The following is a 49,999-nucleotide window of genomic DNA, read 5'->3' as shown; positions in this document are numbered from 1 at the left end:
AAAACAGGTGACTGTGGATAAAACTGCGGAAACTCAAGGATCTCTCATATTGACAAGAAGATAATAAATCGTTTCATACATTCCCGATTCTTTTTCATCTCGCCTGTAAGGGGATGTTAATGTCCGCACTGCATTTACCTTAAACGTCAATCTTTTGTTCCTATAAAATCCTCTCTTCTGATTTTTCCAAAACCTGTTGCTTTGAGTTTAGTATATATAGTAAATGCACCATAGTGCATAATTGAGGTTTTTATGTCTGAACGAAAGAAATATGATCCTGGATTAGTAAAAGTCGGAGAAATGCTCAAAGAAAAACGAAAAGCACTGGGCGCTGAATATAAAACATGAGAACATTTTATTGAACTCAGAAATTCTGAATTATTTGATAACAGCGACTGGCTTTCTCCACGTCATCTGGCAAATATTGAATCTGGGAAAAACTGGATCAGTATTGAAAAATTAATACTGCTTTCTACTGCGCTCGAAGAAAACCCTGTGGATTTATTTTCCGAAATCATCCATACCTACAGAGAAGGAAAAAATACTTTTTAATTTTACCCACTATACAGTTCTCTTCCTCCCCCTTGTTTTTCCCCGCTGAAGGAATTATAATACGCCCATACAATCACACTTACATGGAGGTGGTATTATGCACTACACCAGCCGTTATCAATCCCCTCTTGGAGAAATTCTTCTGGCAGCGGATAACATAGGACTGACAGGATTATGGTTTTATGGGCAGAAATATTTTGCGCTTCACCTGGATGAAAGTCACGAGGAAAAAACCTGTCCGGTATTAGGGCAGGCAAAGATCTGGTTGGATCTTTATTTTTCCGGACAGAAACCTGATTTTTCTGTTCCTCTGCATCTGAGGGGAACAGAATTTCAAAAAGAAGTATGGGAAATCCTTTGTGATATTCCTTATGGAACCACGGTCACTTATGGAAAAATCGCTGCTGTTCTTGCACAAAAAAGAGGTCTGGAGCACATGTCTGCGCAGGCCGTAGGAAACGCGGTGGCGCATAACCCAGTATCTGTTATTGTACCATGCCACAGAGTACTTGGAAGTAAGGGAAGTCTTACCGGATATGCCGGAGGACTGGAACGAAAAATAAAGCTTCTGGAACTGGAAAAAGTCCCCCGATACTGAGGGACTTTTTCTTTATCTGATTACCTTTTCATTTCATTTACTCAGAACATTCTTCCAAATATTTTTACCAGAACAGCGCCTCCCGGCATTCTTCTCAGCCTCTCCCGAGAAGGCTTTTCCATTAAAATATATACTATAAAATAGGTTGCACCTCCCAGTGCAATGGACAGACACAGACAGATCACATTTGACTGAATCAGTTTGTACAGACCATAATATACAAGCCCTGCCACAGCTCCCATAGGTATAGATGCAAGGATTGGATTCAGGTATGCAAATCTCCACGGATTTTTATATCGAAGGTATTTTTTCATAGCCCTGTCGTTCAGAATACATACAACAACCGCATAAATAATCATTGCAACCAGCAGAGAATAAATTCCCAGATCTGTAAAGAGTAAAAGCAGAACAACAGCTACCACATCGACCACCAGCGCTACTGCAGCGGTGATCATTGGAATCTTTGGTCTTCCAATTCCCTGAAGCACTCCGTTTGAAATATTTGACATTCCATTTAACAGAATAGTAAAGGAGCCCAGCATCAGAAGCTTTCCTGCTGTACCATTGGTTCCTCCAAACAGCAGGGATACGATCGGCTGTGCAAGAACGGCTAAGCCTACTGCACAGGGAACAGAAATAAACATGGAAAGTTGCACTGTCTGATCAATTTTTCTTCTGGTTTCTTTTACTGCGCCTGTAGCATAAAGAGCCGAAACCTCAGGAATCATAGAGGTGGGCGCTGCACTGGAAAGGGTCAGAGGAATATTGATAATACTCATAAAATAAGTTGCATACTCTGCATACATCATACTTAATTTGTCTGCATCTGCTCCCTGTGTTCCGAGAATTTCCGAATAAAGAACACCGTTCAGATACCCATTTACATTATAGATAAATGCGCTGAGAATGATCGGAGATACGATCAGCATGATCAGTTTCAGGATATCCCCATATGATTTTTCTCTGTGTCTCCGGTCACTTTTTACTCTGGCGCGGATGCCTTTCCGGTTCATTCCGTAGACCATCATCATAAACAAAAGCGCTGTCACGACTCCGGCTGTTGTTCCAACTGTTGAGCCGGCAGCTCCCCATTTTGCCACCTGTTCCGGCGTTCCATCTGAAAGATTTTTGATAAAAAGCCATGCTGCAAGAAGACTTACAATAGCATTAAAAATCTGTTCAAGAATCTGAGAAACAGATGTGGGAAGCATATTTCTGTATGCCTGAAAATATCCCCTGTACACGCCGAGAATTCCCGAAAGGAATATGGTAGGGGATAAAATCTGCAAAGCCAGAACTGCATTGGGCTGATTGTGGGGAATAATAAATCTGGCGCCAAAAAGGCAGAAGAGAGCTACTGCTCCGCCTACAACAGCCGCATAGATCATAGACCCTCTGAATATTTTCTGTGCGTTTTTGTAATCTCTTAACGCAATCCTTTCTGAGATCAGCTTCGATACTGCCTGAGGAATACTGAAAGATGCGATCATCAAAAGGATCATATAGGCATTCTGGGCAAGGCTGATATAGCCCATTCCCATATTCCCTACAATGGAGGATAAGGGACTTTTATACAACAGGCCGATGATCTTGGATATCATTGCCGCGATCATCAAAAAGGAGGCATTTCTTACAAGATTATTCTTTTTTCCCATGATGTCTCCTTCACACCTGATCTTTATTTTCGATCTGCCAGTCAACTGGTTCCAGACCATTTTCTCTTAAAAATTCATTTGTTCTGCTGAAATGTCTGCAGCCGAAAAATCCTCTGTAAGCAGACAGCGGACTGGGATGCGGAGCTTCCAGAATCAGATGTTTTGGATTGTTCAGCATGGATTTTTTCATCTGGGCCGGACGTCCCCAGAGAAGAAATACAATGGGTCGGTCCTGTTCGTTGAGAATACGGATGGCTGCATCTGTAAACTGTTCCCAGCCAATTCCTCTGTGTGAATTGGCCTGATGCGCCCGCACTGTAAGCACTGTATTCAACAGAAGCACACCCTGGCGCGCCCATTTTTCCAGATATCCGTTATCCGGAATATAACAGCCAAGATCATCATGGAGCTCCTGATAAATATTTACAAGAGACGGAGGGATCTCCACATCTTTTTTTACGGAAAAACACAGACCGTGGGCCTGTCCGTCGTTATGATAAGGATCCTGTCCCAAAATCACCACTTTCACCTCACTGAGCGGTGTAAAATGAAATGCATTAAACATATCTTCTGCAGGAGGAAAAATCTTTCTGGTATTATATTCCTGCATTACTGTTTTGTATAATTTTGCATAATATGACTGGTGAAATTCGCCTTTCAGCGCTTCCAGCCACTCTCCTGACAAAGGAGCCATAACTGTCACCTCTTTATCTTCTTACTGAAATTCCTTTTTCTGCCAGATAATTTTTCACCTGACCGATTTCCAGTTCTTTGTAATGAAATAATGACGCAGCAAGAACTGCATCTGCTTTTCCTTTTGTAAACGCCTCATGAAAATGTTCCAGAGTACCGGCTCCCCCTGAGGCGATTACGGGAATATCCACTGCGTCTGCCACTGCCCGGGTCAGTTCCAGATCATATCCTGCTTTTGTGCCGTCGCAGTCCATGCTGGTTAAAAGTATCTCCCCGGCTCCAAGATCCTCTGCCTTTTTTGCCCACCAGACAGCGTCTGTTCCTGTATCCAGTCTTCCGCCATGCTTGTAAATGTTCCAGCCTCCGTCTGCTCTCCGTCTGGCGTCAATGGCAACCACCACGCACTGGCTTCCGAACTTTTCCGCAGCTTCTGTGATCAGCTGTGGTCTGTCAATTGCCGCAGAATTTACAGAAATCTTGTCTGCTCCTTCTCTGAGAAGCTTTTTAAAATCGTCCACTGTACGGATACCTCCGCCTACGGTAAAGGGAATAAACACGCTGGAAGCAACTGCCCGTACCATATCCGTTACTGTATCTCTGTTTTCGCAGGAGGCTGTAATATCAAGAAATACCAGTTCATCCGCACCTGCCGCATCATAAGCCCTAGCAATTTCCACAGGATCACCTGCATCCTTCAGATCAACAAAATTTACACCTTTTACCACCCTTCCCCGGTTTACATCAAGGCAGGGAATGATTCTTTTTGTAAACATATCAGTATTCCTCCCTGTCAAGCTCTGCAAAATTCTTCAGAATTTCAAGTCCGTATTTTCCGCTTTTTTCCGGATGGAACTGACAGGCAAATACGTTATCCTTTTCTACAGAAGCATGAATCTCTGTGCTGTATTCTGTCACTGCCTTTACAATCTCCGGCTCCCGTGCCTGAAGATAGTAGGAATGGACAAAATATACATACGTATCCTGTGGAATATTCCGATACAGTCTTCCATTATTCTGAAGCTGAAGGGAATTCCATCCCATGTGAGGAATTTTTAACCCCGGAGACGGCGGTATTTTCAGGATTTTTCCTTTCAGGATTCCCAGTCCCTCTACTCCCGGGCTTTCTTCACTGCTTTCAAAAAGAAGCTGTAGTCCCAGACAGATTCCAAGGAATGGTTTTCCTTCCTTTATCATGTCCTGAATTACCGGAACCAACTCATATCTGTGAAGGTTTTCCATTGCCTGTCCAAAGCTTCCAACTCCGGGAAGAATTACTTTATCCGCATTTTTCAGTGTCTCCGGATTCCGGGACACAACTGTTTTCTCTCCCAGATAGGAAAGAGCTTTTTCTACACTTCTGATATTTCCTGCATCATAATCTATAATACCGATCATATGTCTTTCCTCTTTGTTAAAATTTTACAGAAACTTACATTTTATACTACATTTATGTTCTTTTATTTACAGATCCGGAAAACATATCTCTTACAGTGCCCTGCACTCTTTTATTCACTTCCGAATTTTCTTTCCATTTTTCAATCCCGAAAAGTTTCCGTTACAGAACAGTCTGCTATGTATTTCTGATCTGCTTCCGGTTCCTATACATTTCCAATCCCGAAATTCTTCCGTTACTGAACAGTCTGCTATATATTCCTGATCCATTTCCGGTTCCTTTGCATTTCCAATCCCGAAAAACTTCTGCTACAGAACAATCTGCTATGTATTCCTGATTCGCTTCTGTTTTCTGATCTGATAAAACCGGTAAAATAAATCCACTCTACATGCGTGTTCATTTTTCAACGGCTACGTCAAGTATACCCTAAAAAAAGACAGATGCAAAGAGCTTTCTTCACATCTGTCGATTTTTGTCTCAATTTACGCTTTTTCTGTCAAGGGTGAACCAGAATTCCACACCATTGTCATAATTACGGACACCGTACTCCTGGTTATGGCTTTCCATAATTGCCTTGACAATGGAAAGTCCGATTCCACTTCCTCCATATTCTCTGGTTCTTGCTTTATCCACCTTATAAAACTTTTTCCAGACATTGGGAATATCTGCTTCCGGTATGGGATTTCCCGTATTGAAGACTGTAATTCTTACTCTGTCTCCGTCAGGACACACACAGATTTCTATCTCTCTGTCACCGTCCAGATGATTCAGCGCATTGCTTGTATAATTGGTGACAACCTCTTCAATCCGGAATTCATCTGCCCATACGTACACCGGCTCCTCTGCCTCAAAGCTGACCTTTGCTTCTTTCTGCTGGATCATAATGTCCATGGACTGAAGAACGCCTTTTATCAGACTTACAATGTCAAAGCGTTCCATTTTTACTTCGTCACGGCCCTCTTCCAGGTGATTCAGTGTCAGGAGGTTTTTCACAAGCTTATTCATCTTGGCCGCCTCATCCATGATCACATCGCAATAAAACTCTCTGCTTTCCGGATCATCTGAAATGTTTTCCTTCAGTCCCTCTGCATAACCCTGCACAAGAGCAATTGGTGTTTTCAGTTCATGAGACACATTATTCAGAAACTCCTGCCTCTGCTGATCGATACGGATCTTGTTTTCAATATCCTTCTGAAGCTGGTTATTTACAGATTTCAGTTCTGATATAGTCCTTTCCAGCTCTTCTGACATTTTATTAAAATTCTCTCCAAGCTCGTCAATCTCATTTCCTGCCCTGCATTTATATTTTGCATCAAAATCAAGATTTTTCATTCTGCTGGAAAGAACCGTCAGTTCGCTGATGGGATTGGTGATCCTTTTTGTCACTGCCCATAAAATAACTGCGCTGACTGCAATGATCAGGATTCCCACAAAAAAGTAAAAGCTGTTGGAAATAGAAACACTGTCGCGAATGCTTTCCAGCGGCGTCCGGATCAGAAAGAAGCACCCGTTATCCAGCACGCCCCAGCTTTCTACATAATCCATTTCCACAAACCTGTCGCTGACCTGCTGGATCACATAAGTATCTGTTGAATCCAGAATTTTCGTCCAGCCTTTCTGTTCATCCAGATCATAGGCATAACCAATGAGGCGGGCCTGCAGCATTTTTTCATTGCCGCCCTCAGAGGCAACCTCTTTTCCATCTACTGTGATAATAGTCCAGGTAAGATTATTTTCTGAACATTCTCTTTTCAGGCTGTCAGAAATCTCTGCTGTGCTGTTTCCTTCTGAGTCTGTTACAATCTTCAGTTTTTGAAGATCATTGACTGCAGCCTCCAGAACCTCTGTTTTTTTTGTGATATAGTACCGTTCCAGAAACAGAAAATTAATAGCGGTGATGGTACACATAGATACCACCAGCAAACCGATAAAGAAAAATTCCAACTGATGTCTCAGGGAATAAACCTTCTTCTTATGAGGTTTTTCCTGCTTTTTTATCTGCAGGCGTTTCTTTTCTGGAAGCAGTTTCCGGCTCATGCTTCGTCAACCTCAAATTTATAGCCCATTCCCCATACTGTCTTAATATACTCGCCCTTTTCTCCCATTTTGCTTCTCAGCTTCTTTACATGGGTATCAATAGTACGGGCATCCCCGAAATAGTCATAATTCCATACAGAGTTGAGAATTTTTTCCCTGGAAAGAGCAATCCCCTCATTTTCCAGAAAATATGTGAGAAGTTCAAATTCTTTAAAGCTCAGTTCCATAGGTTCTCCGTCCACAGTTGCCTGATGAGCCGCTTTATCTATAACGATTCCCCCTGCTGAAAGAATATTTTCCGCAGTATCCTGCCCTGTCCTTCTTAAAATGGCCTCTACTCTTGCCACAAGAATTTTCGGACTGAAGGGCTTGGAAATATATTCATCCACACCAAGCTCGAATCCCAGAAGCTCGTCTCTCTCGTCGCCTCTTGCTGTAAGCATGATAATGGGAACTTTGGAATTTTTACGGATCTCACGGCACACCTCCCAGCCGTCCATTCTGGGCATCATGACATCAAGAAGGATCAGTGCAATATCCTTTTCTTTATAAAAAAGATCCATGGCTTCCTCACCATCTCCTGCTTCCAGAACCTGAAAGCCTTTTTTGGTCAGGAAATCCTTTACCAGCTTCCGCATACGGCTTTCGTCATCTACTACAAGTATTTTCAGGGCTTCCATATGAATACCTCCCGTTTTGATTTATAATGATTATAAGAGATTTTGACAGGTAAAACAATTTTTATTTTACCGTTTTTCTTGTCCTGTGCGAAAGAAGTGTCTTTCCATTCAGCCTGGACAAATCTGTTTTTATTTTTCTATTTATGATATCAGAAGTTTATGTTTCTTCTGTGAACGCCCAAACAGATTTTTTAAAAATTTTGTACTTTTTGAATCCTTTTTTGTTTTTCCGCCGTCTAATAAGCAGATACACAAAAACAAAGAAGCTTCTACTTTAACATCCCAGCCACGACCGGTCAGAAAACCAGGGGAGGAAATCTATGATTGAACACTTACTGCGAAAAGCAAAAAAGGGTGATTCCGATGCCTTCTGCCGTCTGATGGATACGCAGACACAGAGCATGTACAAAATTGCCCGTTCCTATCTGAAAAACGATGAGGATGCCGCAGATGCCATACAGGATACCATCTTATCCTGTTATGAAAATCTTCTGAGTCTGAAAAACAACAAATATTTTCAGACATGGCTTACACGAATCCTGATCAACAAATGCAAGGATATTCTTCACAAAAAGAAACTGACAGTGTATACAGACAGTATTCCGGACACTCCTTTTTACGAAGACGATTTTGAAACCACCGAGTGGAATCAGATTCTGGCTCCTTTAGATGAAAAATACAGGATCATTCTCCTTCTGTATTATATGGAAGGTTTTAACACCAGCGATATCAGCCAGATTCTGAATATGAAAGAAAGTACAGTAAAAACCCGGCTTCAGCGAGGACGGAAACTGCTCTCAGAAGCCTGCCAGTATCAGACCAGGGAGGGACATGCATGATGATTACATTCAACGATAATGAAAAAAAATTAAAAGACGATCTGAACAGGGATATCGCCCTGCCGGCAGTTGTCCATGAAAGAATTAATACAGCCTACCGCATGATCGAGGAACATACGGTCAAACAGAAAAAAAAGACCCGTAATCCCTACCACTGGATGAAAACAGGGGCAAAGGTTGCCGGAGGTCTGGCAGCCGCTGTGGCAGTTGGATTTATTTTCTGCGCAGCCAACCCGGTTATGGCAAGAGAGCTTCCGCTCATCGGAGGAATTTTTGAACAGCTTCAGGATAAAGTAAGCTTTTTCGGGAATTTCTCGGATAAGGCAACCTCTCTTGAAGAGTCTGCCGCTCCAACCTCAGATACAGAGAAACTTCCGGAGACATCTTCCGCTGATGAAACTCCCCGGGAAACAGTTTTCACAAAAACACAGGACGGACTCACCATAACCCTGTCTGAAATTTATGCAAACGATCTGACCTGCTATATTACGGTAAAAGCAGTCAGCGAAGAACCGTTCCCGGATACTCTGATGGATCAGGACGGAAAACCATGCATCTCTCTTGTAACAGAACCCCGATACAGCTTCCTGGAAGATACGGGTATGAATCCTGGTATACAGTATATCAATCCGGAAGGAGAATTTACGGATGACCATACCTACATAGCTATTTTACGGCTGGATACTCAGTTTGAAGATACCGCTGAATTTGAACAGAAATATCAGGAAATGGTGGATGAGATTCTTGCAGAAATGGGGATTACCATGGATGATATCAATGATGAAACAGAAGAAGGCCATGCTAACCTGGAAGAATTTAACGACCGTGTTTTAGCACGGGGCGGCGCTCTCCAGTCTCAGTATGTCAAGCCCATTGTTACTCCGGAAACTTATACTCTGAACCTGACCTTTAAGGAATTTATCGGAGACAAAGCAGAACCTGAATTCTGGGACAGTGGATATACCCAGGAGGAACTGGAAGCCATGTCAGAGGCAGAATTTCAGGAAATTATGAACCAGATGCCGGAAGAATATTCTCAGAATCCCAATAAATATCAGAATTACTGGTTTAAAGGGGACTGGAGCTTTGAAATCCCGGTAACAGTAGATAATTCCCTGACGGAAACTCTGGAAATCAATGAAACCAATGAAGAAGGCATCGGACTTGCCTCCATTGCCAGAACGCCTTATGAAATCACCATTACTCCTTTGTATAAAGAAGGTTCTGACAGCGACTGTTTCCTGGTTGCTCTGGATGCTGACGGCAATATGCTGCCGTACAACCGCTCTTCCTCTGACTCTTATAATTACGCGATACAGGACAAAAATATCTCATTCATAGATATCTATCTTCTGGATTATATGCAGTACATGGATGAACTGAAAGTTCAGTATTACAATGAAGAGCTGGACAATGCAGAATGGAAAGCCCTGCTGGATGCCAATGCAAGATATCACAAAACAGTCAGCTTAGACAAATAAATTCTCATAAAAATATCCCGGAAAAGGATTTACTGGCAGACTCCAGAAATTCTTCTCCGGGATTTGTGATTTTATCAGCTCATCTGATAATAATGTGCGTATATTCCGTTTTTTGCCAGAAGCTCCTCATGAGAACCGCGCTCTGCAATTCCATTATCTGCAACCACCAAAATCTCATCTGCATTCCGTATGGTGGAAAGGCGATGGGCAATGGTAATGGTTGTCCGGTTCCTGGAAAGCTCCTCCAGACTTTTCTGGATCCAGCGCTCGCTTTCATTATCAAGAGCGCTTGTGGCTTCGTCCAGAATCAGAACAGGCGGATTTTTCAGAAATACTCTGGCAATGGAAATCCTCTGCTTCTGTCCTCCTGAAAGCCTTGTTCCTCTCTCTCCTACAAAGGTGTCATATCCCTCAGGAAGGGACATAATAAAGTCATGGATATTTGCTTTTTTTGCAGCCTCAATAATCTCTTCCATGGAAGCAGAGGGCTTGCCGTAAGCAATATTTTCTTTAATGGTTCCTCCGAAAAGATAAATATCCTGCTGCACAAGACCAATCTGGCTTCTCAGAGATTCCAGAGTCAGCTTTCCGACCTCTTTGCCGTCAATAGTGATCCGACCTCCGGTTACATCATAGAATCTTGGAAGCAGGGAACAGATGGTAGTCTTGCCGCTTCCGGAAGGACCTACCAGTGCAATAGAGCGTCCTGCAGGAATGGTAAAAGAAATATTATCAAGAACCAAAGTCTCATCATCACTGTAATGGAAGGACACGTTTTCGTAGGAAACCTCTCCTTTCACATCCGTAAGAGGCTCTGCATCCGGAGCATCTACAATATCCGGCTCTGTCTCCATTACATCCAGAAAACGCCGGAAGCCGGAAAAGCCTTTCTGCATCATTTCGATCAGCTCCACAAGAATCTGGATAGGACTTACAAAAATACCGATATACAAAGCATACATGGCCAGATCTCCGGCATTCATTTTTCCTCTGGCAATAAGAAGTCCGCCGAACACCAGTGTCACCAGGTACATCATTCCCTGGAAGAAACGGTTCCAGCCCATGAAATTCCCCATACAACTGTAGTTTGCATCCTTGGAGTGAAGAAAGGCCTGGTTGCTTTTGCCAAATTTTCTGCGCTCCACATCTTCATTGGCAAAGGACTGTACCACACGGATCCCTGCCAGAGTATCCTGAAGGCTGGAGTTTACATCACCGATCTTTCTGCGGTTATCCATAAAGGTTTCCTGCATTCTCCGGTTCTGCTTCATGGAAAACACCAGCATGATCAATACCAGGATCAGAAGCGGAATTGCCAGTCTCCAGTTAATAAGAAACAGGAAAACAAATGATCCCACAATCTTGATCAGAGAGATAAACAGGTTCTCAGGACCATGATGGGCAAACTCCGCAATATCAAAAAGGTCGGATACCAGCTTGCTCATCATCTGTCCGGAATTGTTCTGATCATAGTAGGAAAAGGACAGTTTTTCATAATGGTCAAACAGCTGCTGTCTCATATCCCTCTCCATCTTTGCTCCCATCATATGGCCCTGATAGCCCACATAATACACACAAAAACTCTGAATGACATACATGATCAGAAGGCACAGGCCAATGGGAAGAAGGACCTTCAGGATAGTAGAAGGCTCTTCTGTAAAAACAGTTGCTGTCAGTGTTCTCAGAATCTGCGGAAATGCCAGATCCACCAGACTGATAATGGCGGCGCACAGAAGATCCAGAAAAAACACGGTTTTATAAGGTCCGTAGTAACGGATAAATTTTTTAAGCGTGTACATAATTACCTCTTATCCTTTCATTTTAGTCATACCTATTATAGACGCTATCTTCACGAAATACAATCGGAAAATAGACTCTTCCAGGTACTGAAGCGAGCCTAAAACAAAAAGAGGCATTCTCCCTACGGATGCAGTTTCGATACGGACAGTTCCAGGGTCACATCATAAGTGCCCGACTCCCTTTTCTCAAAAATCAGTTCTCCTCCGTGAGCCCTTACAATCTGTCTGGCAAGCCTTAATCCCATAATATGGACTTTATCTGTCTGGTTGTCCATGTTCTGCACCACAAGTTCCGGGACTCCTTTTCCCGTATCTTTTACAGAAATGTATATTTTTTCATTTTTTTCGTACAGCCTTACCATAACCTGGCACCCTCCCGGATTATGCCTTACACTGTTTCCGATCAGGTTCCTCAACGCACGTTTGAGCAGACCGCTGTCTGCAAAAATACGGACCTTCTCCATGTCTGCAGGAATCAAAAGTTCCACATCCACCTCCGGTTCCTGTCCTTTATCCTGTTCAATTTTTTCATTATAAATGTCTGCCGCACACTCCCGGAGAATAAGAGCAGGAGAACACTCTTTTTTATTCAATGGCTGTGCCTCATATGCCAGCTTTGATGTAAGATTCAGATCCGTGATCAGCTGCCGGATCACTAAGCTCTGTCTGCACACCGCATCAGCCAAAGCCTTCTCCTCCTGATTAAGATTGGGACTTTTGGAAAGGCGGTCCGTATAACCTACAATTAACGCCAGAGGCGTACGAATATCATGAGAAACACCTGCAATCCACTCCGTTCTTGCCAGATCTCTTTTGGTCAGCCGTTTTTTCTGTTCCTGAAGTATTTCAGAAGTCCGGTTAAGCTGCGCTGCCAGAATACCTGTCATACCTTTTTCCCTGAGCTTTACCTCCTCTTCCCTGGATAATTTCTCAAGGCCCCTGCCCAGAGGCTTCAGCGCCTGATAAAACCGATATCCCAGCAAAAATACAAAAACAATAATCACGATCGTATTCACGATCAGAGCCCATTTCACATACTGCGGAATCATAGTAAAATTTGTAAGAGTAAGAATCTCACTGTATCTGAAAAAAAATTCCGGATCAAGTCCCACTACCAGAAGTAATTTCCCGGCTTCCCAGACCGCTACCGGATAATCATGAAGATACCATCTTGAAAACCGTGCCACTTCTGAAATTGTATAGGAGCGGTCAAAGCCTGCAGGAAGCTTCCATTCCCATACAACCTCCCCATGTTCATCAAGTGCCATACACCACTTAAAATCTGCCTCTTTCAGCTCCTGTCTCCCTGTGTCAGACAGCTGCCAGGTATCATTTTCCTGATAAAATTCCTTTCCAACACTTTCCAGAGCGCTTCTCTTAAAATCCGGGGCTCCTGCAGAAACCATGTTATGGTAGCCCACCGCCACAAAAACAGCAATATTGCTGATCAATATAACACCAATAATCATACCGGCTGTGACAGAATACCGGCTGATAATCTTAAACAGGCTCTTCATGGCTTTTCTCCCTTTCCTTCTGCCAGCCGGTAGCCCAGTCCCCGTACAGTAAGAAGCCACTGCGGATGAGAGGGATCCTCCTCAATTTTTTCTCTCAGATGCCGGATATGTACCATCAGCGTATTTTCATACCCATAATAACCGTCTCCCCAGGCCGCATTACACAAAGCATCAAAGGTAACGATCCTGCCTCTGTTTTCATGCAGCTTTAAAAGCAATGCCAGTTCTTTTGCCGTAAGAGAAGTCTCGTTTCCCTGAAAACGCACAATCCCATAGTCAAACAGCACTTCGTGGCTGCCCAGACGCAGAATATGTTCCTCCTGAGTTTTTTCTTTTTCCATACGATAGGTTCGTTTTAGTATGGCAGTAACTCTAAGCACCAGCTCCGGCGGCAGAAATGGTTTGGTAATATAATCGTCAGCTCCCAGACCCAGCCCAAAAAGTCTGTCTCTGTCCTCATCTCTGGCAGACAGAAAAAGAATGGGAATCTCTGAGTTTTCTCTCAGCTTCTGAAACAGCTGAAATCCGTCTCCATCCGGCAGCATCACATCCAAAACTGCCATGTCCGGCTTTTCCATCTGAAAAACCGTCAGAGCTTCCTGCACGCATTTTGCTTTTACTATATTTTTATAACCGCTATGTCTTAAAATGTCTGCAATCATCTCCAGAAGTTCCTGATTGTCATCTACAAGCATCAGTTTTCGTTCATATATGTCCATAAAATTTCCCTCCGGTCTGTCTCCTCTTCATTTCTTTTCCTATTATAATTTATTTTTGTACCCATTCCAACTTCTCCTGTATAAAATTAAGCTAAAAATAAGGTACTGTTAAGTCTCACATAAGCCTGATATTTTATACTGTAATCAGTTCAGAAAATAACAATTCACTTTACAGGAGGAACTTTATATGGGACCTGTCATTACCACAAATTCTCTTACAAAAAAATACAAGGACAAAACAGTTGTAAGCCAGTTGGATCTGCGTATTCCCGGAGGAAGCATTTATGGCTTTCTCGGTCCAAACGGCGCGGGAAAATCAACAACTCTAAAAATGCTTCTGGGGCTTATCAGACCCACAGAGGGCAAAATCCAGATTCTCGGAAAAGAAGTCTGCTCCAGAAACCGTCTGAGCATCCTCTCAGATACAGGATCTCTGATTGAATCGCCAGCTTATTACGGTCATCTTACAGGAAAAGAAAACCTGCAGATCATATGTACACTGAAAAATGTTCCGGAAAAAGACATTTCCAGAGTTCTTTCTATTGTTCGTATGGAAGAACAGCAAAACAAAAAAGTCAGTCAGTATTCTCTTGGAATGAAGCAGCGTCTTGGACTGGCTGCAGCTCTTCTGGGAAAACCAAAGCTTCTCCTTCTGGATGAGCCTACCAACGGTCTGGATCCGGCCGGAATCCAGGAAATGAGAGAACTGATCTGTTCCCTGCCCGAGACCCTGGGCATTACAGTTCTTATATCAAGCCATCTTCTCTCAGAAATAGACCAAATGGCATCTCATGTAGGAATTATCAACCAGGGAGCACTGATTTTTCAGGACAGCCTTTCTGTTCTTCATGAACACAGCCGTTCAAAAATGCTGCTTCACACCTCAGATGATCAGACAGCCCTTCAATACCTGAAGCACTCCGGTATCTCCTGCCACTGGCAGAATGGCAGAATCATGCTGAATACTCTGGAAGACAACCGGATCATGCAGGCAGTTTCTCTTCTGGTAAATTCCGGTATTGGAATTTTAAGACTGGAAGAACAGCAGATGAGCCTTGAAGAGATTTTCCTTCATCTTACAGGAAAGCAGGTGAGCTTATGATTTCTATAACAGCAAGACAACTACGGGCAGAGCGCCAGAAGATCCGCCATACAAAGGCTCTTCTTGTTCCACTGGGCTTTCTGGGTTTTGAAATCCTTTGGACCATGTGGCAGCTTAGTTCTATGAAACCCTCTGAATTTTCACAGGGGTATCTGATGCTGTTCTACAATCTGCCTGTCATGAACACGCTTCTGATGCCCTTAATGATCTCTGTGATTGCCAGTCGGGTCTGTGATATGGAAGTAAAAGGAGATACACTGAAAATTCTTTATACTATGCAGAAGCAAGAAAGCTTTTTTGACTTTAAATATCTGAACTGTCTCCGATATATAACCGTTTTTGTTGTTGGACAGGGACTTATGATTCTCTTCTTTGGAACCGTAAACCATCTGGGTACCATCCGTCCTTCTATATTTTTCATATATCTGATTACAACCTTTGCGGTCAGTACTGTGGTTCTCTCCATACAGCAGACTCTGTCACTGATGTCCCACAGTCAGCTTCTTCCTCTGGGGATTGGAATTGGCGGCAGCTTCCTGGGGCTTTTTTCTCTGTTTTTCCCAAAGCCTGTAGCGCGTCTGGTTCTCTGGGGCTATTACGCAAATTTTTCTGTAGTCGGTATGAACTGGGATCCTGATACAAGAATTATTGATTATTATGTGCTTTCCTTCCCGTTGTCCCGGTTTTTGCTTTTTCTGGCGGCAGGTGTTTTCATCTATTTTATCTGTCGCATGATCGTTGTAAAAAAGGAGGTCTAACCTATGCTTACCCGCTGTATTCTTGCTGAGCGCAAAAAACTGCGTCATTCACTGATTCTGCCGGCCTGTATTCTGATTCCCATTATTCCGGCAATTATGGGAACCTTTAATTATCTTCAGAATCTGGGAATTTTAAAATCAGAATGGTATTCTCTCTGGACACAGCATACTTTATTTTATGCCAGTTTCTTTTTTGCACCGCTGATCGGACTTTACTGCTCCTACTTATGGCGTCTGGAACATCGAAACAATAACTGGAATTCCATTATGACTGCCCCAGTTCCTGTATGCTGCATTTATTTCGCAAAACTTACAGTTATCCTGACAATCACACTGCTGACACAGCTCTGGACAGGAATCTTATATCTGGTCTGCGGAAAAATAGCCGGGCTTCCCGGGTTATTCCCTCCTGATATTTTTTTCTGGCTTCTCCGGGGTACTGTGGGAGCGCTTCCCATATGCGCTCTTCAGCTTTTTCTCTCTATGAAAATACGGAGTTTTTCCATTCCTATTGCTATTGGTCTGGTAGGAAGCGTTCTCGGCACTGTACTGAACAGCGAAGGAGCGGATCTCTTCTGGCCCTACTGCCTGATGCTTCTCGGAATGAATGCCAACAAATCCGAAAATACCATGTCCGGTGAAATGCTGCCGTTTTTTATTTCTGTATGCCTGTTTACTGTTATATTCAGCGCCGCATCTGTATGGGAAATGAAACATCGGGATATCCATGCCTGAACAAAAGCTTTCCCCCAGGGCATACCATGAAACTGCCATTACCCGAAGCAATTTGGGAGATATTTTGACCAGATTAATGAAAACGGAACCAGCTGTTTCCCAAGTCAGAAGATAAATGGAAAAAACAAAACAAAAAATCTGCGCTAAAACGAAAAACCACCCTTGACATATAACTGAATTTCTTCTAATATAAGGACAGAAAAGCTTACGTTCGTCTGTTTGCCAGAAGTCATCTTATTTTCAGGGGCTTGTACTGGTTTCGACGGGGGCTTTGAAGTTGGGGAAGCCATCCGCAGACTCTTGGACTGCGTACCAACCAGGAACCTAAATATAAACGCAAACGAACAGTACGCGTTAGCAGCCTAAGTGCTGCTCGTCAGCCCTGACGCACTCACACATCAGGAATCTGGCGCCGACTATGTGAGAAACCTTGCCGGGTAAGCTTTGCCCCGGTAGATGTATTATGAAGCTACTGAAGCAGTAAGCCTGTCGGTGGGCGTACTGCCAAGGGAATGTTAAATCAGCGACTGTGATGGGAGATGCCGCAAGGGATAGGCTTTCGGACGCGGGTTCAATTCCCGCCAGGTCCACTAAAAAAGCCGTGAAACCTACTAAAATCAATAGGTTCACGGCTTTTTTATTTTGCCGGATTTGATTACAAACTCTTAACTGCAACAATATCTTTTCATATCTGAAGCTTCTTTTTATCTATACTTTTCAGTAGATCCATGTCACAAAAAACTGGCGAACACCGAAGCTCCAACCACTGTGCAAAGTCCGCACACAACAATCGCAAGGCTGCTCATAGCCCCTTCTACTTCTCCCATTTCCATTGCTTTGGCAGTTCCTACTGCATGAGCTGCGGTTCCGATCGCCAGCCCCCGGGAAACTGCATGGCGAATACGGAAAAGCTTACATACTGATTCTGCAAAAATATTGCCAAGAACTCCTGTTATAATAATCGTGGCAACTGAAATTGTCACATATCCTCCCAGTTCTTCAGAAACTCCCATTCCAATAGCAGTTGTAATGGATTTTGGAAGAAGAGTTACATATTCTTTATGGCTCAGCCCAAATGCCATGGCCATAGCCAGGATACTTCCCATACTTGCAGCCACTCCTGATAAAATTCCCACCATAATGGCAACCACATTTTTTTTCAGAACATCCAGCTGAATATACAGGGGAATAGCAAGGCAGACGGTTGCCGGTGTCAGAAGATAACTTAAATATTGTGCGCTGGCATTATAGCTGTCGTAATCTACGCCAAACAGGATCAGGACTCCAATAACCAGAAGAATGGAAATCAGAAGAGGATTTAAAATTGCCAGCTTCCATTTTTTCTTTATTGCAAGCCCGATCTCATATGCCAGAAGACTGATCACAAATCCCAGTGTTGCTGAATTAAGAACTATATTTTCCATCTTTTTTCACTCCTCCCTTACTTTCCGGTTCTTTCTGCTTGTTTTTTCCTTTCGATCCATCATAAAATCCGTTACTTTTCCAGTCACAAAAATAACAATAAAAGTGGTGGATACTGTAATTACAAGAAGAGGTACCAGAAACCCCTGAAGCTCTTCCCAGGATGCCATCAGCCCCACACCTGCAGGAATAAACATCAATGGCATGATCTCAATCAGAAATTCTCCTACATCCTTTACATTTTCTACCTTAATTACTTTTGTAAGAAGCAGTACAAACATAAGCAAAAGGCCATAAATACTTCCCGGAATCGGCAGTGGAATAAAATATTTCATCAGTTCTCCTGCACAGGTGACACCCAAAATGATTCCGAATTGTCTCATATACTTCATATCCTGTCTCCTTCTCTGTGGATTCTTCAATATTTGATACATTAAAACGTTACTGTTGTAACTTTAGAATCAGTGTTTTTCATTATAGCACATATCCTTTTTTACACAATAGGAAAACTGACTGATATCCATCTGTTTTTCTTAAGAGAACATGTCAATAACGCCCAAATTGGTCTTACCAGTTTTATTTTTCCGGGAATAAAACGAACGCATCCGCTTCGAACTTCCTGGATTTCTCAACTTTCTCCACTTTACGCGCCTGATGCAGACTGCCATGGACAGTCATATTTTTCAGTCTCGGATCGCATCCTCCCGAAGCGTTTTTATTTGCCAGAATGTACTGATCTGCAAATGAACAAGTTAAAAAAGTGTACAAAATACTTGTTGTTTTGGATTTATAGGATACACAAGTTTAGAATCTTTTTATGTTCGCAAATTACGGATTCTGTTTTGCCAGATTTTGTATTAAGTAATTTATGTAGCAAAATTGTGTATGTGTAAGACTAAATTTTATTGGCGTGTAGGGGGCATGCCCATACGAAGAGTGGAATTTAAGTTTGCATTTTAGTAGTAAATAAAAAAATAATTTTTATGTAGTATCACAGCATATTTAATGTTACAATGAAGTATACTTTCCGCATATATCTGCAGGCGGAAAGCACGTTACTTTATGGAGGAAAATGAATATGAAGAAAGGAAACTGGAAGGCACTTCTTCCAATTGCAGTATTCCTGGTTATGTATCTTGGACTGGGAATTCTTTTCGAGTACGTTCTGAAAATTCCCATGGGCTTTTATAATATTCCCATTGTGGTTTCATTTCTGACTGCTCTTCTAGTTGCATGTATCCAGAACCCCAAATTAAGCTTTGACGAAAAGCTTTCTGTAATGGCACAGGGTGTAGGTGATAAGAATATTGTTACCATGATCCTGATTTTTATGGTTGCAGGCATTTTTGTGGGAGTTGTAGGAAGGGAAAGCGCTGAGAGCGTAGCGTATTTTCTTCTTTCTGTGATTCCTGCACGCTTTGCAGTAATTGTACTGTTTGTGGTAAGCTGTTTTGTTTCTCTTGCCATGGGAACCTCAGTCGGAACCATCACGCTTATTACTCCTATTGCCCTTGCTGTATCCACAGCTTCCGGCTTTGCAGCTCCGCTGTGCGTGGGCGCTGTTATGGGAGGCGCTATGTTTGGAGACAATCTTTCTTTTATCTCCGATACCACCATCGCAGCCTGCAATGGACAGGGATGTGCAATGAAGGATAAATTCCGTGCCAATTTTAAGATTGCGCTTCCTGCAGCTCTTGTTACCCTGGCAATTATTTTTATCCGTACTTCAGGCGGTGCAGACAGTGCGGCAATTATCAAGGATTACAATCTGATCCGAATTATTCCGTATGTACTTGTACTGGTGGGAGGGATTATCGGTATCAACGTTTTTGTAGTTCTTCTCATTGGAATTGTTTCCGGTTCCGTAATTGTTCTGGCAACAGGCGCAACTCAGGCAACTGATCTTCTGGCAAATATGGGAACCGGGGCTGCCGGTATGTATGAAACCACAATGGTGGCTATTCTTGTATCCGCCATCTGTGCGCTGATCCAGAAGTATGACGGATTTACTGCTCTTCTGAATTTTATCCGCCGTATCTTTAAAACTCAAAAGGGCGGAAAACTGGGCATGGGACTTCTTGTAGGCGCTATGGATATTGCAACAGCCAACAATACCGTTGCCATTGTTATGGCTAATCCCATTGCAAAGGAAATGGCAGAGGAATACGATGTAACGCCTCAGACAACCGCTTCCATCCTGGACACATTTTCCTGTGTATTCCAGGGAGTGATCCCCTATGGTGCTCAGATGCTGATCACACTTTCTACTGCTGCAGAGCTTGGATTTGAAATGTCAGCCTTTGACATTATGCCAAATCTTTATTATCCGTATATTCTTCTTGTAAGCGCTCTGTTCTTTATGTTCTTTGAGCCCGGAAGAAAAAAAGTCAAATAAAACCATACATAGTAAAAAGCTGTGGATGATTCCAGGAAATTTCTCCTGTACATCCGCAGCTTTTTCATTTTCACATTTTACTCGCCCATATCCTCAGCGCATTTTTTCAGTTTTTCTCTGATCGGAAGATGGTAAGGACATCTCTTCTCACACTCTCCGCATTCAATACATGCAGATGCCTTTACCGGCAATGTACTGTAACGGTCTTTTGCCCAGTCTGCCAGATTATATCTCTGAAGATATCCGGCAAACAGAAATACACTTGGAATATTAATTCCCACAGTGCAGGGGGCACAGTAATTACATCTGCGGCAAAAATCTGTTCCCAGCTGTTGTTTTATTTCTTCCATTTTCTGAAGCTCTTCTCCTGAAAGAGGAGTTTCGTCCTCACAGGCTTTTATATTCTGATCCAGTTCTGTCATCTCTGCCATTCCCGGAATCACTACTGTCACATCTCTGTTTGCACAGATATATCGAAGAGCAAGTGATGCGTCCTCAATAGCGCCTCCTGCCAGCGGTTTCATATCAATAAATCCAATATTCTTTTCTGTACAGCGGCGAATCAGTTCCTCTCCCTGATTTTCTACGATATTATATGGGAACATAATTGTCTCCACCCAGTCAAGTTCCAGAGCTTTTTCAAAAACAGCTGTGGAGTGGGCAGTAAGACCGATATGCCCGATTTTTCCCTCTGCCTTTGCCTCCTGAAGAGCCTGGAGGGCTCCGTCCTCTCCCATAACCTGCTCCAGCTGTTCCATGCTGGGATTATGTATCTGATAAAGGTCAATATAATCTGTACGAAGATTTCCAAGGCTTGTTTCAATATCTGCCCTCATAGCATCTTTTGTCCTTGCCATAGACTTGGTTGCCACCACAAATTTATCACGGATTCCTTCCATAGCATATCCCAGATATTCTTCGCTGACTGTATATCCTCTTGCCGTATCAATATAATTGATTCCTTTTTTCACCATTTCGTGAAGCAGTTTCTTTGTTCCCTCAGCGTCAATTCTCTGAATGGGGATTCCGCCAAATCCAAGTCTGGAAATTTTCAGCCCTGTTTTTCCTAAAATTCTGTATTCCATATTCTCTCTCCTTATACCAGAATGAGGCTGTTATCAGCTTCTCTCTGCAGCACATTTTCAACACATTTTTCCCAAAGCCTAAAGCTCGCAGAAAAATTCAAAAATACTGCTGAGATCACTTCTGATACAGCCTCTTATTAAATACGTTCTTCAGATTTTATCTAAATTAAACGCGGGACAGATACTCTCCTGTTCTTGTATCAATTTTTAATTTATCTCCCTGATTTACAAACAGCGGAACCTGTACCTGTGCGCCTGTCTCAACAGTTGCCGGTTTTGTAGCTCCCTGAGCAGTATTTCCTGCAAAACCAGGCTCTGTCTCAATTACTTCAAGCTCAACAAAGAGAGGCGGCTCAATTGCAAATACATTGCCGTTATGAGAACAGATCTTAACGATCTCGTTCTCTTTTACAAACTTCAGAGAATCTCCAACCTGATCTGCTGTAAGCGCAATCTGATCGTAAGTTTCCACATTCATAAAGTTGTAAAGGTCGCCATCGTTGTACAGATAGCTCATATCCACACGGTCAATACGAGCCTGTGGGAATTTCTCTGTAGGACGGAAGGATTTCTCCAGAACAGCCCCTGTAATAATGTTTTTATATTTTGTTCTGACAAAAGCAGCACCCTTTCCAGGTTTTACATGCTGAAATTCAACGATCTGACATACATTTCCTTCAATTTCAAGTGTGACACCGTTTTTGAAATCACCTGCTGAAATCATAATTTATTTCCTCCTTATTGTAATGTTCACTACCCATCATTCTATAATACCATAGCGGTTTTTTCAACTGTTTTTTTCGTATGCCGCTAATTTTTCCTCAATTTCATGAACCAGCTCCTCAAATGGCTTCACTCCTGTCACCACCTGAATGTCCGCAAACTTCTGATAAACAGGATCTCGCTGCTTAAGAAGCTTTTTGATCTTATCATCCCGGTCTTCTCCATCCAGAAGCGGATCTTTGCTGGAGCCTTCCAGTCTTTTTTTCAGTGTTTCCAGTGATCCTTTCAGATATACCACTGTACCCAGCTCTTTCAGATACTTCTGATTCTGTTCCTGAAGCGGAAGCCCGGATCCCAGAGAAATCACTCTTCTTTCACTGTCATTGATCAGTTCCTTCAGTGCCATTGTCTCCAATGCCCGGAAAAACGGCTCTCCAAATTTCTCAAATATCTCTCTTACTGAAAGATTCATTTTCTTTACAATTAATTTTTCAAGATCTACAAAAGGCAGTCCCAGATCTCTGGAAAGCTGCTTGCCTACTCTCGTCTTACCTGAACCCATAAACCCGATGATCACCACATGGTTCATAAAGTCCCCTCCTCTTTCCTGTAAAAATAAAGTACGATTCTTTCCAGATATCGTTTTAAAACGATTTGGATCTCTTCTTTCGGATGGATCGGCTTTACAAGAATATTACGGATTCCCGCTCTTTTTGCTCCATAGATATCTGTAAAAAGCTGATCCCCGATAAAAACGGTGTTGGAACAGTCTGTTCCCAGCAGTTCCATGGCTTTCTGATAATTGCGTACTGCCGGTTTATGTGCGTTTTCAATAAAACGCTCCCCTATTTTTTCATTAAAAGAAGCTACTCTCTGAATCTGGTTATTTGATAAGAAGCAGCTTTTAAATCCGATTTTTCGAAGGCGCTCAAAGAGCTCTACTGCCCGTTTATCTGCCGGTGCCCCGTGAGGCACCAGCGTATTGTCGATATCGAACAGAAGCCCTCTGACTCCCTCCTGATATAATTTTTCATAGTTCACTGCATAAGCAGATTCCAGATATTCATCCGGGAAAAAACATCGAAACATTTTTATCTCCTGCTCTACTTTTTTCAGCGCTGATCAAGCGGCACATATTCCGCTGCTTCCAGCACATTTTTGTATGCGGGACGAATGATCTTGTCTGTATTGATCAGCTCCTCCATACGATGAGCGCTCCAGCCCACAATACGTGCCACCGCAAACATCGGTGTATAAAGCTCCAGAGGAAGATCCAGCATACTGTACACAAATCCACTGTAAAAATCCACGTTGGCGCTGACGCCCTTGTAAATACGGCGCTCTTCTGCAATAACCTCCGGTGCCATTTTTTCTACCATGGAATACAGATTGTAATCCTTCATCCTGCCTTTTTCTTTTGCAAGACTTTCCACAAAGCTTTTAAGGACTTCAGCTCTGGGGTCGGATACAGAATAGATGGCATGACCCATACCATAAATCAGCCCCCGTCTGTCAAAGGCCTCTTTGTGAAGAAGGCGTCTCAAATAATTGCGTACCTCGTCCTCATCTTCCCAGTCATGAACCTCCTTTTTCATATCCTGGAACATACGGATTACCTTAATATTGGCACCGCCGTGCTTTGGTCCCTTCAGTGAACCCAGAGCCGCAGCAATGGCAGAATAGGTATCTGTTCCAGAAGAAGAAACTACATGTGTGGTAAATGTAGAGTTATTACCTCCGCCGTGCTCCATATGAAGAATCAGAGCCAGATCCAGGATCTTGGCTTCCAGATCTGTATATTTCTTGTCAGGTCTCAGAATACGAAGGATATTCTCTGCTGTAGACAGTTCTTTTTTGGGATTATGAATATACAGGCTCTTTCCTCTTATATAGTGGTTGTAGGCCTGATATCCGTAAACAGACAGAAGCGGAAATACGCTGATCAGATTCAGGCACTGGCGAAGTACATTCGGAAGAGAAATATCATCCGGATTATTATCATAGGAGTAAAGGGTCAGCACACTTCTGGAAAGAGCATTCATAATATCCCTTCCCGGCGCTTTCATTACTACATCACGGACAAAGTTTCTCGGAAGAGAACGCTGATTCGCAAGAAGCTGCTTAAATTCCTCCAGCTGCTTTTTATCAGGCAGCACACCAAATAAAAGCAGATATGTAGTTTCTTCAAAGCCAAAACGATCGTCCTTTACAAATCCTGCTGTCAGGTCTTTGATATTATATCCTCTGTAATACAGACTTCCTGCACAGGGAACTTCTTTTCCATCCACTACCTTCACTGCCTGAACATTGGAAACCTGGGTAAGCCCTGCAAGGACACCCTTTCCGTTAATATCACGCAGTCCTCTTTTTACATTGTATTTCCCGTAGAGTGACAGATCAATGCTGCTGTGATCCTTACACATTTCTGTCAGCTGTTCAATCTCCGGTGTTACTTTCATGTTAAATCCTGTCATACATGATTTCTCCTTTCACATTTCACTTCTGTCCAATCAAGGCCCCTCCTCATTCCTTTCTACTATTGTTGTTCCAACAATATCCTCAATTGACAGTATACCATTTTTTTTCATTCCGGTCTACAAAAATAAATTCCCGCTTCTGAAAAGCTTCCGGAATGCTTCTGGAAAAATTTTCACAATAAACCGGCTCTTCTCTTCCATAATTTTTTACAGAAAATTTTCACACTGCTCTTTTCAGCCTTACCACTTTAGTGTATAATAGCATCATTGCTGACAGATATCTGACAGCAAAAAACTCGGATAAAAATGGATGAGGAGGAATTATTATGTCTTACACAGAAGAGGTATACGAAAGAGTCGTAGCACAGAACCCGGGTGAACCGGAATTCCATCAGGCAGTAAAAGAAGTTCTGGATTCCCTGAAGGTAGTCATTGACAAAAATGAAGAAGAATACCGCAGACTTTCTATTCTTGAACGTCTGGTAGAGCCGGAACGAATCATTTCCTTCCGTGTTCCGTGGGTAGATGACAGCGGAAAGGTACAGGTAAACAAAGGTTATCGTGTACAGTTTAACAGCGCCATCGGACCATACAAGGGAGGACTTCGCTTCCATCCGTCTGTAAACCAGAGCATTCTGAAGTTCCTTGGCTTTGAACAGATCTTCAAAAATTCTCTCACAGGACTTCCTATCGGCGGCGGCAAGGGCGGTTCCAACTTTGATCCCAAAGGCAAATCCGACAGAGAGGTTATGGCGTTCTGCCAGAGCTTTATGACTGAGCTCTGCAAATATATCGGCGCTGACACAGACGTACCGGCAGGCGATATCGGTGTAGGCGGACGTGAGATCGGCTATCTGTACGGACAGTACAAACGTATCCGCGACCTCAGCGAAGGCGTTCTTACAGGAAAAGGTCTTACCTACGGCGGATCACTTGTACGTACTCAGGCTACCGGTTACGGCGTTGTTTACATTCTTGATGAGCTGATGAAGGCACACAATGATGAACTCAGCGGAAAAACCGTAATCGTCACAGGCTCCGGAAACGTTGCGATCTACGCTGCCGAAAAAGCGACACAGCTTGGCGCAAAGGTTGTTGCAATGTGCGACTCCAACGGATATATCCATGATCCTGAAGGTATCAAGCTTGATATTGTAAAAGATATTAAAGAAGTAAAACGCGGACGTATCAGAGAATATGCTGACCGTGTAGAAGGAGCATCCTTTACCGAAGGCGTTGGCATCTGGAACATCAAATGCGATGTATACCTTCCCTGTGCAACTCAGAATGAGCTTGGCCTCGATGCTGTTAAGACTCTTATTGCAAACGGCTGCAAATACATTGTAGAAGGTGCAAATATGCCTACTACTCTGGACGCTACGGAATATGCTATGGAAAACGGCGTTCTCTTCCTTCCGGGAAAAGCATCCAATGCAGGCGGCGTGGCTACCTCAGCTCTTGAAATGAGCCAGAACTCCATGAGACTTTCCTGGAGTGCAGAAGAAGTAGACGAAAAGCTTCACGGCATTATGAAAGATATCTACAAAAAGATCGACGATGCTGCACAGCGCTATGATATGAAAGACAATTTCGTTGTAGGCGCTAACATTGCAGGATTTGAAAAAGTTGTAGATGCAATGAAAGCCCAGGGTATCGTTTAATCCTCCCAGTTCTTAATAAAATAAACGAAAAACTGCCGCAGGCAAAGTGCTGATAAACGCTCACTTCTGCTCTGCGGCAGTTTTTATTCTCTTTATGTTCCCAAAAAGTTTTTCATGCTTTTCAGCGCATTTTTTTCCAGGCGGCTGACCTGGGCCTGAGAAATCCCTACTTCCTCCGCCACTTCCATCTGCGTTTTCCCGTCATAAAAACGCATTTCTATAATATGCCGCTCCCTGTCTGAAAGTCTTTCCAGCGCTTCCCGAAGCGAAAGGTTTTCCACCCATTTTTCCTCTCTGTTCTTTTTATCACTAATCTGATCCATCACATAAAGAGTATCTCCTCCCTCTGTATACACCGGTTCAAAAAGACTTACCGGATTTTGGATGGCATCCATTGCATAAACGATCATTTCCTTTTCGATTCCTGTTTCCTGAGAGATTTCTGCGATCGTAGGCTCTCTCAGATGCTGCTTTGTATAATTTTCTCTGGCATAAATGGCCTTATAGGCAATATCCCGCAGAGAACGGCTGACGCGGATACTGTTATTATCTCTTAAATATCTTCGTATTTCTCCAATGATCATAGGCACTGCATAGGTAGAAAATTTAACCTGCAGTGTTGTATCAAAATTATCAATGGCTTTCATCAGTCCGATACATCCGATCTGAAACAGATCGTCTGCATTTTCATTGCTGTTCTGAAACCGTCTGATCACACTTAATACAAGTCTTAAATTTCCTTTGATGTACTGCTCTCTTGCTTCTTTGTCTCCCTCCTTGATCCTGCGGAACAATTCCTCCTTTTCCTCGGGCTTCAAAACAGGAAGCTCAGAGGTATTTACTCCACAGATTTCTACTTTATTAAGCGCCATCGAAACATCCTCCTTCTCTCTTTTGCTTATTAAAAGCTTTCTCAGAGACAAGGAGAAATATACTTTTTTCGGAAAAATATAAAAAATATAAGCCCTTGACAGCTTATGTCAGGTGTTCTTTGCGAAAACATTTTTCCTCCTGGATCTGGACCAGAATGATATCATCCCCAATCTGGCAGATACATTTCCAGGGGATCACATACTCGCTTTCTCTTCCAAAAAAGCTGCACAGCCTTCCCGGTCCGGGAACCACCAGCGCTGTGATCTGGCCGGTCTTACAGTCAAATTCCACATCAATGGGACATCCCAGGCATCGGCAGGTGCAGGTATTAATGATTTCTTTTTGTTTCAGCTCACATAAGCGCATAACAGCAACCGTTTTTTCTCAAATATATGTAAAAAAACGCCAGATTATGCATTTCCATTTGTTGACATAAAAAGTAAAATTATAGTATAATGTGCCCATAACAGCAGGGTTTGGAAGGTTTTGCATATCTCTGCTCAACTGGATAGAAAGGGGACAATGCCATGAAATGTCCGTTTTGTGGTCGGGACAATACCAGAGTTGTAGATTCCAGACCTGTAGAAGACACCAATTCCATCAGAAGAAGACGTATGTGTGAATCATGCGGAAAGCGCTTTACTACTTACGAAAAGGTAGAAACCATTCCGTTAAGCGTTATAAAAAAAGACCAGAACCGTGAACCCTACAGCCGCAGCAAAGTTCAGGACGGGATTCTCCGCGCCTGCTATAAACGGCCTATTCCGGTAGAAAAAATAGAAGAGATCATGGATTCTATAGAGGGAGAAATCTTTGACCGGGCTGACAGAGAAATTTCCAGCAATCAGATCGGCGAGATCGTCATGGAACACTTACAGGCGCTGGACGCAGTTGCTTATGTTCGTTTCGCCTCCGTATACAGAGAATTTAAGGATGTCAGTACCTTTATGGAAGAGCTGAAAAAATTTATGGAACCATAATCCGCAGGAGATAAAAATCCCCTTAAACAGACCTGGGTTCATTGCCCTGTCTGTTTAAGGGGATTCTGTTTTTCTGATCCTGTTTTTATAAATTCTATCAGGCGGTTTCTGATAGATTAAATCCTGTAAATTCCTGTATTTTTTATTCCCGGTTATCTTTTTCCTCAGTCGGAAACCATCCGAAATCCACACATCTTCCCAAATCCCAGCTGTCCCATCCGATCCAGCCTTTTTCGTTTACCGTATCTGTAAGAAGCTTGTAGCTCCAGTAAAAATATCCGCTTCCTTTTTTCCAGGCATTTAACTGAGCCTCTGCCACAGCCTGATAAATCTGCTTTTTCTCCTGTACTCCCAGAGCTTCCTTCTGGCTTCCTTCCTCACCGTTAAGTACACTCCTGCCGCCTTTTGTATCGCAGCCGCAGGCATAAGAATTAAACAGGCACCATTCTCCGCAGATCACTGGAAAATACTGCTCCATCTCCTGAATTTCTTTTTCATAATGCTCCCGGATATATTCCTGATACGCCTCCACGTTCTGTTCACAGCCCTCAGCTTCTGCCATCATCAGATACTGGTGGGTGTCAAGAACCACATTCACATATTTTTCTTCCTGCATAAAATCCTTCCAGGCAAGAAGCTCAAACCCGTCATGGATCACTACGTATTTTTCTTCCGGAAGGAATTTCCTCATTCTGTCATAGGCTCTCACATAAAAATCCTTCAGAAATTCCAGTGTGCAAGGGCCGGAGCCTTCTGCCATGTCTTTATCTGCCGCCGGATAACGGTTTGGCACATCAAATAATTTCCAGGCGCGATCCATAACCGGCTCATTAATGGCCTCGATTCCCCAGAGCCCTTTTCTGTTTCCGTATCTTTCTGCCAGACGTTCCAGAACAGAAAGCACAAATTCCACTTCCTCTGGACTTTTCGACCATCTGCACACGCCGCAGATACCTCCGTTGTCAAAGCCATTCTGCCCAAGAGGCGCTGTATGAAGGTCAAGAAGAATGGTAAGCCCATACTTTTCCGCCCAGTTAAAAGCCTTATCCAGTTCCTTTATGCAGCCTGTAAAGGGTTCTCTGTCCCCAAATACAAAATATGGAACCGGGATACGGACAGCCTCCATTCCCATTGCCTTAATGGTCACAAAATCTCTTTCTGTAATATATTCTGAACGATGGATTTTAATCCTTGCCTCATAAACCTCCCGTGAAAGCTTACGGGGAAGCCAGTATTCATCCTCCGCATCCGTACCCTCAAATAAAGCAGGACTCATCCATTTTTCCAGAACCAGCCAGTTTCCAAGATTTACACCTTTTATAAACATTTTACCTCTCCTCTTTTAACAGATAAATTCCCGGAATGCTTCTTCTACAGCTGCCTCATCCTCTGTATCTGCCATAAGCTCCAGAGGCAAATCCAGGTCAAGGCTGAAAATTCCCATAATGGATTTTGCATTCACATAATATTTTCCACTGGAAAGATCCATATCACAGTCAAACTTCGAACAGATTGCATTAAAGCTCTCCACATCGCTGATATTAACCAGTTTTACTTTTCTTTTTACCATAATTCCTGCCTCCCTTTATTCTACTGCCGCAGTTTCATCTGCCTCATAATCAAAAAAGTCAAAATCTGCTGTGTGACAATGCATCATGCGGTCACCGCAGGTAATTCCCACAAAAGCCCCTGTAAATTCCCCAAACTGTGAATACTCATCAGAAAATTTACTGGTGTCAAAGCAGGGACCGATCTCTGTATAATGTTCCCCATCCAGGGACCACCGGAACTGAGATTTTCTGCCGTTGATCTGCAGACGCATATAAATTTCACAGCCATCCTCCACAAAGGTCCGGGCATCACTGAACTCCTTTTTTTCGCCGTTTTCCACCTGAAGTACGGAAACAGCCCCATGTCCCAGAGTATCGCTGAAATATTTATAAAGGTAAATAAAATTCATATTGTCATAATAGAGGATCAATCCTGCCGTATGCTGATAGGAAAGAGGTGTAAAATCAAGCTTTGTGGTAATGCGGGCCTGCACGCTGGTAAGCTTTCTTGCAAGAAGGCTCACCTGGTTTAAGGAGCATCCGGATTCCTGTCCCCGAAGTCTCGCCCATCCCGGTCTTGAGGTAAGATCCACAAAGCCTGCCGGATCAATTCGCGGCGCATAATAACCGATCTGAAGAGTTTCACCGTCAAAATCATCATGAGCCGGAAGCTTACTTGCCGGGCTCTCAGGAAGAGTACTTTCCTGAACAAACTCCTGAGCCATATTGCCGCCATTCTCCATACGAAGCCATCCATCCTCAGTCCACTTCATACGCTGAATGGCAGTTTCTCTTCCAAGAGTACAGCGAAGCTCAGGCACAAACGGACGCGCAGTCAGATGAACCATCCAGGTCTCTCCGTTCGGCAGATCTACATAGCTGGCATGACCGGATTTTTGAAGCACACTGTCCGGATTATAATACCTGGGTTTTAAATGATCCCAGTCTGACCGTTCATTAAAATCTCCGGGACTTGATGTTAAAATCGGATTGCAGGGATCCGGCTCATAGGGTCCCCAAATATTTTTTGACCTGCCCATAGTTACGCTGTGATAATAACCGGTGCCGCCCTCTGCGCACATAATATAGTAATAATCCCCACGCTTTGTCAGATGAGGTGCTTCTATACATCCTCTGTCCGTGCCTCCTCTCCAGAAAGCTTTTGGCATACCCACAATAGTTTTTTTCTCCGGATCATACTCTACGATATTGATAGGCCCGGGTTTTTCATAAGCTGTCCTTGTTTCCCAGTCAAGGGCCACGATATATTTTTTTCCATCATCGTCATGGAACATAGAGGCATCAAACCCGGTAGAATGAAGATAAACCGGCTCACTCCAGGGACCTTTGGGATCCTTTGCGGTAATAAGATAATTATCCACATCAAAATATCGTGCATTCATGGAATTCATAACACCGTATACCACATAAAAAAGCTCGTCTGCCTCACAGTAGGTCAGGCACGGCGCCCAGATACCCTTTGCGCTTGGAAGCATTCTGAGATCCGGCTCCCTGTCATTCTGAAGCGCATGGGAATAAAGCTCCCAGTTTTTCATATCTCTGGAATGGTAAATGGGAATTCCCGGAAACCATTCAAAAGAAGATACTGCAATATAAAAATCATTTCCTTTTCTGCAGATACACGGATCTGCATGAAATCCCGGAAGAATCGGATTCTGAATCATTTTTTACGTCCTCCTGTATACTTATCTGCCGGCAGCTCTCTCATGAAGATCACGGATAATGCCGTCAAATTCTTTATCCAGATTATAGAATCGCAAAATCACAAAGCAGGCAATAAACACAACAATAGGAATCCACACAAAACAGAGTCTGATAGAAAACAGTGCGGAAGATGACTGTACTGCCGCTTCTCCCACGTATCCGCCGATCTCAAGGATAATACCCAGAAGAGCAGATCCTATGCCGTTTCCGATTTTGTAACCAAAGCTGCAGGCGCTGTTTACCAGTCCCTCTGTACGGTGTCCGGTTTTCCACTCGCCATAATCAATGGTGTCAGAAACCATTGCCCAGATTGTCGCTCCTCCGCAGGCATTTCCAATTCCACGGATCACACTGGAAATTACGATCACCGGCATGGTGCTTCCGCCAAATTCCAGAACCAGCATTCCAACAGCTGACAGAATCAGACCCAGAGAGAATACATTTCTTTTTCCGAATTTCTTTACAAGTCCTGCAATAAAAAACATTGCCGCAATCTGAATGGCATTGTAAATTCCGTTGATTGTACTTACCAGATTTTTATCGCCAAGGATATCCTTTGCATAATAGACAGTTGTTCCTCCGTTTACTGCATAATACAGGAAAAATAATGCCAGAACACAGGTCATCATGATCCAGTATTTATTTGCAAACAGAGATCTGATTCCTTCCGCAAAGGAAACCGGCTCTGCTTCTCCGCTGATCTCTGCAACAGAATGTACTCTCTCCTTGGTTCCGATAAAAGTAAGAAGAAAAGCAATCACTGCCAGAATTCCCAGCACTGCAAAGGTTTTTGTCCAGGCAGCCGCATTATCACCGAAAAACTCTACAAGAGGAAGTGTCACCATATTAATCGTCAGGGTTCCTGCTGTTGCCAGAAGATTTCTGAAAATACTCAGTACAGATCTCTCATAGGGGTTCTGTGTCATTAACGCATTCAATGAAGAATATGGTACGTTGATTGCTGTGTAAACCACAGTAGAAACAAGGTTGTAGGTAATAAATACATAAACAAGCTTAGCTGTTGAGCCAAGAGAAGCAGGTACGGAAAACAGAAGAATTCCTGCCAGTGCAAACGGAATACACATTCTCAAAATCCACACTCTGGCTTTTCCGTGCTTTGATTTTGTACGGTCCACGATCATTCCCATGACAATATCGCTGATTCCGTCAAATACACGGGATATTAACATGATGGTACCTACTGCCGCCGCATTTACTCCTGCATAATCTGTATAGTAAAAAAGCAGGAAGGCAGACATTGCCGTGTAAATAATATTGCAGCCGAAATCTCCGCAGCCATAACAGAAGCGTTCAAAAAGAAGTGCCGGAGTCAGTTTTCTTTTTTCGTTCATTATTATCCTCCTATTCAGAAACCCAACTTTGATTTTCTGTATGGTCATTTGTATTTTTCCTGTCTCTGCGCGCCCAGAACAGCCTTTAGATTACTTGTTGTAACCTGTTTGATAAGCATATCATAAAACACTTGCTCCTCTTCTGCCAGATATGATAGTATCTTATCAACAGGTTAATAGTATCTTTTTATTCACTCAGGAAGGTTGATTGCAGATTATGAAAACAATGCTTACCCCAACAAACTATGAGCTGATCCCATTAAATGATAAGACAAATGTGCGCTTTTTTACCTCCATAGATCCGGGCAGCTATGTGGCTCCCCACTGGCATGATGCCGTGGAGATCGTATATCTTCTGGAAGGTGAACTGAAGGTCATTGTAGGAAATGATTCCAGAATTCTGAAAGCCGGTCAGTGCGCCATGGTAACTCCAAATCAGATTCACTCTACTCTGTGTACCAGCCCCAACCGGGCTATTGTTTTTCAGATTCCGGAAGCCTTTATAGAAAAATTTATTCCCCAGTCAAAAAACCTGTGCTTCAGCCTTCAGGACCCGGCAGACTCTCCCATTCTTCAGAGCAAGGTAGATCTTTTTAAGGAGACACTGATAAAAATGCAGTTTCTCACAGACCTGCAGCCTGACGGAGCTGTTCTCCGGTTTAACAGTCTGCTTTTTGAGACTCTGTTCCAGCTTTATCATAATTTCTGCACAGAAGCGCCCAAAAAAGACACTGTCCAGCACAGCCGTAATCTGGAACGTCTGGAACCGGTACTGCAGTATATTGCATCCAATTACAACCGCCCGATCTCACTGGAAGAGATTTCCGGAGTTGCCATCCTGCAGCCCAAATACTTCTGTCGTTTTTTTAAAAAATGCATGGGAGTCACCTTTCTGGAATATCAGAACGAAATCCGTCTGTCAAAGATTTATAAGGATGTCACCTCCACCAGTGACAAAATATCTGACATTCTGGAACGCCACGGCTTTACCAATTATAAGCTGTTCCGCCGAATGTTTTCTGAACGGTTTCATGCCACCCCTACGGAAATCCGCAAGCATGTTTCCTCGTGAAGCACTTTTTATTGTATAAAAAAGACCCTGAGAAGACAAAATCACTAAATATTGTCCCTCCAGGGTCTCTTTCTTTATGATATTCTCAGGCATCTTTATGCCCGAATTTTATTACATCAGATGATGCTTCTGAAACGCTTTCCAGATTCCGTCCTCAGTTACCTTCGGACAAACTTCATCCGCAATCCTTTTTACAGCTTCACTTCCATTTTCCATACAAATACTTAAGCCTGCTGTTTCCAGCATTTCCTTATCATTCATACTGTCTCCGAAGCCTACGGAATCGCTGACCGGGATCTGCAGATACTCACATACCTTTCTCAATGCGGTTCCCTTGTTAAATTTACGATTGATCAGCTCCAGATTTACCACGCCATGAGAAACATCCTGAATACAGAACAAAAACTCTTCTTCAAGCGCCTTCCTGGGAGCGTCCAGTCTTTTCATAGAAGGGCTTGTCGCCACAAATTTATAGACCGGCTGATTTCTGTATTCCTCTATAGAACGAATAGAAAAAGTCTTTTTTACAAACTCTCTCCATCGAAGAAATTCGCTGCTGACCTGTTCATCTACATCTTTTTCCACAAAGGCTTTAAAGCTGTCACTGGCATAAGCTTCATCTCTGCACTCTGCAATCCAACATAAACCGCTTTCTGTTAAGGTGTCCATAGTCTTTATCCTCTGCGTATCTGTCATAGGACAATCATAAATGACATTTTCACCGCACAGGATGTATCCTCCGGCGCTTGCCACAACCCCGTCAAATCCGTACTCTAAAAAAGAGGACAGCATTCCATAATTTCTCCCGCTGCAAAGAAATACCAGATTTCCCGCTGCCTGCGCTTTTCTTACTGCTTCAATGGCAGAAGCCGGAGGTTCGCTGTGTCCGGGCTCCGCCAGAGTACCGTCTATATCCAGAAAAATAACTTTTTTGCTCATATATTCTCTCCTGAAAATTCTTTTGTTCTGTGAAATCAATTCCACATCTCTCAAATTATATTTCCAGAATTGAATCTTGTAAACTGGCAATTTGTATTAATCCGAAGTTTTTTCCGGCTTTTCCTTATACATTTCATTCAAATATGCTTTTCCGTAAACATATTTATTCTGAAAGGCTTTCCTGTAATCTGCAAAGTTTTCATACACTATGCCGTCTATGGTATCCTGACCTTCCATGTATTCCCTTCGCCGCAGATTATCATACCTGAAAGTAACCATGCTGTTTAATATCCAGTCATTTTGCGCCCTTACTAATTCCTCAAACTCATATCCTGAATCCTCACAGATTTTTGCATATTCCTCGTAGTCAGGAGATTCCATAAAGTCTGAAAGGTACTTTTCTGTCTCCTGTTCCACTTCCTCCTCTGTGGGATAAAAGCCCTCTTTTTTTGCATACTCATGAAGCATCTGACTCTGATCCTTACTGTTCAGAGAATGAACAGCCTCAGGGCCGATATACGCAACAGGGCCTCCGTCTGTACCTGCCTCTTCTACATGAATGATATCCGTAATAAATCCGGCGTTTCCGTAAACTTCTCCCTCTCCTGTCTCCATATACCAGTTCTCATCCTGCTCAAAGAAAAAGAACTTATCCTTGTGCCCGTCTTCATAGATCAGAAGGATGGAGAGAAAATCATCACCCCGTTCAGGCTGCTTCTGAGAATCCACTAGCGTTACCTCTTGTAAGCCCTTCAGAACCTTATCAAGCTCCTGCTGCCTCACTTCCGTGCGCATGGTGCCAACCTGAAGCTGTACTATCTGTTCCGGATTTTCAATGACAATCCCGGAGGAAGCACCAAGAGTATTCTGAATCCCTGTCAGCATCAGACAGCCTGCAAAGAAAACGGTAAACACAAATATTTTTCTGAATTTCATGCTTCATCCTCCCTTTTAGTCCAGAACCTTTTCCAGTTCCCTTATGACAATTTTAAGCGCTTTGATCCTGGCATATTTTTTATCCACGGATTCCAGAATATGCCAGGGAGCAAAAGAGGTGCTTGTCTTTTTCAGCATTTCATCCACTGCTTCCTCGTACAAATCCCATTTCTCACGGTTCCGCCAGTCCTCGTCCGTAATCTTCCACTGCTTCTCCGGATTGTTCTGGCGTTCCGTAAAACGGGCAAGCTGAGTATCCTTGTCAATCTGCACCCAGAATTTAATGATCACAGCTCCCCAGTCAGAAAGCTCCTTTTCAAACTCATTGATCTCATTGTATGCCCTCTTCCAGTCATTTTCTGTACAAAAGCCCTCCAGACGTTCCACCATCACTCTTCCGTACCAGGTGCGGTCAAAAATCGCAATATGACCGTCTTTGGGAAGTCTTGTCCAGAAACGCCAGAGATAATGCCGGGCCTTCTCATGGGGCTCCGGACTGGCAATGGGATGTACTTCATATCCTCTGGGATCCAGAGCTCCTGTTATCCTCTTGATATTTCCGCCTTTGCCTGCCGCATCCCAGCCTTCATAGGTAATGATCACAGGCACTCTCTTCCGGTATAAACGATTATGCAGCTCCCCAAGACGTTTCTGAAGCTGCTTCAGCTCATGATGATACTCTTCCTCGTTCAGTTCTTTCCCCTGAAGCTCTACTTCTGCCAGCTTTGGCATTTTTACCAGAGGAAAAACATTCTGAAGCAGAGGCGAAGAATGCAGACGGTTCTGCATGGCAATCTCAATACTGCTGATCATGGTATCCAGCACCTGAAGCTCCGCCCATTTCCGGTTTCCTGCATCAATAATATACCAGGGCGAGGAAGGAAGATTCGTATCCTTCATATAGCGGTCAAACACTTTTTGGCATTTTCCATAATGTTTATTCTGCCACCGGTCAAATTTTGTTACACGCCACTTTGTGTCCTCCTCTTCCAGAAGACCTTTCATGCGGGAATCCTGTTCTTCTCTGTCAATGTGCATAAAAAATTTCAGCACCAGATACCCGTTATCTGTAAGCTGCCGCTCAAAACGCCGAACACTTTCAATTCTTTTTTCATATTCTGCTTCCGTAAGCTTTTTCTTCAAAACCTCTTCTGTTGTCTGCTCCATCCAGCCGGAATCCAGAAAAGTGAACTTTCCTTCTTCCGGAATCTGCTTCATGTAACGATACAAAAAAGGCTTTCGCTTTTCCTCTTCTGACGGTGCGGTCATGGTCGCAACCTTAAAGAATCTGGGATCAATATTTTTAATTACCTTTCCGATCACACTTCCCTTTCCTGCTGCAGCCCATCCCTCAAAAAGTACCAGAACCGGAAGCCTGTGCTCCTTGATCTTTGTCTGGAGATCATATAGCCTGTTCCTGTTTTTATCAAGCTGCTCCTCAAGTTCCTGTTTTTCCGGAATCTCACCCGGCATCCACTCCTTCAGCATATGCTCACCCCATTTCTCAGAATTTTCTGTTTCGCCTATAATTAACTATTTTTATTTGTAGTATAACATTATTTTCTGTTAAATTCTATGAGATATACATTTTTTCATTATATATATCAATGCTTTTTCCAGGCCATACTCTCATAAATTCATATTTCAAAAAGTTTTCACTACATCTATAACAAAATTTTACATCTTCCACCTAAAATACTCATGCAAATATTTTCTATCACAGCAGCATAAACCGCATCACTTTTTTAATCCTATAAAAATGCAGATTATATAATACCTACATTTCGATAATATATAACCTGCATTTTGAGCCGTCACATTTTTATTTACTTTAATCCAGATGAAAAACTTTTTTGAGATTCACACAAACAGGACTATTATCGGGATTTGTTTCCATAATGTCTGCCATATAATCCCACCATTTTTTATTTATCTCTGTTTCTGCGCCCTCACGCCAAAGCTTTTCATCCTCAATCTCAATATAACCAAAAAGTATTAATGAATTGGGATCCAAAAAAATTGTGTAATTTTTTCCACCATACCTATGTATCATCTCTTTCATTTCCGGCCAGAGAAGATTATGACGTTTTTCATATTCCACTTCCTGACCTTCGTATAATTTCATAGTAAATCCCTTTACCATTTTTCTTCCTCCGAAATAGTACCTTCTGATTTTCTTTATCCGGGAATAACACATTAATGTCTCTGTGTTATTCCCGATTCCAAGGGTATTTCCAATTAACAATGAGTTTCCAGATCAATAAACATCCTTCCACTCATCAATATTGGACGAATCAAACCTAAACGGAGCTCCCAGAATTACTTCTGTTCCTCCATCTGACGCCTCAATAACTTCATAATCACCAAGTTCTCCGGCAGTGAATTTATCTCCTGATACTCCTGTAATTTCTTCATTTACCAATGCAATTGAAGTATAGGCACCTAACCTTCCAACATCAACTGGATTCCAAAGAAACATATATGGACAAGAATGGGCTTCATCATCACCAATATATTCAGACATTTCTGAAGGCAATCCCAAACCTGTCAGCTTGCAGGAAGCCCCTGAATCCTGAAGTACCTTAGCCGCTGATGCAATTCCTACTGTTGTCGGTGCACAGATCACCTTTAAATCCGGATAATTTTGTAAAAGTGCCTGTGTAACATCTGTTGATTTCTGTGGTTCATCATCACCATATGCAATCTCTACTAGTTCCAGTTTACTGTATTTATCATCTTTCATGACTTCTTTCATAGCCTCAATCCATGCATTCTGATTTGTAGCCTGTGAAGTAGCAGAAAGGATTGCCCATTGACCTTCTCCACCGGAAATATCCAGCACAGCATCCATCAGAGCTTCTCCTATTTCTTTTGTTCCTGCCTGATTTACAAAAGTCATTCTACTTGCAGGATTAACTTTCGCATCCAGACAGGACACTTTAATTCCAACGTCCATTGCCTCACTAAGACATGCCTGAAGTGCATTTTCATCATTACCTGCAATACAGATTGCATCCACTTCCTGAGAAATCAATGACTGCACAACTGAAATCTGCGCATCCGCAGTAGCTGTTTCCGGGTGTTTGATAATTACTTTTCCTCCCTCATCCTCTATCGCTTCTTTAAATCCATCAGCTTCTTTCTCATTATATGGATTTCCTGCAGCTTTCGTAACAATAGCAAATGTTTTCCCTTCTGCTGCCCCTGAGGCTAAAACTGTTGTTCCACCTGTCATGATCATAGTTGCACTGAGAACTGCAGCGATTACTTTTTTGTTCATTTCTTTTCCTCCTTTGATAAATATTGTATACTTAAACACAACTGTGCAAGTGTTTCTTTTTTAATAAACTGCATATGGAATGTCCATAAGTTCTGCTATTTTGATAAATAAACCTGAATTATGACCTACCGACAAAGCAAGGTGATGTGTAGGTGCCTCCGCAAACCAGTAATCCATATATTCTGCAGGTTTTTGAGCAAATTTTATATGTGTGGAAGTATTTCCATTCAAAAGAATCGGTGCATCAATCGCTTCTCCCTCACTAATGTTAAATTTTAAATGGCCATCTTTCGTCTGTGTTACTCCAAGAGTTGTCACCTTTCCCGGCTGTACCTTTGCTTCTACCGAAACACCGCTTCCACGCTTTCCGTGATAAATTCCCATCCCCCGAAGAATTGGTTTCCCTTTTGAAATTGCAAAATGAAATGGACCATCATGTCCCAGAATCATGGTGTCTCTGTTAAAATCAGCGGCAACAATCTCACAAAAGCTTCCACCCGTACCACATATATCTGCAATTTTCATTGCCAGAGCTGTTTTTATATCTCCCTCTCCTGCACATGCAATTCCCTTCGCATTCAACAGTGAAAATCCTACAATAAACCCACTCTGTACTGTTTCAAAATAATCATCTCGTCCATGATAATAATACGATACACTGTCCAAATTTCTATCACGTACCATTTTCTCCTGAGCAGATGCAACTCTGGCTGACCAGTGTAGCTGCTCTTGTGAAGGTTTTCTCGCTATAGGATCTGAAGGAGAATCCCCAGAGATTTCAAAAAAATCCTGTATTTGCCATAATTTTTCCTGTATCTCTTTCTCTGTCACAGACTTCAGATAATAATCCAGATCACTCATTTCCAAAATTTCAATATCCATTCCTGTCTGTGCCTGCAACATAGTAAAATCACTGTACATATCCAGCATTCCGCTGTAATATCCTCCTAAAAATCCAAATCTGCTCCATTTTAATGTTCTTTGTACAGAAGCTGCCATGCACCATTCTTCAATTTCTTTCCAGGCCTTTATCGCTTCCGGCCTTTTCTCTGTTGCTTCATCTGACCTGGCAAATGTCGGAGTTTCATAAAGTCCAAGCAATCCATTTACTACACGGAATGAAATACCAGCTCGATTAAATGCATTTGAAATTTCTGGCACGGAACATCCTACGCATTGAGCCAGCCAACGATCTGTGCCTGTAATCTCATATGCCATTTCTGGTGTCGGCTGCAAATTCAAAATCACTACCGGTGCCTTATTAATCTGATGTACCGGCAGGACACAGGCACTTGTATAATAGGTAGCTGCATGAGAAAAAACAATGTCTACATTGTTTTTGTTAAAAAACTCTCCTGCTGCTCTGCCTTTTTCCTCTGTATCGACCATTCCAAAATTATAAACCTCACCCCATTGGCTGAGTTTCTTTTCAATAAATCTGTTATATCCTGTCAGACAGTTATAAAGTCCTTCAAATTGTTCCCAGTATGTACATAAGCCAGCACTGTAGAAACCAATTCTAGCTCTTTTAGGTTCTTTTATTTTTTTCAGGTTGCTCATATTTCCACTCCTTATACTGTAATCTTGTTGTCATATTTTATCGTTTACAACCTGATTATATACTGATACAATTTAAAATACATCAAACTATATTTGCATAAAATATCATAATCTTGCTTTTACTGGAGGTCTTATGAGAAACTCAGCCACACACAAATATATGGAAAATCTGGACTTCAGCTGGACAGATGATTCTATTCGTTTTATTAACACTGCCACCCCAAAAGCCCGTCAGACCTTTTTTTATGTACAGGAAGCAGGTGATTTCTGTACTTTTCCCCCTTACTTTACAGAAAGAGAAAATCTGAACAGCTTTCTTTTAATATACACATTATCCGGAAAGGGTCTGTTAAAATATCAGGGCAATACCTTTACCCTTTTCCCTGGTTCTCTCGCCTATATCGACTGTATGAACCATCATTACTATGAATGTCTTAAAAAACAGCAATGGAAATTTTTATGGCTTCATTTTAACGGTCCTTCTGCATTGGGATATTATGAAGAATTTCTACGCAATAATTTCCGTATTCTCGATTCCCTTGATCCTTTTTTTATGGAAAACACTCTGCGCCGTATTCTTTTTGTCACACAAAAAAAGGATTTCCATTCAGAAATCCTTACCTCTTGTCTGATTACCGAAATTCTCACCAAAATTTTAATCGAAAATGAAACTGAACAGCTTGGTCTTGGATTAATGCCTGATTTTCTGAATGCTGCTCTAAAAGAGATAGATATGCATTTCCATGAGCCACTTACTTTAGAATACCTCGCAGACAAAATAGGCGTAAGCAAATACCATTTTGCTCGGGAATTTAAACGTTATATCGGTACTCCACCTAATGAATACCTGATTATTACACGCCTGAACCATTCCAAGGTTCTGCTAAAATATGAAAATATTTCAATAGAAGAGATTGCCTTTGCCTGTGGTTTTCATCAAGTCAGCCATTTTATCCACCTATTTAAAAAGCATGAAGGCTGTACTCCTCTGAAGTTTCGGAAGGCCTGGTGCAGCAATGAACCAGCAAAGCCACCCTCAGCCCTCTGATCTGACCGATATTTTTTTCAAAATCACCAAAGACATGATTCCCGCCAGCACAGCGGTTCCCGCAAAGTTCATCCAGATTCCTGTAAGTCCCAAAGGCCACAGGACAACCATCAGGATCACGGGAAAGATCAGGGCTGTAGATACAGAAATCAGCGTGGCTTCTTTTGCTTTTTCCACTGCTACCATATAGCTCTGGGTTGCAAAGGAAAACCATCTTGTTACATAAGTCAGAGAAAAAATAACCATGGCTGCGCTTGCCATTTCCATAAAGGTGCTGTCCGGACTGCTGACAAACAGCCTGGTAAGCACATCCGGAAACAAAAACATCACCGCTGCAGAAAGCAGGGAAACCACAGCGCTTGCCGTATAACAGCATCTCTCAATCGCCCGTATACGTCCATGATTTCCTGCTCCCAGATTATAGCTGACTGCCGGCTGCAGAGAATCACACATTCCATAAAGGAGAGGCTGCACAAAAGCTTCCGCATACATCAGAATTCCGTAAACTGACACCGCATCCGCGCCTCCCAGACGCAGCAGGACCATGTTCAAAAGAATAGACGTCACACGACCGGCAATATTGTTCAGGAAATTAGGCATTCCACAGCTTATGATCTGTTTTACCATATCCATTCGAAATCTCGGCTTACAGAAATGAAGCTCCATTTTTCCCCGGAAAAACGGCCAGAAAGCTCCTGCAGAACAAAGAAACATTCCCGTACAGGTTGCCAGTCCGGCTCCCCAGATTCCCCATTTGAATATGTACAGAAATACAAATTCCAGGACAGCTGTAAGTACAGACATAAAAACATTCAGATACATACTGCCTTTTATTTTCCCGCAGATTCTTAAATAATTATCTACTGCAAAAATAATCGTAGATACCGGCGCACAAACAGCATAAACTCTGAGATACTGGACTGCCAGATCCAGAAGCTCTCCCTCCGCTCCCATCAGCTTCAGAAGAGGAACTGCAAAAACATACAGAACAGCTCCCAGTAATGTTCCGGCGCCTACGATCATAATACAGGCGCAGGTAAAAATGTTATCCGCATGCTCTGTTTCTTTTTTTCCAAGGCTTACCGAAATGGGAACCGCAGACCCCACTCCGATCAGATCTGCCAGTGAAAAATTAATGATCACAAAAGGCATGGCAAGGTTCAGTGCCGCAAAAGCCAGCTCTCCCAGAATCTGGCCTACCAGTATTCCGTCTATTACCTGATAGAGCGCTGAGGCCAGCATGCTCACTGCGCCGGGAACCGATGCAATAAAAAACAACCTTATCGGTGATATTTTTGTAAATAATGTCTTTGAATCCATAGCTTCTTTCAATATCCTCCGCCTATTCTCCGGACGGCAGCTCCTCCCTGTCAAATATTTCCTTTTGGAACTCTTCCTGCATATAATCTGTAAATACTTCCAGTCCCTTCAGAAATCCCGGTGAACATTCCCGCATGGTCCGTTCCAGAGCCTGCTCCTCTGCCGCAAAAACTCTGCACAACAGATTTTCCGCATATATTTTTCCGTTTTCTGTAAGAATGATGTTTTTTTCTCTTGTACTGCCCGGAGTTTCCAGCCTGATATATCCTTTTTCAATTTCTTCCTTCACAACCGTGTTAAGAGTTGTTCTTGGAACCAGCCATTCTTCGCTGATTTCTTTTTGAGAATGAGCCTTTCCGTCATTCAGTACATAATACAGAAGCAGACTGTTATCCTTGACCCCAAGCTTTCGTGCAGCTATATAATACAGGCGGTCAAGGCGATTCATACACTGATTCATTCTGTCTATGGCTTCTCTGTTTTTATTCATTCCTGTTCCTCCTCTGGTCAGACTTCTGTTTTTTATATTCATTGAGCTTCGATTCATAATACGAATTCGTATTTATTGCATCTGATATTATAATACGAATCCGTATTTTATACAAGAAGTTTTTATTATTGATCCTTCTTATAAAAAAAGAGAAAATCCGTGCTGCAAAACACTGACTTTCCCTTTTTCTGATGTTATTCAATCTGCTGATCTGTCTCAAATATCTCTTTTATTTACCAGGACTGTTCGTACAAAATGTCCTGATAAGCGAAAACAGGCAGGGCCTTATGCCCTGCCTGATATAACTCTTCTGTTAAATTTCCTGTGCCCGGATTGCCCAGCGCATCTTTGTAGATCTGGCGCGGCTGTTTCTGGCGCACTCCTCCTGTGAGGGACGGATCACATTTTTGCTGATGTCACTGTAAATTCCCTCCTTATAAAACTGTTTAAAAGATTTTTTTACCAGACGATCCTCTCCTGAATGGAAGGTAAGGATTGCCGCTCTTCCGTTTGGAGCCAGCACCTGAGGCAGCTTTTCCAGAAAATCATAAAGCACCTCAAATTCACTGTTCACATCAATGCGAAGGGCCTGAAAGCTTCTCTGACAGGATTTTTTTACAGCCTCCTTCCGTTCCTTTTCCGGAATAAAGCTTAAAGCCTGCTCGATCACCTGTTTAAGATCTGTGGTAGTTTCAATAGGACGAATCCTTCTCTGACGGATCACCGCTTTTGAAATTTCCTCAGCATAGGGCTCATCTGCGTTTTCCAGAAGCATTCCGTAAAGCTCCTCCTGAGTCACCTCTTTCAGGCGCTGTGCTGCGCTGATTCCTTTCTGAGGATTCATGCGCAGATCCAGAGGGCCGTCCACTTTATAGGAAAAACCTCTCTCCGGATTGTCGATCTGCATGGAGGACACCCCCAGATCTGCCAGAACAAAATCAAATTTCCCTGCTTCTTCTGCTACCTGATCAATATTTCTGAAATTCAAAAGCTTAACTGTAAGGATATCTTCTCCGAATCCCTGTTTTTTCAATCTCTCTTTTGTTTTTTCTGATTCAATGGGATCTACGTCCAGTCCGTAAATATGTCCCTCTCCTTTCAGGCATTTCAGCATTTCCAGAGTATGGCCTCCGTACCCCAGCGTAGCATCCAGCCCCTGCTGTCCCGGCTGTATCTGAAGAAAATCCAGAATTTCCTTCACACAGATAGAAATATGCATACCTGCCGGAGTACTTCCTTTTCGTATTACTTTTTCTACCACATCTGCATATTTTTCCGGCTGATGCTCTTTATATTTTTCACTGAACCGCTTCGGGTGGGTTCCGGAATATCGCACGCGGCGTTTATGTGGTTTTTCCTGATTTTCCATTATCTGTTCTCCTCATCTGTTTCTGTTATTTTTCATAAAATCATCTTTTGTAACCAGCTTGCAGCTTCTAAAATCATGCGCATTTGATAACGAAAGCTTTATCTCTTTCTGCCTCCGGATAAAATATGGCTGTTTCCATACCGGTACCGTACATACTCACCTGCTGACATAAAAGCTGTTTTATAAACTTTCTTTTCTTTAGAATAAAAAATACCTGTCACTCTACCAGAATACCAGAAAATCTCTGAAATCACAATGGAAAGAAACCACCCAAATACCAAACTTATCATATATTCTCCTGCATCTTATCCTAAATTCTGTTTATATCACCTGACCTCTTTCTTTAATATTCCGTTTTCCATCTGATATACCTCATCACAAAGCACATCAATATCTTCCCTGTTATGACTTGCAAGAATAAGTAATTTTCCCTCTTGCTTCATCTGATTAAACAGTTCCCTCATCTCTCTTACTCCATTTTTATCCAATCCATTCATTGGCTCATCTAAGATTAAAATATCCGGATTTTCCATAATTGCCTGCCCAATTGCCAGACGTTGCCGCATACCAAGAGAATATTTTCCCACAGGCATTTTCGATTTTGGATCAAGCCCCACCTTTTTCAAAACAGACTGTAAATATGTTTTATCCAGTTTATTTCGTATTGTGTACAGAAATTCCAGATTATGATATCCATTCCACTGACGTAAAAAACCAGGTTCCTCTATGATAATTCCGGAATTTTCCAGCATATCCATATCTTTTCCCATACATTTTCCATTTATCCTGATTTCGCCTTTACTGCAATGAAAAAATCCACAGATGCATTTAAAAAGCACTGTTTTTCCCGAGCCATTATGTCCTACAATTCCGTATATTTTCCCGCTTTCACAAGTCATTGATACATCTTTTAGCACTTCGTTTTTCTTAAATCTCTTAAATACATGATCTACCTCAATCCTCTGTTTTTTCACCTGACTTTCCTCCCTTCTGCCAACTACGCGTCTTCATTTTCCCAATTAAATTCTACATATTTTACTTTCCAGTAAATTATCACAGACATCACAAGGATTATAACAAGCAGAAAAGTAAACATATATGTTAAAGACGGCAAACGATAACGTCCGCTGACAGGGGTCGCACTCAATGCCACTTCCGCCCAGTATGTTGGAATAAAATGTGCTGCAATTCTCTTCCCTTCACCATAGATATTTTCCACTAAAAATAATGCTGCCACAAATAATAAAGCCCCTGTAACTGCAACTAATTTTCCAGCAAACAAACTCAAAAGGAACATCAGAATCCCCAGAAACGTACAGATCAATGTACAAATCAGCACTGTAATGACCATCAGCTGTACAGGAGTATACTCATTAAGAATCTCATAAAAAAAACGAAAATCCAACGTCTGTCCCATTTCAAATCCGAAGCCCTCGCTTCCTCTTTGTGAAGCCAACGTTCTTACAACTTTTCCCCATTCGAAAGAAAACTCTATATTTCCTGCAAATGGTAAAACAGCTGCTATTGCTGATATCAAAACAACGAAAAAGGCCCGAACCAGTATACTGCCCATTTGACCGATTACCCATTGTCCCCGCCCTGCCCGGATAATCTGGTACATATTTACATTCTGCATAAACGGCACATCTGAATTAACATAGATTATGCCAAAATAAAAAATAGACAAAATCCCCCATGATGACATATAAAAAGGAAAAATACACCAGGAAATGGGATATCCTTTTTCCTGAACAAAATTCAGATATGGCTGGTCATATGTCCATGACAGAATCAAAAATGCGATACAAAAAGTTATAAACTTCACATTAAAAATCTTTTGCAAAGAAGTTTTCATAATATATTTCAGCGTTTTCATATGACGTCTCCTTTGTACTACAATTTTCTTTTCAGCCCAAAATAACACCCAACAGCTGATAAAGCTGCCCCCATCACCGATATGACAGATAAAAACAGGAGATTTGTCCAATCATTTGCAAATATCTTAACATATGCATAAAAACTATAAATGTTATAACCATTTATGTTCACAGAAACCAATACCCGAAATGCCAATACCGGAAATATATAAACTAAAACTGTATTTGATATAAATACAGAACAAAGGGCTGCCATATTTGATAATACACCTGCTACCAGTCCCATATTTAAGGAATATAATCCACAGTACAGGATTGCATATCCCTGCTGCAGGATATTTCCATAACACCCACTTAATTCTATTCCGTACTGATCTAAATTCCAATCTGTCCACGGAATCTGCGTGCGACACAAACTCAAAAACAAAAGTGTACCAAATAGCATAACACCCATAGAACTGATATATATCACTATGGTTTTAGCCGCCACATATGCTTTCAGATTTCCTCTTATTACCCCATAACGGATATATTTATGTTCCCAGTCCTCCGGATATATCCCTGCAAATGGAAAGGCACAAAAAGCATATGCTATTAAAGATCCTGTCATAAGTGTGGACGATACGTAAGTTGACAATACGTTTCCATTTATAAAGCCTTTCTGAAACAACTGGTCTTCCAATGACCAAAATAACGCCATTGCCACGCCAATGCTTCCTGCCAGCCATCGGTAACTCTTTAAAAGGCGGCGAATATCTGTAAAAAAATAATTTTTAAAACAATGCACACACATCACGCTCTCTTTTGTCCTCAATCATCAATTCAGGAAAATTTCCTCTCCTGTAACTGCATGAACCAGCATAACTTCCGCTGTGTTTCCATCTGTTACTTCAAAATACCATACAGGTTCTGCTGCAAGCTGTTGTTGTTCATCATAATAAGTACGCAGTACTATCTTGGCACGGGTTACAGTATAGATTGCTTCATCCAGTAAATTATCATATTTTTGAATTAAAACATCTGCAATCTCAGAAAATGGCAAAAACTCTAAAAGCTCATCTGAAGCTTCAAAGATGTAAGGGGGACGCGACAATGCTAAAGCTAATATTCCCTGTTCTGTATAAAGTGCAGATACCGGTGCTTTCTGATAATCTTCAAAAGCTCTGGACATAGCAGTTGTCATCCACTGAGGAAGAACCTGAAGCCCTTCATAAGACTGCCAGCCGTATATCTCATAAGCATTATCCTTTTCTGTCCAGCCCTCCGTCTTTACCTTTTGACTGTCAAGCATTCCATCCTCCAAGGCCCGCTGTTCTAATATCGCATAGTCTTCCCCACTGGTGGAAAACCATCCAAACTGATATTCATCAACCGGACATCCGATTGCTTTTAATTCTTCTCTTACCTGCTCTACACATTCATCTCCTGAGGCAAATCCAAACTCATCTTTTGGAGCAGTGCGCTCATTATCTCTAACAACCTGTCGATATACCGTTGATTTCGGATTATAATATAAAAATCCTCCTGTAAACGCCACATTCGTTCCATCTTCCAATATATAGATATCATCTCCCTTTTCATTTTCGCTGGTCGGATCATTATGATATTCCTCTGTAACTATATTTTCACCTACATATTTCGCATAAATCTTCTCTGGGTCAGTATAAGTAATACCCTTTATGATCGGCATATGAAAATCAGATATCTCAAAATCTTCCGGCACTTCCAAATGACATTCAAATTTGACTTTTTCTGTTTGCTCAGAATAAGTTTCCGGAAAATAATCTTCTGTTTTCATCTGTTTTGATTTTTCTGTCGTCTGAGCCACATCTTCCGCAGCTTGTGTCGATTCGTTCTTCGTTTCTGTCACTTTATTTCCACATCCGCACATACATACACACAGTCCTGACACAATCAGCATATTTCTCATTCTCATCTTCATATAAGCAGCCTCCAAATCAAATATATTTCTGATTCATTTACAAAAGGCGGATTTCTCCGCCTTTTGTAAATGATTACGGTGTATAACGTCCAGTAACATTCAAACCAGCTACTGAACTACGAGAATGCATCTCATATTCATAGTTAGGATATGCATATGCTCTATAACCAGCACTTGCAGCTCTATGCCCAGAAGAAATAGTTGCCGTATGAGAAGAATGATCTTCCCCTGCTAATCCAGAAGTACACATCAATGAACCGCTGTTACTAAAACCAGTTCCCGTCACATAGAATCTCTGTTCCGTATCCGCCTTTCTTACGGCATAAGAATATGGATCGCCAGGAGGCGTTACATTAAACGTAACTGTATCTGCGCTTACAATGGTTGCTGCCCCTAATACATACATTGTTGCATCAAACACACATATTGCTTTTTTCAACATTTTTTTTATGAATAAAATCCCCTTTCTCCTAAGTTCTATACTTTTTAAACAGAATAGATTTGCATTCCCCTATAAAAGTTTTTACAAAACTGGCGCCATTTCAAATATTATTTTCCAAAAACTTTTATATTTTTGTTCTAATCTATTTGTTAGATGTAACGTAACATAAAAGTTCACCCTATAACGCTTTATGTAAAAAGCTGTAGCTATTTTTGTCATAATCAGCACTCTCTATATTTCCATAATCCTGCTACCATAGTAATTATAATTATTATCTGAGCCCAGATAACCACTTCCAAAATATCTCCTCGTTGTACAAAAATTCCTATTAGTACCACTGTTGCATTACATAACAAAATCTTTTTTGTTTTATTCGCATACATTTTCCGTTCATCTTTATCCAAACAGCGGATAGGATTTTCTACTGGAGCATATAACCATATAAATACAGAAGTGCCAAGCCAACTTCCGATAAAAAGCATATTAGACAAAACAATCCCTTTTTTTAGAAAAATAATTATATTCATCATTAAAATTGATATCAAATAACAGCCTAATTCTGTATCAGCATGATATCCCCCCGCATAAGGGCGCAAGAAAAATAATTCCAAAAAAACCAGCAAAGTAAAGGACAACTCTTGCCATAGTATACCACTAATAACTAGTGTCAGTACATTTATCAATATTACCCTCACCTGATGTAATCCATATTGAATAATTTCCTGTTCTTCTTTATTATCGCTAATTTCCTCTATCAACCTGATTAAATATTCTTTCCTTTTCATTTCCATAAAAACCTCATTTTGTCTAAAAAATAAAGGTGCGACAGACTACTACAGCTTCATACTAAAGAGCCTTTCATCTATCGCAACCACATTTTCACAGTGGTCCTATGTCAAGATTTAGTACAAGTTAAAATGAGG

At 42.0% G+C, this 49,999-nt stretch carries 49 protein-coding genes and 1 other RNA gene; 13 read left to right on the top strand and 37 right to left on the bottom strand.

Translation table 11 applies throughout. The features are described from left to right. The first annotated feature begins 357 nt into the window (after positions 1-357). Positions 358-552 carry a helix-turn-helix domain-containing protein gene (locus tag QVP40_RS13965; protein ID WP_288200188.1) on the top strand — a complete coding sequence of 65 codons (195 nt, stop codon included), beginning with the start codon at positions 358-360 and terminating at the stop codon, positions 550-552. A gap of 97 nt (positions 553-649) precedes the next feature. Further along, a complete protein-coding gene (locus tag QVP40_RS02030) occupies positions 650-1,150 on the top strand; it encodes a methylated-DNA--[protein]-cysteine S-methyltransferase (protein ID WP_022066848.1) in 501 nt (166 codons plus the stop codon). A 41-nt stretch (positions 1,151-1,191) separates the two neighbouring features. On the opposite strand, the gene QVP40_RS02025 is transcribed toward QVP40_RS02030, so the two are convergent. The 6 genes from QVP40_RS02025 to QVP40_RS02000 form a co-directional block, all read right to left on the bottom strand. Next, positions 1,192-2,805, bottom strand: coding sequence for a putative polysaccharide biosynthesis protein (locus QVP40_RS02025; RefSeq protein ID WP_022066847.1), 1,614 nt, complete (start codon positions 2,803-2,805; stop codon positions 1,192-1,194). A 10-nt stretch (positions 2,806-2,815) separates the two neighbouring features. Further along, positions 2,816-3,499, bottom strand: coding sequence for a uracil-DNA glycosylase (gene ung / locus QVP40_RS02020; protein WP_022066846.1), 684 nt, complete (start codon positions 3,497-3,499; stop codon positions 2,816-2,818). 13 nt (positions 3,500-3,512) lie between these two features. Further along, a complete protein-coding gene (gene hisF / locus QVP40_RS02015) occupies positions 3,513-4,271 on the bottom strand; it encodes an imidazole glycerol phosphate synthase subunit HisF (protein ID WP_022066845.1) in 759 nt (252 codons plus the stop codon). Between the two features lies 1 nt (position 4,272). Continuing rightward, a complete protein-coding gene (hisH, locus tag QVP40_RS02010; protein WP_022066844.1) occupies positions 4,273-4,893 on the bottom strand; it encodes an imidazole glycerol phosphate synthase subunit HisH in 621 nt (206 codons plus the stop codon). A 475-nt stretch (positions 4,894-5,368) separates the two neighbouring features. Beyond that, complete coding sequence (locus QVP40_RS02005; protein ID WP_022066843.1) at positions 5,369-6,928, bottom strand: sensor histidine kinase; 1,560 nt, start codon at positions 6,926-6,928, stop codon at positions 5,369-5,371. Beyond that, the gene (locus QVP40_RS02000; RefSeq protein WP_022066842.1) at positions 6,925-7,608 is read right to left on the bottom strand and encodes a response regulator transcription factor; all 684 of its coding nucleotides are present in this window, start codon (positions 7,606-7,608) and stop codon (positions 6,925-6,927) included. Before QVP40_RS02000 ends, QVP40_RS02005 begins: the two co-directional genes overlap by 4 nt. Before the next feature lie 320 nt (positions 7,609-7,928). On the opposite strand from QVP40_RS02000, the gene QVP40_RS01995 reads away from it, so the two are divergent. Together QVP40_RS01995 and QVP40_RS01990 are read left to right on the top strand one after the other, a co-directional pair. Then, on the top strand, positions 7,929-8,447 hold the full coding sequence (locus QVP40_RS01995) for an RNA polymerase sigma factor (protein ID WP_022066841.1): 519 nt from the start codon (positions 7,929-7,931) through the stop codon (positions 8,445-8,447). Next, positions 8,444-9,928, top strand: coding sequence for a DUF4179 domain-containing protein (locus QVP40_RS01990; RefSeq protein ID WP_022066840.1), 1,485 nt, complete (start codon positions 8,444-8,446; stop codon positions 9,926-9,928). The genes QVP40_RS01995 and QVP40_RS01990 overlap by 4 nt, the downstream gene beginning before the upstream one ends. A 74-nt stretch (positions 9,929-10,002) precedes the next feature. Here QVP40_RS01990 and QVP40_RS01985 read toward each other — a convergent pair whose 3' ends face one another. The 3 genes from QVP40_RS01985 to QVP40_RS01975 all read right to left on the bottom strand — a co-directional run bounded on the left by QVP40_RS01985 (position 10,003) and on the right by QVP40_RS01975 (position 13,963). After that, positions 10,003-11,727, bottom strand: coding sequence for an ABC transporter ATP-binding protein (locus QVP40_RS01985; RefSeq protein ID WP_022066839.1), 1,725 nt, complete (start codon positions 11,725-11,727; stop codon positions 10,003-10,005). 122 nt (positions 11,728-11,849) lie between these two features. Next, complete coding sequence (locus QVP40_RS01980) at positions 11,850-13,244, bottom strand: HAMP domain-containing sensor histidine kinase (RefSeq protein WP_022066838.1); 1,395 nt, start codon at positions 13,242-13,244, stop codon at positions 11,850-11,852. Beyond that, positions 13,241-13,963 carry a response regulator transcription factor gene (locus QVP40_RS01975; RefSeq protein ID WP_022066837.1) on the bottom strand — a complete coding sequence of 241 codons (723 nt, stop codon included), beginning with the start codon at positions 13,961-13,963 and terminating at the stop codon, positions 13,241-13,243. The genes QVP40_RS01980 and QVP40_RS01975 overlap by 4 nt, the downstream gene beginning before the upstream one ends. A gap of 187 nt (positions 13,964-14,150) precedes the next feature. Here QVP40_RS01975 and QVP40_RS01970 point away from each other — a divergent pair, with 187 nt between their 5' ends. From QVP40_RS01970 to ssrA, 4 genes are all read left to right on the top strand, one after another. Continuing rightward, positions 14,151-15,065, top strand: a complete 915-nt coding sequence (locus tag QVP40_RS01970; protein WP_022066835.1) for an ATP-binding cassette domain-containing protein — start codon at positions 14,151-14,153, stop codon at positions 15,063-15,065. Further along, positions 15,062-15,823, top strand: coding sequence for an ABC transporter permease (locus QVP40_RS01965; RefSeq protein ID WP_022066834.1), 762 nt, complete (start codon positions 15,062-15,064; stop codon positions 15,821-15,823). Before QVP40_RS01970 ends, QVP40_RS01965 begins: the two co-directional genes overlap by 4 nt. A gap of 3 nt (positions 15,824-15,826) precedes the next feature. Then, positions 15,827-16,558 carry an ABC transporter permease gene (locus QVP40_RS01960; protein ID WP_022066833.1) on the top strand — a complete coding sequence of 244 codons (732 nt, stop codon included), beginning with the start codon at positions 15,827-15,829 and terminating at the stop codon, positions 16,556-16,558. A gap of 244 nt (positions 16,559-16,802) precedes the next feature. Further along, positions 16,803-17,151, top strand: a transfer-messenger RNA (tmRNA) gene (ssrA, locus tag QVP40_RS01955). A 138-nt stretch (positions 17,152-17,289) separates the two neighbouring features. Here the strand turns inward: ssrA and QVP40_RS01950 are convergent. Both QVP40_RS01950 and QVP40_RS01945 read right to left on the bottom strand, forming a co-directional pair. Then, complete coding sequence (locus QVP40_RS01950; RefSeq protein ID WP_022066832.1) at positions 17,290-17,982, bottom strand: LrgB family protein; 693 nt, start codon at positions 17,980-17,982, stop codon at positions 17,290-17,292. A 6-nt stretch (positions 17,983-17,988) separates the two neighbouring features. After that, positions 17,989-18,372, bottom strand: coding sequence for a CidA/LrgA family protein (locus tag QVP40_RS01945; RefSeq protein ID WP_022066831.1), 384 nt, complete (start codon positions 18,370-18,372; stop codon positions 17,989-17,991). 686 nt (positions 18,373-19,058) lie between these two features. Between QVP40_RS01945 and QVP40_RS01940 the strand changes: the two genes are divergently transcribed. Further along, entirely contained in the window at positions 19,059-20,375 is a 1,317-nt protein-coding gene (locus QVP40_RS01940) for a Na+/H+ antiporter NhaC family protein (RefSeq protein WP_022066830.1), read from the top strand. Between the two features lie 77 nt (positions 20,376-20,452). On the opposite strand, the gene QVP40_RS01935 is transcribed toward QVP40_RS01940, so the two are convergent. The 5 genes from QVP40_RS01935 to QVP40_RS01915 all read right to left on the bottom strand — a co-directional run bounded on the left by QVP40_RS01935 (position 20,453) and on the right by QVP40_RS01915 (position 24,657). Continuing rightward, entirely contained in the window at positions 20,453-21,460 is a 1,008-nt protein-coding gene (locus QVP40_RS01935) for an aldo/keto reductase (protein WP_022066829.1), read from the bottom strand. Positions 21,461-21,626: 166 nt separating this feature from the next. Beyond that, the gene (gene efp / locus QVP40_RS01930) at positions 21,627-22,184 is read right to left on the bottom strand and encodes an elongation factor P (RefSeq protein WP_022066828.1); all 558 of its coding nucleotides are present in this window, start codon (positions 22,182-22,184) and stop codon (positions 21,627-21,629) included. Positions 22,185-22,247: 63 nt separating this feature from the next. Further along, positions 22,248-22,772, bottom strand: a complete 525-nt coding sequence (locus QVP40_RS01925; RefSeq protein WP_022066827.1) for a shikimate kinase — start codon at positions 22,770-22,772, stop codon at positions 22,248-22,250. Continuing rightward, positions 22,769-23,272, bottom strand: coding sequence for a YqeG family HAD IIIA-type phosphatase (locus tag QVP40_RS01920; RefSeq protein ID WP_022066826.1), 504 nt, complete (start codon positions 23,270-23,272; stop codon positions 22,769-22,771). Before QVP40_RS01920 ends, QVP40_RS01925 begins: the two co-directional genes overlap by 4 nt. Positions 23,273-23,295: 23 nt before the next feature. Continuing rightward, complete coding sequence (locus tag QVP40_RS01915; protein WP_022066825.1) at positions 23,296-24,657, bottom strand: citrate/2-methylcitrate synthase; 1,362 nt, start codon at positions 24,655-24,657, stop codon at positions 23,296-23,298. A 329-nt stretch (positions 24,658-24,986) separates the two neighbouring features. Here QVP40_RS01915 and gdhA point away from each other — a divergent pair, with 329 nt between their 5' ends. Further along, positions 24,987-26,321 (top strand): NADP-specific glutamate dehydrogenase, encoded by a 1,335-nt coding sequence (gene gdhA / locus QVP40_RS01910; RefSeq protein ID WP_022066824.1) that lies wholly within the window; start codon positions 24,987-24,989, stop codon positions 26,319-26,321. 92 nt (positions 26,322-26,413) lie between these two features. Here gdhA and sigG read toward each other — a convergent pair whose 3' ends face one another. Together sigG and QVP40_RS01900 are read right to left on the bottom strand one after the other, a co-directional pair. Then, on the bottom strand, positions 26,414-27,193 hold the full coding sequence (gene sigG, locus QVP40_RS01905; RefSeq protein ID WP_022066823.1) for an RNA polymerase sporulation sigma factor SigG: 780 nt from the start codon (positions 27,191-27,193) through the stop codon (positions 26,414-26,416). 103 nt (positions 27,194-27,296) lie between these two features. Further along, positions 27,297-27,560 carry a PRC-barrel domain-containing protein gene (locus QVP40_RS01900; protein ID WP_022066822.1) on the bottom strand — a complete coding sequence of 88 codons (264 nt, stop codon included), beginning with the start codon at positions 27,558-27,560 and terminating at the stop codon, positions 27,297-27,299. 161 nt (positions 27,561-27,721) lie between these two features. On the opposite strand from QVP40_RS01900, the gene nrdR reads away from it, so the two are divergent. Beyond that, positions 27,722-28,174 carry a transcriptional regulator NrdR gene (nrdR, locus tag QVP40_RS01895; protein ID WP_022066821.1) on the top strand — a complete coding sequence of 151 codons (453 nt, stop codon included), beginning with the start codon at positions 27,722-27,724 and terminating at the stop codon, positions 28,172-28,174. Positions 28,175-28,316: 142 nt separating this feature from the next. On the opposite strand, the gene QVP40_RS01890 is transcribed toward nrdR, so the two are convergent. Genes QVP40_RS01890 through QVP40_RS01875 form a run of 4 tightly spaced genes read right to left on the bottom strand, consistent with a single transcriptional unit; the run spans position 28,317 to position 32,801 of the window. Then, positions 28,317-29,501, bottom strand: coding sequence for a glycoside hydrolase family 5 protein (locus QVP40_RS01890; protein ID WP_022066820.1), 1,185 nt, complete (start codon positions 29,499-29,501; stop codon positions 28,317-28,319). A 15-nt stretch (positions 29,502-29,516) separates the two neighbouring features. Further along, positions 29,517-29,744 carry an HPr family phosphocarrier protein gene (locus tag QVP40_RS01885; RefSeq protein ID WP_022066819.1) on the bottom strand — a complete coding sequence of 76 codons (228 nt, stop codon included), beginning with the start codon at positions 29,742-29,744 and terminating at the stop codon, positions 29,517-29,519. A 15-nt stretch (positions 29,745-29,759) separates the two neighbouring features. Next, positions 29,760-31,409 (bottom strand): glycoside hydrolase family 43 protein, encoded by a 1,650-nt coding sequence (locus tag QVP40_RS01880; protein WP_022066818.1) that lies wholly within the window; start codon positions 31,407-31,409, stop codon positions 29,760-29,762. A 21-nt stretch (positions 31,410-31,430) separates the two neighbouring features. Next, positions 31,431-32,801 carry an MFS transporter gene (locus QVP40_RS01875; protein ID WP_022066817.1) on the bottom strand — a complete coding sequence of 457 codons (1,371 nt, stop codon included), beginning with the start codon at positions 32,799-32,801 and terminating at the stop codon, positions 31,431-31,433. A 217-nt stretch (positions 32,802-33,018) separates the two neighbouring features. Between QVP40_RS01875 and QVP40_RS01870 the strand changes: the two genes are divergently transcribed. Next, the gene (locus QVP40_RS01870; RefSeq protein WP_288200186.1) at positions 33,019-33,873 is read left to right on the top strand and encodes an AraC family transcriptional regulator; all 855 of its coding nucleotides are present in this window, start codon (positions 33,019-33,021) and stop codon (positions 33,871-33,873) included. A 111-nt stretch (positions 33,874-33,984) separates the two neighbouring features. Here QVP40_RS01870 and QVP40_RS01865 read toward each other — a convergent pair whose 3' ends face one another. The 6 genes from QVP40_RS01865 to QVP40_RS01840 form a co-directional block, all read right to left on the bottom strand. Continuing rightward, positions 33,985-34,812 carry a Cof-type HAD-IIB family hydrolase gene (locus tag QVP40_RS01865; RefSeq protein WP_022066815.1) on the bottom strand — a complete coding sequence of 276 codons (828 nt, stop codon included), beginning with the start codon at positions 34,810-34,812 and terminating at the stop codon, positions 33,985-33,987. A gap of 96 nt (positions 34,813-34,908) precedes the next feature. Then, entirely contained in the window at positions 34,909-35,748 is an 840-nt protein-coding gene (locus tag QVP40_RS01860; protein WP_022066814.1) for a hypothetical protein, read from the bottom strand. 15 nt (positions 35,749-35,763) lie between these two features. Then, positions 35,764-37,236, bottom strand: a complete 1,473-nt coding sequence (gene pap, locus QVP40_RS01855) for a polyphosphate:AMP phosphotransferase (protein WP_288200172.1) — start codon at positions 37,234-37,236, stop codon at positions 35,764-35,766. Between the two features lie 343 nt (positions 37,237-37,579). Beyond that, positions 37,580-37,891: an L-rhamnose mutarotase gene (rhaM, locus tag QVP40_RS01850; protein ID WP_022066812.1), complete on the bottom strand. Its 312-nt coding sequence runs from the start codon at positions 37,889-37,891 to the stop codon at positions 37,580-37,582. Between the two features lie 114 nt (positions 37,892-38,005). Further along, complete coding sequence (locus QVP40_RS01845; RefSeq protein ID WP_288200170.1) at positions 38,006-38,983, bottom strand: rhamnose ABC transporter substrate-binding protein; 978 nt, start codon at positions 38,981-38,983, stop codon at positions 38,006-38,008. 105 nt (positions 38,984-39,088) lie between these two features. After that, positions 39,089-40,588, bottom strand: a complete 1,500-nt coding sequence (locus QVP40_RS01840) for an L-fucose/L-arabinose isomerase family protein (protein ID WP_022066810.1) — start codon at positions 40,586-40,588, stop codon at positions 39,089-39,091. Positions 40,589-40,748: 160 nt separating this feature from the next. On the opposite strand from QVP40_RS01840, the gene QVP40_RS01835 reads away from it, so the two are divergent. Then, positions 40,749-41,636, top strand: coding sequence for an AraC family transcriptional regulator (locus tag QVP40_RS01835; protein WP_279310512.1), 888 nt, complete (start codon positions 40,749-40,751; stop codon positions 41,634-41,636). Here the strand turns inward: QVP40_RS01835 and QVP40_RS01830 are convergent. The 9 genes from QVP40_RS01830 to QVP40_RS01790 all read right to left on the bottom strand — a co-directional run bounded on the left by QVP40_RS01830 (position 41,625) and on the right by QVP40_RS01790 (position 49,867). Then, positions 41,625-42,968, bottom strand: a complete 1,344-nt coding sequence (locus QVP40_RS01830) for an MATE family efflux transporter (protein WP_022066808.1) — start codon at positions 42,966-42,968, stop codon at positions 41,625-41,627. The genes QVP40_RS01835 and QVP40_RS01830 overlap by 12 nt on opposite strands. 10 nt (positions 42,969-42,978) lie before the next feature. After that, positions 42,979-43,446: a MarR family winged helix-turn-helix transcriptional regulator gene (locus tag QVP40_RS01825; RefSeq protein WP_022066807.1), complete on the bottom strand. Its 468-nt coding sequence runs from the start codon at positions 43,444-43,446 to the stop codon at positions 42,979-42,981. A gap of 313 nt (positions 43,447-43,759) precedes the next feature. Next, positions 43,760-44,815 carry a 16S rRNA (cytosine(1402)-N(4))-methyltransferase RsmH gene (gene rsmH / locus QVP40_RS01820; RefSeq protein ID WP_022066806.1) on the bottom strand — a complete coding sequence of 352 codons (1,056 nt, stop codon included), beginning with the start codon at positions 44,813-44,815 and terminating at the stop codon, positions 43,760-43,762. A 326-nt stretch (positions 44,816-45,141) separates the two neighbouring features. Then, positions 45,142-45,789, bottom strand: a complete 648-nt coding sequence (locus QVP40_RS01815) for an ABC transporter ATP-binding protein (RefSeq protein WP_022066804.1) — start codon at positions 45,787-45,789, stop codon at positions 45,142-45,144. A gap of 23 nt (positions 45,790-45,812) precedes the next feature. Next, positions 45,813-46,436 carry a hypothetical protein gene (locus QVP40_RS01810; RefSeq protein WP_138270834.1) on the bottom strand — a complete coding sequence of 208 codons (624 nt, stop codon included), beginning with the start codon at positions 46,434-46,436 and terminating at the stop codon, positions 45,813-45,815. A 272-nt stretch (positions 46,437-46,708) separates the two neighbouring features. Then, entirely contained in the window at positions 46,709-47,398 is a 690-nt protein-coding gene (locus QVP40_RS01805) for a hypothetical protein (protein WP_138270835.1), read from the bottom strand. Positions 47,399-47,509: 111 nt separating this feature from the next. Further along, complete coding sequence (locus QVP40_RS01800; protein ID WP_022066801.1) at positions 47,510-48,634, bottom strand: hypothetical protein; 1,125 nt, start codon at positions 48,632-48,634, stop codon at positions 47,510-47,512. A gap of 73 nt (positions 48,635-48,707) precedes the next feature. Further along, the gene (locus QVP40_RS01795) at positions 48,708-49,055 is read right to left on the bottom strand and encodes a hypothetical protein (protein ID WP_138270836.1); all 348 of its coding nucleotides are present in this window, start codon (positions 49,053-49,055) and stop codon (positions 48,708-48,710) included. A gap of 242 nt (positions 49,056-49,297) precedes the next feature. After that, positions 49,298-49,867, bottom strand: coding sequence for an accessory gene regulator B family protein (locus tag QVP40_RS01790; protein ID WP_022066799.1), 570 nt, complete (start codon positions 49,865-49,867; stop codon positions 49,298-49,300). Between the last annotated feature and the right edge of the window lie 132 nt (positions 49,868-49,999).

The sequence above is a fragment of the Blautia sp. CAG:257 genome, from assembly GCF_000433815.1.
Classification (GTDB): domain Bacteria; phylum Bacillota; class Clostridia; order Lachnospirales; family Lachnospiraceae; genus Blautia_A; species Blautia_A caecimuris.
Note: the sequence above shows the minus strand (reverse complement) of the source record. Positions and strands in the feature narration are given on the sequence as shown.

Coding starts and splice junctions, on each gene's coding strand:
- QVP40_RS01890 (WP_022066820.1), bottom strand. CDS start 29,501: ATGTTTATAAAAGGTGTAAATCTTGGAAACTGGCTGGTTCTGGAAAAA.
- QVP40_RS01825 (WP_022066807.1), bottom strand. CDS start 43,446: ATGAATAAAAACAGAGAAGCCATAGACAGAATGAATCAGTGTATGAAT.
- QVP40_RS01860 (WP_022066814.1), bottom strand. CDS start 35,748: ATGAAATTCAGAAAAATATTTGTGTTTACCGTTTTCTTTGCAGGCTGT.
- QVP40_RS01880 (WP_022066818.1), bottom strand. CDS start 31,409: ATGATTCAGAATCCGATTCTTCCGGGATTTCATGCAGATCCGTGTATC.
- QVP40_RS01995 (WP_022066841.1), top strand. CDS start 7,929: ATGATTGAACACTTACTGCGAAAAGCAAAAAAGGGTGATTCCGATGCC.
- QVP40_RS01970 (WP_022066835.1), top strand. CDS start 14,151: ATGGGACCTGTCATTACCACAAATTCTCTTACAAAAAAATACAAGGAC.
- QVP40_RS01925 (WP_022066827.1), bottom strand. CDS start 22,772: ATGAACCATGTGGTGATCATCGGGTTTATGGGTTCAGGTAAGACGAGA.
- QVP40_RS01915 (WP_022066825.1), bottom strand. CDS start 24,657: ATGACAGGATTTAACATGAAAGTAACACCGGAGATTGAACAGCTGACA.
- hisF (WP_022066845.1), bottom strand. CDS start 4,271: ATGTTTACAAAAAGAATCATTCCCTGCCTTGATGTAAACCGGGGAAGG.
- QVP40_RS01845 (WP_288200170.1), bottom strand. CDS start 38,983: ATGACAGGTGGAACAACAGTTTTAGCCTCAGGGGCAGCAGAAGGGAAA.
- pap (WP_288200172.1), bottom strand. CDS start 37,236: ATGCTGAAGGAGTGGATGCCGGGTGAGATTCCGGAAAAACAGGAACTT.
- rhaM (WP_022066812.1), bottom strand. CDS start 37,891: ATGGTAAAGGGATTTACTATGAAATTATACGAAGGTCAGGAAGTGGAA.
- QVP40_RS01985 (WP_022066839.1), bottom strand. CDS start 11,727: ATGTACACGCTTAAAAAATTTATCCGTTACTACGGACCTTATAAAACC.
- QVP40_RS01960 (WP_022066833.1), top strand. CDS start 15,827: ATGCTTACCCGCTGTATTCTTGCTGAGCGCAAAAAACTGCGTCATTCA.
- QVP40_RS01885 (WP_022066819.1), bottom strand. CDS start 29,744: ATGGTAAAAAGAAAAGTAAAACTGGTTAATATCAGCGATGTGGAGAGC.
- nrdR (WP_022066821.1), top strand. CDS start 27,722: ATGAAATGTCCGTTTTGTGGTCGGGACAATACCAGAGTTGTAGATTCC.
- QVP40_RS02030 (WP_022066848.1), top strand. CDS start 650: ATGCACTACACCAGCCGTTATCAATCCCCTCTTGGAGAAATTCTTCTG.
- QVP40_RS01810 (WP_138270834.1), bottom strand. CDS start 46,436: ATGTACCAGATTATCCGGGCAGGGCGGGGACAATGGGTAATCGGTCAA.
- QVP40_RS01940 (WP_022066830.1), top strand. CDS start 19,059: ATGAAGAAAGGAAACTGGAAGGCACTTCTTCCAATTGCAGTATTCCTG.
- QVP40_RS02000 (WP_022066842.1), bottom strand. CDS start 7,608: ATGGAAGCCCTGAAAATACTTGTAGTAGATGACGAAAGCCGTATGCGG.
- QVP40_RS01840 (WP_022066810.1), bottom strand. CDS start 40,588: ATGAGCAACCTGAAAAAAATAAAAGAACCTAAAAGAGCTAGAATTGGT.
- QVP40_RS01980 (WP_022066838.1), bottom strand. CDS start 13,244: ATGAAGAGCCTGTTTAAGATTATCAGCCGGTATTCTGTCACAGCCGGT.
- hisH (WP_022066844.1), bottom strand. CDS start 4,893: ATGATCGGTATTATAGATTATGATGCAGGAAATATCAGAAGTGTAGAA.
- QVP40_RS01990 (WP_022066840.1), top strand. CDS start 8,444: ATGATGATTACATTCAACGATAATGAAAAAAAATTAAAAGACGATCTG.
- efp (WP_022066828.1), bottom strand. CDS start 22,184: ATGATTTCAGCAGGTGATTTCAAAAACGGTGTCACACTTGAAATTGAA.
- QVP40_RS01965 (WP_022066834.1), top strand. CDS start 15,062: ATGATTTCTATAACAGCAAGACAACTACGGGCAGAGCGCCAGAAGATC.
- QVP40_RS01900 (WP_022066822.1), bottom strand. CDS start 27,560: ATGCGCTTATGTGAGCTGAAACAAAAAGAAATCATTAATACCTGCACC.
- QVP40_RS01865 (WP_022066815.1), bottom strand. CDS start 34,812: ATGAGCAAAAAAGTTATTTTTCTGGATATAGACGGTACTCTGGCGGAG.
- QVP40_RS02025 (WP_022066847.1), bottom strand. CDS start 2,805: ATGGGAAAAAAGAATAATCTTGTAAGAAATGCCTCCTTTTTGATGATC.
- QVP40_RS02005 (WP_022066843.1), bottom strand. CDS start 6,928: ATGAGCCGGAAACTGCTTCCAGAAAAGAAACGCCTGCAGATAAAAAAG.
- QVP40_RS01920 (WP_022066826.1), bottom strand. CDS start 23,272: ATGTTTCGATGTTTTTTCCCGGATGAATATCTGGAATCTGCTTATGCA.
- QVP40_RS01875 (WP_022066817.1), bottom strand. CDS start 32,801: ATGAACGAAAAAAGAAAACTGACTCCGGCACTTCTTTTTGAACGCTTC.
- QVP40_RS01945 (WP_022066831.1), bottom strand. CDS start 18,372: ATGAAGTATATGAGACAATTCGGAATCATTTTGGGTGTCACCTGTGCA.
- rsmH (WP_022066806.1), bottom strand. CDS start 44,815: ATGGAAAATCAGGAAAAACCACATAAACGCCGCGTGCGATATTCCGGA.
- QVP40_RS01870 (WP_288200186.1), top strand. CDS start 33,019: ATGAAAACAATGCTTACCCCAACAAACTATGAGCTGATCCCATTAAAT.
- sigG (WP_022066823.1), bottom strand. CDS start 27,193: ATGGCGCTTAATAAAGTAGAAATCTGTGGAGTAAATACCTCTGAGCTT.
- QVP40_RS01835 (WP_279310512.1), top strand. CDS start 40,749: ATGGAAAATCTGGACTTCAGCTGGACAGATGATTCTATTCGTTTTATT.
- gdhA (WP_022066824.1), top strand. CDS start 24,987: ATGTCTTACACAGAAGAGGTATACGAAAGAGTCGTAGCACAGAACCCG.
- QVP40_RS01935 (WP_022066829.1), bottom strand. CDS start 21,460: ATGGAATACAGAATTTTAGGAAAAACAGGGCTGAAAATTTCCAGACTT.
- QVP40_RS01800 (WP_022066801.1), bottom strand. CDS start 48,634: ATGAAGATGAGAATGAGAAATATGCTGATTGTGTCAGGACTGTGTGTA.
- ung (WP_022066846.1), bottom strand. CDS start 3,499: ATGGCTCCTTTGTCAGGAGAGTGGCTGGAAGCGCTGAAAGGCGAATTT.
- QVP40_RS01790 (WP_022066799.1), bottom strand. CDS start 49,867: ATGGAAATGAAAAGGAAAGAATATTTAATCAGGTTGATAGAGGAAATT.
- QVP40_RS01950 (WP_022066832.1), bottom strand. CDS start 17,982: ATGGAAAATATAGTTCTTAATTCAGCAACACTGGGATTTGTGATCAGT.
- QVP40_RS01975 (WP_022066837.1), bottom strand. CDS start 13,963: ATGGACATATATGAACGAAAACTGATGCTTGTAGATGACAATCAGGAA.